This window comes from Mesorhizobium sp. P2_F7 (assembly GCF_056403695.1).
Genome location: NZ_JBFUFA010000003.1, coordinates 732222 through 789892, shown reverse-complemented (window position 1 = coordinate 789892; position 57671 = coordinate 732222). Strand labels below are relative to the sequence as shown.

The following is a 57671-nucleotide window of genomic DNA, read 5'->3' as shown; positions in this document are numbered from 1 at the left end:
CGTGAATCCCGGCCAGGGGGACCCGTTGTATAACGCGCTCCGCGCGGGCGTGCAGGCGGGCAGCGGCCTGCCGGACGTCGCCCAGATCGAATACCAGCACCTCGAGAGCTTCCGCCAGGTCGACGCCCTCGCAGACATCGGCCAGTACGCCAATGCCCATAAGGGCGAGTTCCCCGAAGGCCTATGGGCGCAGGTCGCCATGGGCGATGTGGTCAACGCCACGCCGCAGGATTACGGTCCGATGGCGATGCTCTATCGCAAGGACATCTTCGACAAGCATGGGATCACGCCGCCCACCACCTGGGCCGAGTTTGCCGATGCGGGCAAGAAGATCCATGCGGCCGATCCGACTGTGTTCATGACCGACGCGCCGTTCGGTGCCAACGCCGACTGGGTCTTGGGTCTGTTGTGGCCGATGGGCTGGAAGCCGGTTAGCCGCGATGGCGACAAGCTCGTGATCAGGATCAACGACAAGATTGCTAAGGACTTCGCCGCCTATTGGCAGGACCTTATCACCGCGGGTGTTATCGAGACCAAGCCGGGCTTCAACAATGAGTGGTACACCGGCCTCGACTCGGGTCGCTATGCCACCTGGCTCGCTGCGGGCTGGGGTCCGCTGTTCCTGACCTCGGTCGCCAAGACCAGCGTGGGCAAATGGCGTGCCGCCGATCTGCCGCAGTGGGACGCGAGCAAGTTCGTGACTGGCGCTTGGGGTGGCTCATCGCTGGCCGTGATGAAAGCGACCCAGCATCTGCCCGAGGCCGCCGAAGTCGCGATCTGGTTGAACACGAATCCCGAAGCCACAAAGCTGTACACCACCAAGCAAAACTTCTTCCCCTGCACCAACGCGCTGCTGTCAAGCCCGGAATGGGCGAGCGCCAAGCCGGAATTCTTCGGCGGCCAAGAGGTGAACAAAGTGTTTGCCAAATCGGCGAGTGCCGTGGCGCCGTTTGAATGGAGCCCGTTCCAGGGCTTCCTCTACCAGTCGATGTCCGATGAATTCGGCGCCTCGATCAGCGGCAAGGGCACGCTGTCGGATGCGTTCGACCGCGTCCAGGACGCCGTGGTTACCTACGCGAAGGACCAAGGCTTCACCGTGGCCTAACTCCTCCCGGGCACCGGCCGGGCGCGCCTTGATCGGCGCGCCCGATCTCTTCATCTTGCCGGACGGGGGACCCATGGCAATGTCGAATTCGCCAACCGCACCGACGCGCCCAGCGCGATTGGGCGGTTTTACGTCACGAACGCTCGCGCCCTATCTGTTCCTGGCGCCCTTCATGCTGCTGTTTATCGCCTTCATCGTCGCGCCGCTGGTCTATGCGTTCTACATGAGCCTCTACCGCGACACGCTGGTGGGCGGACGGCAGTTCGCGGGTGCAGCCAGCTACATCAAGGTCGCGGACGACGCCAAATTCTGGGGCGGCGTGTGGAACCTCGTTCTGTTCGGCATCGTGCAGGTGCCGATCATGCTGGCCCTGGCGTTGTTGTTCGCCATCGTGCTCGATCGTGGTCAGGTCTATGCCAAGGGAGTCTTCCGGCTCGGCTTCTTCCTCCCCTACGCTGTGCCGAGCGTGATCGCGACGATCATCTGGGGTTATCTCTACGGCCCCACCTTCGGCCCGTTCACGCAGATGGCCAAGGCGTTCAACCTGCCGCCGCCGGACTTCCTATCGCCGGGCGCGATGATCTTCTCATTGGCCAATATCGTGACGTGGGAATATGTCGGCTACAATATGGTGATCTACTACGCCGCGCTGAAGGCGATCCCGTCGGACCTTGCCGAGGCCGCGCGGATGGACGGCGCCTCGCCCTGGCAATTTGCCCGGCTGATCCAGCTGCCGCTGCTGTGGCCGGCGATCCTGCTCACCATTATCTTTTCGATCAACGGCACACTGCAGCTGTTCAATGAGCCGTACTTGATGCGCGCGCTCGCCAGTAACACCATCAATTCGAGCTACACGCCGAACCTCTATGCCTATTCTCTTGCGACTAAGAACCAGCAGTATGGCTATGCGGCCGCCGTTTCGTTCGTGCTTGGCATCGTGATCGCCGGTGCCTCCTACATCTTCACCCTGATCGCCAACCGCCGTCGGCCGGAGCAATGATGACTGCGACCACCGACATCGCCACTTTCGAAGCTGCCAGGCGCCGGCCCGGCGAAAGGCGGCGCTCGCGGATCATGCTCACGCTGCTGCTGTCACTGTTCCTTCTCTACAGCTTCATACCGCTGGTCTATCTGGTCCTATCGGCAACGAAGACGAATGGCGACCTGTTCACCACGTTCGGCTTCGGCTTCGGCACCGAGTTCAACCTCTGGCAGAATCTGAGCGATCTTCTGGCGCGCGACAACGGCGTCTTCATGCGCTGGATGTTCAACAGCCTACTCTATTCGACCGTCGCCGGGCTCGGTGCCGCGATCTTGGCTACCGCGGCAGGCTATGCGTTAGCCAAATTCAAATTCGTCGGCCGCAATCTGCTGTTTGCGCTGGTCTTGGGCGCTGTGATGATCCCGCAGACGGCTCTCGTCGTGCCGACTTTCCTGCTGCTGGCGCTTTCGGGACTCAGCGACAATCCGCTGGGCGTGATCCTGCCCTCGATGATCTCGCCGGTCGGCGTCTATCTGATGCGCGTCTATATCGAGCAGGGCGTCGACGACGAACTGCTCGACGCAGCGCGTCTCGATGGCGCCGGCGAGTTCGTGATCTTCCGCGCCATTGTGCTGCGGCTGGTGGCGCCGGGTATGGTGACCGTGGCGCTGCTCTCGTTCGTCGGGACTTGGAACAATTACTTCCTGCCGCTGATCGTGCTGCGCTCGCCGGAGTATCAGCCGATCACGGTGGGCCTGGCGACCTGGTATCAGCTAGCGCAGCAAGGCGGTGGCGGAGGACAGGTGCTGTTCTCGATCATCATCACCGGCGCTCTGGTCAGCATCATCCCGGTCATCGTGGTATTCCTGCTGCTCCAGCGGTTCTGGCAGGGCGGCCTCACCGCCGGCGCCATCAAGTAGACTATCGCCTGGAGTTTTCCGACTATGACGACTGCCTCGAAATCCGCCCCGCTCTCTGTCTGGCGGCCGATCGCGACCGACACTTTCCTCGTCGGTACCCCGCATTACCCGGAGCATGTCGATGAGAGCTATTGGCAACGCGACGCCGACCGCATGGCAGCCGCGGGCTTCAACGCGGTGCGACTTGCGGAATTCGCCTGGCATATCTTCGAGCCGCATGAGGGGACGTTCGACTTCGATTTGTTCGACCGCGCCATACATGGGCTGGGCAAGGCTGGCATCAAGACCATCATGTGCACGCCGACGGCGACGCCGCCGCGCTGGCTGACGGCGCGTTATCCCGAAGTGTTGCGCGTCGATGCCAATGGCCGCGCCATGTGCCATGGCTCGCGCCAGCATGCCAATCTTGCGAGCGGCGTGTTCCGCGAGCATTCAAAGCGCATCACTCAAGCGATGGCCGAGCATTATCGCGGCAATTCGCACATCATCGGCTGGCAGACGGACAATGAGTTCAATACCTCTGGATCGCTGTCCTACGGTCCGGTGACTCTGGCCGAGTTCCAGGCCTTCCTCAAGGACAAGTACAAGACCATCGCCGCGCTCAACGATGCGTGGGGCGGGCATTTCTGGGCCACCGCCTACGACGCTTTCGATCAAGTGGTGCTGCCCCTCGACTACGCTCCTGCCCCGGTCGGGCCGACCCATGTGGTCGACTATCACCGCTTCCTCGCCTTCGTCACGGCGCGGTTCCAGCACGATCAGGTGCTGATCCTGCGCGCCACCAATCCAGACTGGTTCGTCTTCCACAATTTGGGGCGGATCGACGACATTGACTTCCGCGGCGAGTTCTCGACCGATCTCGATTTTCTCGGCTTCGACATCTACCCGCATCTCGATGACGAGATGCAGCGGGTCGGAAGCGTCGGCGAGGCGCAGGCGCTGCGTCTCGATCTCTGCCGCGGCTTCACCGGCAATTTCATCGTGCCCGAGCAGCAATCGGGCTTCGGTGCGCAGCCGAACTTCTCGACGCTGACGCCCGAACCCGGCGAGATGCGCCGCATGGCCTATACGTCAGTGGCGCGCGGCGCCGATGGCGTGATGTTCTTCCGCTGGCGGCCGGCGCATTTCGGCGCCGAGATCTATTGGATGGGCATCATCGATCACGACGATATCCCTCGGCGGCGCTATGACGAGGCCAAGCAGTTTGCGGGTGAGGTTACGGCGCTCAAGGACAAGATCCTCGGCACGCATGTGCGCATGGATTTAGGCATCGCCGGATCAGATTTCGACAATCAGGAGATGCACCGCTCCTGCCCAATCGGCATGCCGAGCCCCCAGGACGATGCGACGCTGCTGCACCGCTATTGCTACCGCCACAACATCGCCTGCGGCTTCATCCATCCCGAGGATGATCTCAGCAAGCTCAAGGCGCTATACGTGCCGCATTGGCTGAAATGGACCGATGCGTGGACGGCGCGGATCGAGGCCTTCGCCAAGGCGGGTGGAACGGTAATCCTGGGAGGCCGCACCGGATCACGCGACGTTAACAACCACGTCATCCGCGACACCTCGCCGGGCAAGACGCTCTCGGCGCTGGCCGGGATCACGGTCGAGGAGTTCGGGTTGCTGACGCCGATCGGCGGCGAGGGCCTGTTCGAGCATGGCGGCCGCTTCGGCGCCAACACGGTGCGCAAGAAGCTGCCAGCGACGTCGGCGAGCCGCCAATACGAGCTCAAGATCGGGAATGCGCAGGTGACGGCGGCGCATCTTTATGAGCTGCTTAACGTCGTGCCCGGCACGGAGGTTATCGGCAGCTGGGCCAGCCGCTTCGCCGAGGGCCAGGCCGCGATGACTTCGCGCAAAGTCGGCAAGGGCAATGTGATCTACCTCGGCACGTACCTCAGCGACGCTCTGGTCGAGCTGCTGGCCGATCAAGTACTGGCGCCCGCCGGTATCGTGCCGCTCATCGCCGACATGCCGGCCGGCGTCGAAGCGACCATCCGCGAGAGCAAGGACCGCCGCCTGCTGTTCATCCTCAACACACTGGGCGAGCCGGCAAGCATCGGCAATGTCCCCGCGGGCAAGGATCTGCTCGGCGATGGCAAAGTGCGCGGCGGTAGGCTGTCGCTCCCGGCCTATGGCTGCAGCATCATCGAACTCGACTAATGCTGTCGCGAGGCTCTAAGAAACGCTCGATCGTGCGGGCTGCCTAAAGGGTTGTGTGATGCGCTGCCTTGGCGTCGGCGGCTGACGATTTCCTTGGTGCTTGATCCTGCTTCGTTTCTGCTACCAGCAGACGAAACCGCCATCGACTATGAGATCGATGCCCGTGACGAAGGACGCAGCGCGGCTGGCCAGGAACACTGCCGGGCCCACCAACTCCTCGGGCATCGCGAGGCGGCCCATCGGCGTATCGCGCTCGAAGTTCTTCACTTGCTCGGTCACTTCGGGCCTCCGGTTCATCGGAGTTAGTGTATAGCCGGGGCTGAGCACGTTGAGCCGAAGTCCGCGGTCCGACCACTCCATCGCGAGGCTCTTCGTCATGTGAATGACCGCAGCCTTGGACGAGTTGTAGTGCGTCTGGAGGAGGCCGCGGTTGACGATCGAGCCTGACATGGAGGCCACGTTGATGATCGATCCCTTGCGGCGCGGCAGCATCACGCGAGCCTCGGCCTGGCAGGACAGGAACACACCACCAACGTTGATGCCGTAAAGCTCTTCCCACGTTGCCAGCGGCAAAGTCTCGGCCGCATGCGCGCCGCCAATACCCGCGTTGTTGACAGCAACCGTAAGCGCGCCGAGCTCGTTTTCGATACGTTCGACAGCGGCGGCGAGATCGGCTTCCGACGTCACCGAGCCGGTTATGGCCAGTGCCTTGCGGCCGAGCGCGTTGATCCTTGCCGCCGTCTCCTCGAGTCCACCTCTCGAAGGGTGACCGAAGCAGGCGACGTTGGCACCGGCCTCAGCAAAGCCCACCGCTATGGCCTGACCGATGCCACTGCCGGCGCCGGTGACCAATGCGACGTCGCCATCCAGTTTGAACAGGTCCATTGCGTTCTTCCTTCCAGTTCCTTTGATCGCAAAGGTAGGTGAGCCAATACGCCACGATTCAATTACTGAACGGCGTTATGGCGATCCGCATTCTGATCAACAGCCGAGAGAAACTTTGCGAGAAACGGCGACTGTTCACGACGCTGCTGCGGCACCCAGTGGAGAAAGCCGCCGATACGCCGTTGGACCTTGATCAGATGACCGGCAGCGATATCGCTCAGCCGGTGGTCGAGAAAGGGGTTGTCGAACCGTTCAAGCGTGGTCGCCACGTATGCTGTCGCTTCCTGCTCCATTCCCGCGCTTTGAAGCCGGGAATGACTTCGGAACCATAAATCTCTGTCAGCAAGTCTCGATACCTGTCGAGTTCCAGAATTTCGCGCACCGTCAGGTCGGGTCTCAGCCGATCGTCCATCCAGCATTGTGCAAGCACTGTGTGGCCGAGGTTCAGGATGTATAGCTTCAGCCTCTCGATGCGTTCGAGGTCCTCGACAAGCGCGATAGCGGGGTGACGGCAAGGAAGCCTCAGCCCAGCTTGCTTTTCAATCGCCCACAATGCGTATGGCTCGGCGATTGCGCCAACTGGCTCGATCGCCGACGAGACAATGCGGTCGACAAGCGAATTGGCAAATACGCAATCGTCGGCGATGAAAGACAAAAGCGCGTCGGAAGCGCGGCTTCGCTTGGCCAGCGCGACCAAGTTGCGCTGAACCAGTTCGGTCGGAAGCACCACGACGGGCCTTGCGGAAACGCCAAATCGTTGCGCAAGCAGAGCGAGCAACTTTGCCGGATACCCTGGGGGCGCCACGTCTGGCCGGCGCGTGAGATCGATGGCCAGATCGGATTGAACGGTGAGGCCTGCTTCTGCCGTATTCGAGACCACGAAGTCCGCCTGTTCGGCGAAGAGTGTGACCAGCGATGGCCAGTCAACTTCGGCGTCGAGCGCGCGCCGTATGCTCTTCACACGGATTTCTCGCTCGACACGCTGGCCCGCCTCCAGGCCGCGGATGACAACAGGATAACCTTCATCGCGGGCAATCGCCTGCAGCCGGGCCCGGCCGGCCGCCGATCCGCTAATGGCGACCACCGTGATCGGGCCTGACGCATCGCCCGTAGCTTGCGCTTCGTGGACGAAAAGAGCCGCATGCGCCTGCAGAAAGCGGCTCGTGCCGAATTGGAAAATGGGCGTGACAATTTCGTTGGTCAACGGACCTCCTCGCTGCTTGCTGCCTTCGTTGCACAATCCGCCAACCCTGAGATGATTGTGTCTGCCAGAGTCAGCCAGATTCCGCCACATCGATGACGGCCTTGATCAGGCCGGATTTCTGCCGCGCCCAGATCGCGATATCGCGTGGGCCGTTGCGCAGGGTCGTGCGGTGGGTGACGAGTTGGTCTACTGGTATTTTTCCATCGCGGATCGAGGCAATGACGTGCTGAAAGTCGGCCTGCGTCGCGTTGCGACTGCCGATCAGCATCATCTCCCGCTTGTGAAACTCCGGATCGGAGAAGGTTATGTCGTCCGGCACGACGCTGACCATCACCATGACGCCGCCATGGGCAACATAGGCAAAGGCAGACTGCATCGAACGGCTGTTTCCGGTTGCGTCGAAGACGACATCGAAACCTGATTTGGCGGTTCGCTCCGCTATCGTCTCAACGATCGATCCTTTCGAACCGTCGATTACCAGGAAGCCCTGCTTTGCTGCAAAAGCCAGCCGCTTGGCATCGACGTCCATGACGGTCACGCTCTGTCGCGCTATGCGGGCAAAAAGGGCGACGCCAAGGCCGATCGGGCCGGCGCCGATGACCAAGGTTCGACTGGCCGGACCACCCATGGATCTGCGAACCGCGTGAGCACCGATGGCCAGAAATTCGACCGTCGCCGCCTCGATCAGTGACAGGCCGGTTGCTGGAATCAAGTTCTGTGCCGGCACGAGAATCTGCTCAGTCATGGAACCGTCACGGTGCACGCCTAGCACCTCGATCGCGACGCAGCAGTTCGGCTTGCCCTGGCAGCAGGCCACGCATTTGGCGCATGCAAGGTAGGGATTGACGAGCACTTTCTCTCCGGCCGCGATTTTCCCTGGCGCATTGATTGCCGCGACTGTTCCCGAAATTTCGTGGCCCATGACACGTGGATAAGCGAGGTACGGATGTTTACCCTCGAAGATGTGGTAGTCGGTGCCGCAGATGCCGACATGGCTGATGTTGATCAGCGCCCAACCAGGGCCCGGCGAGCCGGGCGCCGGACGATCTTCCAAGCTCAATTCGCCGGGCTTTCGGCACACGAGCGCTTTCATGCGGACCATCTTCCTGAAATGTTTCAAAAAGAGCCCGGCGGCTGAGATGACCGCCGGGCCCAGGTGTGGGAGCCTATTCGAAGTCCTTGACGTTCTTCAGCGTCACGAGGCCGGCGCCAGTATCGACATTGGCCTCCACGGCTTCCCCACGGATCGCCTTGACGACAGTGTCGATGCCCAACTCCCCCATTTTTGCCGGAAATTGTGCGACGCTGGCATCTTCGGCGCCCGACTTGATCGCTTCGATCTCACCGCAGCAGGCGTCGAAGCCAACCAGGATGATCTTGTCGTTGGCAATGCCCGCATTGCTGATCGATTTGACCGCACCCGGGATTGGCGGGCCGCAGGCCGAGTAGATCGCCTTGAGATCGGGATTGGCGGTCAGGATGTCTTCGGTCACCGATGTGCCAAGTTCGAGCGTGCAATTGGTTGCACCCTTGCCGACAACCTCGACCTTGACGTCGCCAAGGCCCTCCATCATGCCGGTGACCCGGTCGTCCAGCGCCGGCACTCCGGGAACACCTTGCAGGATGCCGATCTTGTCGCCGCTCTTGAGCACGGTTTTCAAATATTCGCCGGCGATCTTGCCGCCGTTTAGATTGTTGGTCGAAACCAGTGCTGTCTGACCTTTCCAGTCAGGAATGCTGTTGTCGACGAGAACCACCTTGATGCCGGCAGCGACGGCCTTGTCGAGCGCCGGTGCAACGGTCGGATCGACCGGCGTGATCGCCAGACCCTTTACGCCTTGCGTGATCATGGATTCGATCAGTGCGATCTGGCCCTCGATGTCGGTAGCAGCCTGGCCCTGGCCGGTGACCAGTTCGATCTCGGGATGAGCGGCCGCGTATTTCTTGGCGGCATCCTCCATGGTCGAGTAGAACGGCACCGGGAATTTCGTAATCAGGCCGACCTTGATCTTGTCGGCGGCCCAAGCCGGCATCGCAAACGCAACGGCGATCGCCAGCCCAGCGAACAGTTTTGAGTTCATTGGCATTCCATTCCTCCCTTGGAATTGAGGCGCCTTCCCACGGAAGCCGCTTCACGCATTTGCGGACCGGAACGGCCCCCAAATTTCGAACAGATCAGGCTCCAACGATCATGGAAACCAGCTCCTGCTTGTTGTCCCTGGTCGGCACAAGTTCACCAACCTTGCGGCCCTGGCGAAGCACCACGGCGCGATCGGCAAGCTCGACGACATGTTCCATATTGTGGGTGATCAGGATGACGGCGTTGCCCTGGTCGCGGAGCGCTGCGACCAGGTTGAGCACCTGGCGCGATTCGCGCAGGCCAAGTGCCGCGGTCGGTTCGTCCAGGATCACGACGTTGCGGGCAAAAACGGTCGACCGCGCCACCGCGATGGCTTGCCTTTGACCGCCCGACATCATGGCGACAACGGCGTCCAGCCGCGGCAACGTTACCTTGAGGTTTGCCAACAGAACGCGGGTCTCGGCGTCCATCTTGCGCTGTTGAAGAAATCGCAGGCCGCGCGGAAGCCATTGCGGCCAGGCCAGTTCGCGACCGGCAAAGAAGTTCTGTCCAGGCGTCAGATTGTCGAACAGCGCCAGGTCCTGGTAGACGGTCTCGATGCCGGCGAAGCGCGCATCCGCGGGCGAGCGTATCTGCGTTTGCACACCGTCGAGAACGATGGCCCCGGTATCGAGCTGATGGACGCCACTGATGCACTTGGTCAACGTCGACTTGCCGGCACCGTTGTCGCCGAGAAGGCCGAGGATCTCGCCACGCCGGACCTCGATGCTGACATCGTCCAGCGCCACAACCGAGCCGAAACGCTTGGTGGCACCATGCACCGCCAGCACAGGATGGTCGGCGATGGCTGCATGATCGACAGTGGATGCAACCGCGCTCATGACTGCCTCCGGGCCTGCATGACGCGAACGCGCCCTTCGAGATAGTTGCGCAGCACGTCGGACTCGACCGCTATGACGATGACCACGCCGATGACGATGAGCTGGAAGAAGACGTTGACGTTGAGCAGGTTGAGCGCATTGCGGATGACACCGATCATGATGGCACCGATCAAGGCATGGCCCAGATGGCCGCGGCCGCCGAGAAAGCTGGCACCACCGATGATCACCGCCGCGATCGTATCCAGTTCCAGCAGATTGCCGAACAAGGGCGAGCCGGCGTCGGTGCGGCCGGCAAGGATGACCGCGCCGATGCCGGCGCACAGCCCTGAGATCACATAGACCGAAACCAGGACCCAGGAGACGGGAATGCCCATGCGCACCGCAGCGTCGGGCCGGCCGCCGACGGCATAGATCCAGCGCCCCCATACCATCGTTTTGGCCATGACGAAAAGAACCGCGGCAACGCCCGCAACCACAAAAACCGATCCAGGCAGACCCCACACAGCCTCGCGGCCAAGCGCATCGATGGCGGGCGGCATTCCCGGGATGGCCCGCCCGTCGGCCAGTTGCAGCGCCAACCCCTTGGCGATGCTCAACGTCGCCAGCGTGATGATGAAAGGATGCGGCAACCGGCCGAAGACGTAGAAAAGCCCGTTGATGGCGCCGACCGCCGCACCGCAGCCAACCATCACCGCGATCACCACGAAGGCGGGCGCGCCGGCATGAAAGCTCAGAGCGCCGACCACGGAAGCCAGTGCAACGTTCGAGCCGACGGAAAGATCGATCCCGCGTGTCAGGATGACCAGATGCTGGCCCATCGCTACGACCGAGATCACGGCGGTCTGGGCGAGGATGTTGCTGAGGTTGCGGCCTGTCAGGAAATAGGGTGACAGAAAACTGAGCACGACGATCAACAGCACCAGGATGACGACCGGACCCGCGCTCAGTAGAGCCAGACCAAGCGCAAGGCCTGGAACGGCTTCCTGCTTCCTGGGCTCCGCCAACGCGGCCTCGCCGGCAGTGGTGCCGGTGTTTCCCGATTCAGGCAAAGTTTCCCTCCCCGCCGAAAGCTTATGCGAGCCCTCGTCGTCAAAACTTTTGCTGTATTTCAGCTTCTTCTTATCGATAAAAAACAACCGCCATCACTTGGTCAAGTTGTTTTTTATGGATAAAGTTCATGCTAGAAAGGACAAGGTGTTGCTCTAGGGAAAATGCAATGCGAACCGACACTGTGTACAAGAAGGCCTTCAACCGCGCCGCCACCATGCTGCGGGATGGACAATTGACCGGGGAGCTCCCTTCCGAAAATGAGCTGAGACGGCGGATAGGTGTGAGCCGCACGACCGTTCGAAAGGTTCTGGGAGAACTTGCCAACCGCGAACTCGTCGCCGAGCACGGCGGCGTCCGGACGGCAGGCCGCGCGGTCAAGGATAGCGACTACTATCCCGACGCCGAAACCACGTCGCGGGCGAACCATGTCGAACAGCAGTTCATGGAGTGGATGCTGCGGGGTGACACTAGGCCTGGAACCAGCATCAACGAGCTCGAACTCGCGCGGCAATTCGGTGTTGCGACCAACGGAATTCGCGAGTTCCTGATCCGGTTCAGCCGCTTTGGGCTGCTCGAGAAAAGGCCGAATACAGGCTGGCTTTTCAAGGGCTTCACGGAGGACTTTGCACTCGAACTGTTCGAGATTCGGGTGATGTTCGAACTGCGCTCCGCGCATCTCTTTTCACGGCAACCCGACACGTCTCCCCTTTGGGACAAGCTCGCCGCGCTCAAGGTTGCACATACCGAATTGCTGAAGCGGATTGAAACCCGCTATCATGACTTTTCCGGCCTCGACAACCGCTTTCATCGGCTCATAAACGAGGCTTCACCGAACCGCTTCATCGACGATTTCTACGATATCATCAGCTTCATTTTTCACTACCACTACCAGTGGAACAAGCAGGATGAAAAGCAGCGCAACCAGGCGGCGATTCTGGAGCATCTGGCCTATATCGATGCACTCGAAAGTCGCGATGCCGAGCGCATCAAACGGGCCTGCCAGGCGCATCTCGCTTCGGCAAAAGCAACGCTGATGCGCTCGCTGGTCTGAACTTTGTGGATGGCGGAAGCGCCGCTGAGGAACCGACGCATCCCGTCAGGAATGCGCCGGCACAAACGGTTCAAGGATGGCGGATTTCCGTTCCCAGCACCTTGAGGCATTCACGGATGAACGCGGCCATCGCAGTCCAGCCTTTGGCCGAAACCATCGTCCCGTCCACATAGGCGTCGGTGGGAGACAGATCGATGTAAGTCCCGCCAGCAAGCGTCACCTCCGGCTCGCAAGCCGCGAGCGCCGCCACCTTCTTGCCACGGACGACGCCGTCGACCGCAATCAGAATCTGGACGCCATGGCAGATCGTGAAGATCGGCTTTTTGGTTTCGTGAAAATGACGCACCATCGCCTGCACGCGCTTGTCGGTGCGGATGTATTCAGGGCCACGACCGCCGGCGCAGTAGACAGCGTCGTACTGGCTGAGCTGCTTCTCGGCGTCGGCAAAGGTCTTGTTGATCAGCGCGTTGTGACCGGGCTTTTCGGTATAGGTCTGGTCGCCCTCAAAATCGTGCAGCGACGTCTTGATCGTGTCTCCGGCGCTTTTGTCGGGGCACACGACATGAACGGTGTGCCCCACCGCTTCCATCGCCTGCTGATAGACAAAGATTTCATATTCCTCTGTGAACTCACCGGTCAGCATCAGGATTTTTTTGGCTGGCATGTCTTTTCCTCTCGGCTTGTTTCAGGGGCGAGGTGCACCTCGCGCCTCGCTTCCCGGGATCGAAATCGGCTCAGAACGGGGGATAGCATTCGTAGGCGGCAGGCTGGGCGAACAGCGGCGCGCCGCGCTTGAGGGTACCTCGGACAAGCAACATCGCCAGGGCTACTCGAACGCAGGCAGGAGCCTGTCTCGCGAATTTTCGATGTGCGCACGCATGGCTTTTTCGGCGGCGTCCGGATCGCCCGCGGAGAAGGCTGCGAGAATGGCCTCGTGTTCGTCGAGCGCCTCTTCGGTTACCCGCGAATGATACATCAAGCGGAAGATATGGAAGTGGGTGTGCTGGTGGTTCAGCGTTTCGCGAATGAGCTCGTTTTGGGCGAACTCGACGATCTTGTCGTGGAAGATCGCATCCTGACGGGCGAAGTTCGAATAGCGTAGGCGTTCGTCTTTCCCCACCCGCCGGACCATGACGCCAGCCGCCTCCTGCAACACGGCGAGGCGCTCGTCGTCCAGTCTGGCCGTGGCCTTGGCCGCGGCAGCAGGCTCAAGCAGAAGGCGCAGTTCATAAAGCTCGTCAAAGCGCCGACGGGTGATTTGCGGCGCGGCGCGATAGCCGATCAGGTGGGTCTTCAACACCAGGCCCTCACCCTCCAGCCGGCCAAGCGCTTCGCGGATGGGCGTATGCGATACGTTGAATTCCTTGACGAGATTGTCGACTGTGATGCGCGATCCCGGAGCAATTCTCAAAGACATCAGTTGCGCGAAGATTGCCTCGTAAACGTCGCCAGCAAGGCTGTTGGCGCGCTGGATGCGGCCGGGCGCGCGGGCTTCATCGTCAACCGTCAGGTCCGTGTTCTGCATTGTTTTGCCCCTTGACAGAAGCACCCACTAACACGATACTCCGACCAATTCAATCCTATATCCTATACGATTTCATAGAGGATACCGCATGATAATGACCCGGGGCGTCGCGGCCGGTCTTCGGAACGAAGCCACTTGCCTTGGCTCTCAATCCGTCTTCGAAGGATCCTGTGCATGAGCTTGTTTGCAGCGGCGCGCCTGCCGCGCGAGATCCTGTTCGGCAAAGGCCAGCGCCATGTGCTGCCTACCGTTGCCGCCAAATATGGGCAGCGCGCATTCGTCTGCACCGACGAGCGTTTCGCGGCGACGTCGCAGTTCGCCGAGATTCTTGCTGGCTTGCGCAACGCGGCGATCGACATGCTGGTCTACGACCGAACGCTGCCGGATGTGCCCCGCGACAGCGTCGCCGCCTGCATTGCGCAGGCGAAGGATTTCAAGCCGGACATGGTGATCGGGATCGGCGGCGGCAGCTGCCTCGACATGGCCAAATGCGCAGCACTTCTGCTCAGCTATGGCGGTAGACTCGAAGACTACTATGGCGAGTTCAAGGTACCCGGTCCTATCCTTCCCGTGATCGCAGTGCCGACGACGGCCGGGACAGGCTCCGAGGTGACCCCTGTCGCCGTGATCTCCGACCCGGATCGGACGCTGAAAGTGGGTATCGCTAGCCCTCATCTCATCGCCGCCGTAGCGCTTTGCGACCCGGATCTGACGGTGACCTGTCCACCGTCCCTGACGGCGATCGCCGGCGCCGACGCGCTGACGCACGCCATCGAGGCCTTCACAGCGGGCAAACGCGGCGCCGCCCCTTATTTGCCGCAGCAGCACGTCTTCATCGGCAAGAGCGCTCTGACCGACCATTTCGCGCTTCTGGCAATCAGGCTGCTGGGCCGCAGTCTCGAAAAGGCATATCGCGCCGGATCGGACGAGGATGCGCGCGCCGACGTGATGATGGGAGCGCTGGCCGCCGGTTGCGCCTTCGGTACGGCGGGAACGGCCGCCGCCCATGCGGTGCAGTATCCCGTTGGCGCGCTTACCCACACCCCGCATGGCCTGGGCGTGGCCACCATGCTGCCCTATGTGATGACCTACAACCTTGCCGCCGCAGCCACGGAGATTGCGGAAGTCGGCACTGCTCTGGGCCTTTCCCATCAGGGCGACGACGCCGATGCGTTGGCGCATGCCACCATCCGGGAGGTGAGCCGGCTGTTTGGCGCCATCGGCATCACACCGACATTGGCCGAATTGGGTCTTCCCGAGGACAAGATCGACTGGACCGCCGAGCAGGCGCTCGGCATCGACCGGCTGATCAAGAACAATCCCCGTCCCTTCGACCTCGCTCAGATGCGACGGCTGGTCAGGGCTGCTTATGACGGCGAAATGTCCGCCACCATGATGTGATCGACCAGGAGCTCATCCCATGAACATCGCCGCAGGCATATCCGACGAGGATCAAGATATGTTCGACTACGCCACAGTCTCGCACGGTCTCTACATTGGCGGACGCTGGCGGCCCTCATCGGAGGGCCGTGTGATCGAAGTGGTCGATCCCTCGACCGAAGCCGTCATCGCGGCGGTTCCCGATGCCACGCTCACTGATGCCGCCGCCGCCGTCGACGCGGCCGCGAAGGCCGCGGCCGGCTGGCGCGAGACTCCGCCACGCAGGCGATCGGAAATCCTGCGGCGCTGCTTCGACCTGATGACCGAACGGGCGGAGACGTTGGCTGCGCTGATCTCGTTGGAGAACGGCAAGGCGCTGCGCGATGCGCGCGGCGAAGTCGCCTATGCCGCGGAGTTTTTTCGCTGGAACGCCGAGGAGGCGGTCCGCATCAGCGGCGAGTTCGGCCTTGCGCCCTCGGGCGCGAACCGGATCATTGTCGACTACCAGCCCATCGGTATTTGCGTGCTCATCACGCCGTGGAATTTCCCTGCCGCCATGGCGACACGCAAGATCGCCCCGGCGCTCGCAGCCGGCTGCACGGTGATCCTGAAGCCCGCCAGCGAGACGCCGCTGACGGCCTATGCGCTTGCGGCGCTCTACGAGGAGGCCGGCGTGCCGCCCGGCGTCGTCAACGTCCTGACGACCTCGACCCCCGGGCCGGTGACGGCGGCCATGCTCGCCGATCCACGCGTGCGAAAACTGTCTTTCACCGGCTCGACCGGCGTCGGCCGCGCGCTCCTTGCCGAAGCCGCAAAACACGTCATCTCCTGTTCCATGGAGCTTGGCGGCAACGCACCGTTCATCGTCTTCGACGACGCCGACCTGGAGGCAGCCCTCGACGGTGTGATGGTTGCCAAGATGCGCAACGCCGGCGAAGCCTGCACGGCCGCCAACCGGCTTTACGTCCAAGCCGGCATCCATGATGCCTTCACGGATGGCCTGAGCAAACGCATGGCGGCACTCACCATCGGCCCGGGCACAGACTCAGAAACCGAATGCGGGCCGATGATCACCAGGAAGGCTGTGCACAACATCGACCGACTTGTGCGGGACGCCGTTGCCCGCGGCGCCAAAATTCTGTGTGGCGGCGGCGTATCCGAAGGCAGAGGCTTTTTCTATCCGCCAACGGTTCTCGCGGACGTGCCGGCCGACGCTGCCATGGCTCATGAGGAGATATTCGGCCCGGTGGCACCGGTCAGTCGCTTCGACGACGAGGCGGAGGTCATCGCAAAGGCAAACGACACCGAATACGGTCTCGCGGCCTACATCTACACGCGCGATCTGGCCCGAGGGATGCGTGTGGCATCGAAGATCGAGTCCGGCATGATCGCGCTCAACCGCGGCCTGATGTCGGATCCGGCGGCGCCTTTCGGCGGGGTCAAGCAGAGCGGGCTGGGCCGCGAAGGCGGTCAGAAGCACGGCGTTGCCGAGTTCATGGAGGCGAAGTACATCGCCGTGACCCTGTGAGCCGACATCACCCCAAAGATCCGTTTCGCATTCGCGACCATGTAGTCGAGTTCGACGACATCGTCGCCGACATCGTACGCAGAAGCGAGGCTACCAGAGCGAATGTTCCGATGGTCGCCGATGTCGCCTACGGGCCCGACGCCACCGAGACCATCGATCTGTTCTTTCCCGAGGGTAAACGGGACCGCCTGCTGGTGCACATGTTCATCCACGGCGGCTACTGGCGCATGTTCTCCAAGCGTGATTATTCCTATGTCGCCGAGACCGTTACGAACGCAGGTGCGATCGCGGTCATTGTCGACTATACGCTGATGCCTGCCGTCAGGATGGCCAGGATCGTCGAGCAGGTGCGCCGCGCCAAGCGATGGGTGTTTGACCATATCGCAGACCACGGCGGCAATCCCGACCTCCTGACCGTCAGCGGTCATTCCGCCGGTGCGCATCTGGCGACGATGCTTTTCGACGACGACAGCCAGCCTTCAGGCATCAAAGCTGCGCTGCTGCTCGGCGGCCTTTACGACCTGAAGCCATTGCAGACCTCATTCCTTGCCGCCGAGATCGCGATCACCGACGAAGACGTCCACAGGTTCTCACCGATCGACCACAGCTTCGATCCATCCGTGACCGTTGAGATCGCGGTCGGCGCCGATGAAACACCACCCTTCCACAGCCAGGCCGCAGCCTTCGCGAACCAGCTCGAAAACCAGGGATTGAATGTCTCAAGCACCACCCTTGCGGCGGCCAACCATATGAGCAGCGTCCGCGACCTTGGCTTGGCAGGCACCGATGCCGCCTCTCTATTGGCCCGCCTCGTCGCCGCCTGAGACCTGGTCAGAAGCGCTGCTGGGCGCGATCGTTCTTCAAAGTGGCGTCACAGCATCGAGGTGCCTACAGCGGTGGCGTCGATCCGCGATTTGGCGCATCCGGCAACGGCTTGATCACCACAATGCAATGCCTTTTTTCTTGAACGCGTCGCAGACTTTCGTCAGCTCGGCCCAGGTGGTCGGCGGCTTCTCGGGGTCGAGCCCGGCTGCCTTGTATGCCTCTTTGTTGTAGTAAACGACATGCCCCTGCAGTGTCGTCGGGATAAAGTAGAGCTTGCCGTCAGCGCCGGTGAAAGCCGATTTTCCGACGAGTTTCGAAATCATGTCGGGCAGTTTGTCGTCGAGTGGGATCAGCCCGCCGACCAGGGCCTTGGCCTGGGCACCGCCGTTGGCCCAGATAACGTCAGGACCGGCTTTGGCGGACAGGGCCGTGCCAAGCAAGGTGTAGTACTCGGCATCCGGCTGTGACAGGAGCGTCAGCTTGGCTCCCGGATGCGCGGCCTCGAATGCGGCCTTCGCATGATCGTAGTACGTGGCATGCGCCGTATCGTCCACATTGACATCCCATACCGTGATCTCCTGGGCCAGCGCAGGCGAGGCCGCCAGCATGGCCGCAACGGCGGCCGCCATCTTGATTTTCTGCACGTCATTCCTCCCGTTTTTTGCCTACCAGTTATTCACTTCGTCCGGCGCTCGCTGCGAGCCTGGGACCCCGGGCAACCCGAGGGTTGATTGGGGGCTCCCCCAGCATTTCGGGCGGCAGGATCTCGGGACGCGCCCAATCCCGGCGCGCGGTCTCCGACAGCACGAGTCCATGGCCGGGCCGATCGGGCGCATGGATCCAGCCGTCATGGATTTCGATGGTTTGATCGACCAGATGGTCGAAGTTCTGGAACGAGTATTCCAGCCATTCGACCTCGGGCAGGGCACAGGCCATGTGCACTCCGACCTCCAGGAAGGTATTTCCCAGTGAAACCGGGATGCCGAGTTCGGCCGCCAGCCAACCGATCCGCATGACGTCGGTGACCTGGCCGTGTACGTTGAGTATATCGGTGCCGCCCGCCAGCATGAGTTGGCGCTTGCCGGCGGCATCGAGATACTCACCGGAGTTGATCAGGGTCCACGGGGCGCACTGCCTGAGAAGGCGCAGGCCATCGAAATCGTTGCGAAGGATTGGATCTTCGACCCACAGCAAGTCGAAGCCCGCCCTGTGGATGGCCTCGAGCTTGACGACCGCTTCCTTGCTGCCCCAGGCCTCGTTGGCGTCGATCATGAACTGGGCTCCCGGTCGAACCGCCTTGGTGACCAGGCTCAGTCGGTGCAGGTCCCGATCGAAATCGGGGTGCCCGACTTTGATCTTGAACGCCCGGTAACCCAAGGCATCGGCGTTGCGGAAGAACTCGACGAACTCGTCATCGCTCAGGTGGAAGTCCAGGCCCGACGCATAGGCGCGAACCTTGTCCCGTCGTGAGCCCAGCAGCCTGTGCAGCGGCATGTCGAGTTGCTTGGCCGCGAGATCCCAAACCGCGACCTGAACCGCTTCGTGGAACGGCAGCGTGAAGGAACGCTGGTTGCCCCCGCGGGGACGGCCGACCCGATGAGCAACCGAGAGTGGATGCTGGCCCTCAAGGCCCGGCCAGACCTCGGCCTTGAAAACCCGAGTGATTTCATTCCCGGCCGGCAAGGCGTTAAAAAGAACCTGGACAAAGCCGAGGCCGCGATTTCCATCCTCGTCAATCAGCTCAAGCGCAGCGATATTGGCTTCGTCGGCGCGAACCTGGCTGTCGCCGATGACGCGATCCCGGGCGAACTGAAAGCGGGTGAGTTCGAAAGACGTAACACGCACGTTGATCTATCAATCTGTTACACTGATATATGACTGTGTGCAGTTTATAGACCAATCTCTTGGGAAGGAAAAGAGGGTGTCAAATAAGAATCCGCGCAAGGTGGCAGTGGCCTTTGGAGAGGGGAGCCGCCTCAGCGACGTGGCTTACGGGCGCATCTTCGAGATCTTGTACGATCGCAGGTTGGCCGCGGGCGCCTTTGTATCGCAAGCCCAACTGGTCGAACTAACCGGTGTGCCGGTCGGGCCGCTGCGCGACGCATTGCGAGCGCTCCAGGCCGAGGGGGTCGTCACCATCCATCCGCATGCCGGCATCCAGTTCGTGAAGCCAGGGATGGAGTTGACACGGTCGACCTACCAGTTCCGCGTCATCATCGAAGCCGCCGCAGTTGCCATCTTTGCCGAGACCGCACCTGACGTCGAAATAGCCGAGTTGGCGCTGCGGCACATCGACGTCACTGACGCGCTGCAACGCGATGGACTTACGCCTGAAAATTTGCGTGTTTTCGAGAAACTCGAAGAACTGCTGCACGGCTCCATCGTCGCCAGCCTGAACAACCCTCTCATCGACACGAGCTACCGACGCATCAGGAACTATCTGAGACTGCTGCGCCTCGATCGAAAGATATCGGCTCCGCTCGCGTTGCGTTCGTTGCGCGAGCACCAGGAGATCATCGAAGCGTGCCGGAAGCGCAATGCAACTGGCGCGGTCGCGGCCATTCAGACCCACTTCGCCGCGGCGCTTCAGCGCAATCTCGGATTGTACTAACGTTCCAAAGGGCAGCGGCAGCTATTTGAGCCAATGTTTGACGTCATCGATCTCCAAAAGGACCGTGAATTCGCCCGCGCAGGTTACCTCCAGCGCGATTCACGAGCGCTGTGACTGACATAAACTGATTTGGCGTAGTCATCGACCGCCTTCGTGTCCCGCGGCGATTGCCGGGTACGAGACGGACGTGCCGTTTGCGCGAGCGATCTCCACCGCGGCTGCTTTGACATCCGTTGGTGGACCGTCGCTCAACTCGGCGAATGCGTTGGCGATGCTGTTTCCAATGCTTTCCATAACCCGCGAACCGATCCTGACGACCGGTCGTTTCGGAGTCAGCCCTTGCGCTCCTGAAGGCTGTTGCCGCCGTCGACCACCAGCAGGGCGCCGTTGACGTAGCTGGCGCCTTCCGATGCCAGGAACACCACCGCGGCGGCAACCTCGTCCGGTCGCCCGGCCCGCGCGGGTGGCGTGTGCAGGGCAGCTTGCCGCTCCATTGCGCTCGACGAGCCCGTTTCGATCCAGCCGGGGGCCACGGCATTGGCCGTGATGCCGCTCTTTGCCACCTCAAGCGCCAGCGTGCGCGTCAGGCCGACCATGCCGGCCTTGGCGGCGGAATAGGCAGCGGTGCCTTGGAAAGACACCAGTGGCCCGGTAACCGACGCCACGTTGACGATGCGCCCATAGCCTGGCTCTACCATCGCTGGCAAAAACGCGCGGGTGACCAGGAACGCGGTCTTCAGACTGACGTCTATCCCTTGGTCCCAGTCGGCCTCGGTCATGGCGAGAAACGCCCTGTCGACCGAGGGCGATGCCAGCGAGCCCATGCCGGCATTGTTGACCAGGATGTCGACAGCGCCGACATCAGCCCGCAGCCGCGCGACTTCGGCTGCGATGGTGAGATCGGCGACCACTGCTTTGGCATTGATGCCTTCGGCGCAAAGCTCGGCGGCGCGATCGAGTACGCGCGCGCTGGCACCGTTCAGGAAAACGGCATGACCGGCCAGGCCGAGCTGCCGCGCAATGGCAAAGCCGATGCCGTCGGCAGCACCCGCCCCGGTGATCAGCGCACGCTTGGTGGCAGTAGAAGACATTGTCAAATCAGACTCCGCTGGTTGCGCCGTCGCGGTCTTACCACGCACATTCGTCGACGGTGCTGCGAAGAATTGCTCTGCAACATTCCGCGCCGCGAACCTTTCTGCTCAGATTCATCCGACCAGGATGAGACCCCGACCTTTGTTCCTCCTCCAACGCCTGTGTAGCGTTCTAAATGCCGATTGCGCAGCCGTCCTTGCGTGGATCTGAACCGCCCTGCAGCGTTCCATTCATCCAGTCGATCATGACCGCTTGGGCGCCCCCGATCGGCTCTTCCGCCGGGACGATGCGGAATCCGCGAGCGGCCAGTTCCTCCTGAACCGCGACTGGAAGCGTGCTCTCGACCTCCACGTCCATCGTGCCCGGAATTGGAAAGACGCGGGGCAGATCAATGGCTTGCTGAAGGTCGAGGCCAAAATCAAGAACCTTTGACAGTAAGTGCGCGTGACCCATGGCCTGATACGCGCCACCCATGACACCGAAAGGCATGACTGCGCGCCCATCCTTCACCAGCATGCCCGGAATGATGGTGTGTAGCGGGCGCTTGCCTGGGTCGATGACGTTGGGGTGGTTGGGATCCAGCGAAAAACTTATACCGCGATTGTTGAGTACCACGCCCGAGCGCGGGGCGACGATGCCCGAGCCAAAACCATAGTAGATCGAGTTGATAAAACTGACGGCGTTGCGATCCTTGTCGACGACGGAAATATAGACAGTGTCGCGATGCACCGGCATATCGAATGAAGGAAGATCCGCGCGCGCGCGGCCAAGATCGATCATCCCCGCCAGACGATCCGCCGTCGCGCTTGAAAGCAACTGCTCGACCGGCACCGCCACCTTCGCCGGGTCGGCGAGCAAAGCATCGCGCGCTGCATAAGCAAGTCGCGTCGCCTCGATCTCGATGTGCAGCCGGTCGGCGGATTGAGGGTCACCCTTGGCCTCGAAGCGCGACAGGATATTGAGGATCATGAGCGCTATGACGCCTTGGCCATTTGGCGGACATTCGTAGACGTCGTGGCCGCGAAAACCTGTCTTTATCGGCGTCACATATTCGCCCCTGGCGCCCTTGAAATCATCCGGTGTGTGCAAACCGCCGAGGGTTCGCAGGCGCGAAACCATGTCCTCCGCGACCTCCCCCATGTAGAAGGCGTTGCGTCCATCCATCGCGATCTTGCGCAATGTTGCGGCAAGCTCGGGTTGCCGGTGAACCTCGCCGATCCTCGGGACCCGCCCCCCAGGGAGAAAGATGCGTTTTGCCGCAGGATCGGCGGAAAGCAGCGCCGCCTCCCGGTCCCAGTCGAAATGCACGCGTGGGGAGATGGCGTAGCCGCTTTCGGCGAACTCTATCGCAGGAGCGAAAAGCTTGGCCAGCGGCAGTTTTCCATGATCGGCGTTGAGCTGTGTCCAGGCGTCAACCGCACCGGGAACCGTTACCGCATGCGGTGAGTGACGCTCGATTTCCGTGATGCCCTGAGACGCATACCAATCGGCTGTCGCGGCCGCAGGGGCACGGCCGGATCCGTTGTAGGCGATGATCTCGCTGGACCCTTCTTTCGACATCAGGACGAAACAATCCCCGCCAATACCAGTCGATCCCGGTTCGATCACGCACTGGACGGCGCTGGCGGCGATGGCCGCATCGAGTGCGTTGCCGCCCGCCTCCAGAATCCGAACGGCCGCAAGCGTGGCCGACGGATGGGACGTCGCGGCCATGCCATGCAGTGCGACCACAACCGACCGGTTTGGCTTCTCGAAATCTCTCATACGCAAAAAAGCTCCCTAAGAACGATTGCAGTGAGGGCCAGCCGATCACGCTGGACTGGTCGCAAGGCCCGATGCAGGGCGCAGATGCCGTGACAGATTGTATTCGAGCCGGCCCAGCGTGCGGGTGATGATGAAATTCAGGATCAGGTAGATAGCGCCGGCGCAGACGAAAACTTCCATGGCCCGGTAGGTTTGCGAGATGATGCCCTGGGCGATGCCGGTGATTTCCATCAGCGTAACGATGGATGCAAGTGAGGTTCCCTTGACCATCAAAATGATTTCGTTGCCATAGCTTGGCAAAGCCTGGCGCAGTGCGATCGGCAGGACGATGCGGCGCAGCGTCATCAGTCGCGTCATACCAAAGGCCTGCGCCGCCTCAATCTGGCCGGACGGCACCGACTGCATGGCGCCGCGCAGGATTTCACTTCCATAGGCCGCGGTGTTGAGGGTCAGCGCCAGGATGGCGCACCAATAAGGTTCGCGGAACAGGCCCCACAGGCCGAGTTCCTGCAATGTCGGCCGAAACTGGCCAAGGCCGTAGTAAATCAGGAATATCTGGACCAACAGGGGCGTGCCGCGAAACACCGCGACGAAACCCTTGATCGGCCAGTCAATCAAAGGCTGACGGAGGCGCTGGGCCAGCGCCAAAGCCAAAGCAAGGATCGCGCCGAGCAGGATGGACGTGCCGGCAAGCTCAAGCGTCAGCGGCAGGCCGGCAAGCAGCTTTGGCAGTATTTCAGCGAAAAAGGCGAAATCCATCACACCCTCCGAATGCCCCGAAGGGCGCGGCGTTCAGCGCGCTTGAACAGCAGTCCCGTCGCTGAGGCGATGGCCAGGTAGAGCGCGGCGGCAGCCGTGTAGAAGAGAAACGGCTCGCGAGTCGATCCGGCCCCGATCTGTGCCTGACGCATCAGTTCGACAAGCCCGATTACCGAAATCAGCGCCGAATCCTTGAGCACCAGTTGCCACACATTCCCTAGCCCCGGGATGGCGTGACGCATAAGCTGGGGCACGATCACCCGGCGCAACATGAGTGCAGGCGGCATGCCATAGGCGCGCGCCGCTTCGATCTGGCCGCGGTCGATGGCGATGTAGGCACCGCGGAATACTTCCGCCTGATAGGCACCCGAAATTATGCCGATTGCCGTTGTGCCGGTGGCGAAAGCCGGTAATCCGAGGAAGCCCTGGGCGCCAAACCAATGGCCAATCGCAGTCAGCGCCATGCTACCGCCGAAATACAGGAGATAGATGGTCAAGAGATCGGGAACACCCCTGAATACCGTGGAATATGTATCGGCGAGCAGGCCGAGGGATCGCGACCCGCTGACCCGGGCCGCAGCTGCCAAGGCGCCGATCACCGAGCCGACCACAAATCCTGCGACCGAAAGCAGCAGCGTTACGAGGGCAGCGCTGAGCAGCGCCACCGCCCAGCCGCCGTCGCCAAACCCTAGCAGACGAACGCTATCCAGCATCGGCTAGTTCGCGCTCCGGGAAGGGTATCTCACTTGGGCGGCGTGACGTCGGCCTTCAGCCATTTCAACGAAAGCTTTTTGATGGTGCCGTCGGCAATGGCTTCGTCGATCGCCTTGTTGAGCATCGCCTTGAGCACCGTATCCTGCTTGCGCAGCCCTGCCCCGGTGCCCCGTCCGAAAACCCCGCCGAGAAAGCCGGGACCGGCGACGGTGTAGCCTGAGAATTCCGGCTTGGCCAATGTTGCCGCCAAAGCGGTCTGCTGCGCAAACAGGGCATCCACACGGCCGGCCGCGAGATCGAGGTCGTGCTGTTCCGTGGTTTTGTACTCGCGGATTTCGACGGTGCCGTCGAAGTACTTTTTCAAGAACTCGAGGTTCGCCGTCGCGGCCTGGACGCCGACGATCTTGCCGGAGATCAGCGGCTTGATCTTGTCGATCGCCGCCTTGGCAGGTGCCTCGTCTTCCAATTTTATCTTCTCGGTCGAACCGGCCATCGCAGCGAGCGGACTGTCCTTCGCCACGGCGAATCCGGAAGGATCGATGGCATAGGGTTGAGTGAAATCGATGACTTCAAGTCGTTTGTCGGTGATGAACATGCTTGCCATGATGACGTCGAATTTGCCAACCGTCAGCGCCGGGATGAGCCCATCCCAGTCCTGCGTGATGATGGTGCATTCAACTTTCATACGCTCACAGAGATTGCGCGCGAGCTCGACCTCCATGCCATCAGGCTTTCCATCAGCAGTGGTAAAGTTCCAGGGCGCATAGGCGCCCTCCGTCGCTATGGTGATTTTCTTTGGCGCATCCTCGGCCGAAGCCGACAAAGCGGCAGCTAAGCTCAATGCGGCCGCAAGACATGCAATGGGTAATAGTTTCATGGTTCTGTTCCCCTTTTTTTCGGCCCTGCGAGGGCACTTTGTAGAAATCGAATATCCCTCCAGCCCGACTGCCTCAACGTCGGCTCGGGCTCGCGAACTCGGCCAGCAGTGGTGCCGTGTCGAGAATGTGGTTGCGCATCACGGCTTCGGCGGCTCCGGCATCGCCGCCGCGTAGCGAATCGATCACTGCCAAATGCTCCTCGGCGGCGCTGAGCGGTTTTTCGACATAGTCGAACCAGATGCGCAGATAGGGTTCGATGGTCACATGCAATGATGCGATTTGCCGAATAAGCTTCGGGCGGCCGCTGAGATTGCAGATGTAGCCGTGAAATTCCTGGTGCCTTGTCACCCAATCGGCTCCGCCGGCAGCGCCACTGCGCTCCATACGGGCCAACAAGCGCTCAAGTTCGGCAATGGTTTCGGCGTTCATCCGGGGCATTGCCAGGCGAACGGCAAGCCCTTCCAGCACCGAGCGAATCTCGAACGTCTCGTAGATCTCGTCCAGCGTTAGACCAGCGACGATACAGCCACGATTTGGGCGGATCACAACCAGCCCTTCGAGTGCCAGCCGCTGGAAGGCCTCCCGCACGGGCATCCGGCTCATACCGATCTCGGCCGCGATCTCTTCCGGGATGAGCCGGTCGCCGGCACGGTAACGCCCGAGGCGTATTGCGGATTGCAGATGTAGAAAGGCTTCCTGCTCCGCAGTGGCCGGCGTCTGGGCGTAGGGAACTGCTGAATGGCTCATCTAGGGATCTTTTTTGCTGAAGGTTCTGATTAACGCAAAATTGGATTTTTGTATCCACAAATACAATAGAGTTCTCTCGCGCAGTCAAGGCAAATCGGCAAGAGCCCGTAGAGGCCGGGCGCCGTCCGAGAGAGCCGAGATCGGTGGCAGGCGCGCTTGCCTTGAAGCGCGTCTGCAATCCTGATGCCGCCTCGTAGCGCGCGCTGCACGTCCGCGTCGCCGACCTTGGAGATGCGGTCCTGAACATCAATCGGGGTGCCGGGACTGCCATTGCCGCGGCGTCAGCTCGAAGTAGGCCGCATATCGCGCGAGCGGCCGCTACGGCACTTGGTGACCAGTTCAGTTCCAACAACGCCGAAAATTGACACTCTACGAGCGCGTCAGCGGTAGCGCCGGGTGCGGTGCCCATTGTAGCGCAATTGGCTCTGCAAACGTTCCATATGGTGCCGTTGCTCGATTGCCAGCGTCCTGAAACGCACCGACGACAACATTCTCGATCTGATGTGTCTCATGGTGGAGACTCGGGACGTTCGCGCCATCTCCGAGGGCACCACGGCGGCTGACGCAATTTAGAGATGTTGCCTTGACCCCGCACTAGCGTCTACTGGATCTGCCAGCGGGAGCGTCACAAATGGCGAGAAAGTCTGTCCGACGCAAGTCAACGATTTACGATATCGCGGTGGCGGCCAATTCGTCCCCGACCGCGGTCAGTCTCGTCCTCAATGGCTCGTGGCAACAGCACCGGATCAAGGCGGAAACCGCGGCGACCATCCTCGACTGGGCTGAGCGGCTCGGCTATGCCGTCAACCTCAAGGCACGAGGTTTGCGGCTTTCCCGATCCGGGCTCGCTGGGATGATCTTGCCACACTATCGCAATCGCTTCTTCGCCGGATTGGCCGAAGCCTTTGAAGCGGAGTCGCGCGTCCGCCATTTGTGTCCGATCGTCGTCAGCACGCATCGCAATCCCGACAACGAGTTGAGCGTGACGGAAACCCTGTTGGCTCAGCAGGTCGAGTTTCTCTTCCTTGCGGGCGTTCGTGACCCCGATCCGCTGAATGATCTGTGCCGGGCAGCGGGCGTCCGGTGCATCAACATCGATCTGCCTGGCCGCCGCGCTCCCTCAGTTGTTTCCGACAATTACGGAGGCGCCAGGGCGCTCACCGAGATCATTGTTCAGAAACTGCAAGAACGAGGGGTCTCGACCGAAGATCTCTTCTTCTTTGGCGGAGTTGCCGATGATGACGCAACACGTAGCCGTTTGCTGGGTTTTCACGATGCCTTGGCAGCCCATGGGATTGTTGCGGGCCCAGGTACGATTGACTGCTGCGGATATGCACCGACCAACGCTGCCCGGTCTCTCGCTGCACGATACGCTCAGCTTGGGCACCTGCCCTCGGGTATGTTCGTCAACGGCGTCACGGCTCTTGAAGGAACATTGCGGTTCACTTCGACACTGGCCTCAAGTGAGCTTGCGCGAGTTGTTGTCGGAAGCTTCGACTGGGATCCATTCGCGGCGCATTTGCCCTTCGATGTGACCATGGTCCGGCAGAATGTCGAGGTGATGATTGCTGAAGGATTTTCGCTGCTGGAGAATTATTCGATAGACCACTTTCCGCTGGTGACCGTACCGACCAGCTTTGGGCGAACCGGAGAGCATGATGGCGCCCAGGAAGATTGGGATTCGGGGTCCAAATCGAGCATCGACCACTAGCAATTTTGTCACAAGACATCGTTGCAGAAGTTCAGCTCAGTTCATCAGCATTTGGGATTTGGGTAGAACCGCCTCCACCGAAGGCTCGCGGGGGATCGCAGGTCGTTTCTGCGGGTGCAGCCTGAGTGCGAAAGGGCGGATCGTTTACATCAATCGAGAAATGTTTTTAGACACCGGTGGCCTGATGCGCCCGTGCTAAATCTATTTAGCACCTTGACCGGCCGGCATTCAGAGTCTTTTATGGTGCGTTCTGGGAGGAATGCGGCGCCGAGTGCATCAATGCGGTCGGGCACAAAGGCGTGAGCCCAACTAAGCCGACATGGGCAATAGGCAGCCCAAAAACTCGTCAATCAGGGAGGAACTAAATGTTAGCAAAAACTATACTTGTGGCAGCGTTCGGCGCAGCCCTTTCGGTCGTCGCAATGGATGCTGCGCTGGCAAAGGACGTCAAGGTTGGAGTCGTCGTGAAGATCGGCGGCATTCCTTGGTTTAATGCTATGGAAACGGGAATAAAGGAAAAGTCGAAAGAGCTTGGCGACGACGGCTTCATGGTCGGGCCGACCAGCGCCGACCCGGCACTTCAGGTCCGCGCCATCGAAGACCTGATAGCTCAGGGCGTCAACGTAATCGGCGTCGTGCCGAATGATGCAAACGTCCTCGAGCCAGTTCTAAAAAAGGCGCGCGACGCGGGCATCAAGGTCATAACTCATGAATCGCCAGACCAGGTGAACGCTGATTGGGATTTCGAGATGGTCTCGTCCGTTGGCTTCGGTGAGGCTCATGCCAAGCTGTTTGCCGAGAAAATGGGCGGCAAAGGCAAGTACGTCGTGTACGTAGGTTCTCTTACTGTACCCGCACACAATGCCTGGGCCGATGCTGCAATCGCCTATCTGAAGAAGAACTTTCCCGACATGCAGATGGTTGGCGACAGATACGGCGTCGCCGAAAGCGCCGATGATAGCCGCAAGACAGCTCTGGATGTGCTTGCCGCCAATCCTGATCTCGGCGGGTTCCTGACGTTCGGCAGTCAGGGACCGATCGGCGCCGGACGCGCGATCGAGGAGCAGAAGCTTGGTGACAAGGTGGTTCTTGTCGGTTCGTTCTCCCCCAGCCAAGGCAGCGCCATGCTCAAGTCCGGCATTATCGACGGCGGCTTTATGTGGAATCCCCTGGAAGCCGGCAAAGTATTCGTCACGATGGCTGATTTTCTGGCGGGCGGCGGCAAAATCACCGACGGCATGACGGTCGAGGGTCTGGGTGTCGTTCACCCTGACTTCAAAACCGGCACCATCATCGTGGACGCCGTGCAGCCTATCACAGTCGAAACGGTGGATGGTCTTGCGGCCCTAGGGCTTTAGATGGCGGACCATGGCTGGCGTGCCGGGGTGGCAGATCTATCCCGGCACGCCCCATCCTAGTCATTTCAGAAGGGCCTGCCGTGAGCCTTGTCGCATCTACGACGCAGGACCTCCCATCGGTTCTGTCGTTTAGCAACATAAGCGTTACATTTGGTGGCGTTAGAGCCCTGCAGGATGTCGCCTTCGAGGTTCTCCCGGGCGAAGTGCAATGCATCGCCGGCGAGAACGGCAGCGGCAAGAGCACCCTGATCAAGGTAATCACCGGCGTTTGTCAGCCGCTAGCCGGCGCGCAAATGTCGATCGCCGGAAAGTCCGTCGACATCATGTCGCCGGCTGCGGCGCGCAGCGCTGGGGTAGAAGTCATCTGGCAGGACCTCGCACTGTTTCCTGAAATGACCGTCGCTGAAAATATCGGGATCAGAACTGTGCTCGGCAACGTGCCTCGGCTCGTCGATCATTCGCGCATTCGTGAAGTGGCGCGAGGGCTGTTGGCGCGTCTTGGGGCCGACCTCAATGTCGACGCGCCTCTGCGTAGCTTCGCCATTGCCCAACGTCAGATCGTCGCCATCGCCCGGACGCTGGCCGGCGATGCGAAGGTCATTTTCATGGACGAGCCCACATCGTCGCTTACTCAATCGGAAACAGACCGGCTGCTCGCCATCGTTCGAACACTCTCGCACGAAGGCATGGCCATCGTCTTCGTCAGCCACCGCCTTGCAGAAGTTCTGGAGATTTCGAGTCGCGTCACCGTTCTGCGCGACGGAAAGGTCGTCGGGGTGTTTCCGACCGCCGGAATGACCCAGTCACGCCTCACTGAACTCATGACCGGCAAGACGTTCGACCAAACTGTGAGCACAAGAAACCTGAGCGGTTCACCGGTTGTATTGAAGATCGATCGATTGACCCGCGCAGGCGACTATGACGACGTTTCGTTGACAATACGGCGCGGTGAAACGCTCGGCCTGACCGGGCTACTCGGCGCCGGTCGCACAGAACTCGCGCTTTCGATTTTCGGCATGCTGCGCCCGGATCGCGGCAGCATCTCACTCAACGGAACGGTTCTTCATCTGAACTCCAACCGCGACGCAATCCGCGCAGGTATTGGCTACCTCTCCGAAGACCGCCTGTCCCTTGGTCTCATACAACCGCAGTCGATCGCCGATAACGCCGTTATCCCGGTGCTCGACAAGATCCTTGATCGCGGGCTGATCTCCTCAGAGAAGAAGGATGCGCTCGTCAATCACTGGATCGAGGAACTGGCGATAAAAGTCGGGCGGCAGACCGATGCGATTTCCACGCTCTCGGGCGGCAATCAGCAACGGGTGGCCATCGCCAAATGGCTGGCGGTCGGCCTGAAGCTGATCATCCTTGATTCGCCAACCGTGGGGGTGGACGTTGGCGCGCGTGCCGGCATCTTCGAGATTGTCGCCAAGCTCGCTGCCGAGGGCTTGGCTATTCTGCTGATATCCGATGAAGTGCCGGAGGTCTATTTCAACGCCGATCGTATCCTTCATATGGCCGCGGGCAAGATAGTCGCCGAATACGATCCGCACGCCATCTCGCTCGGCGACCTGGAAGCTGCCGTCTATGCATGACCGCGGCAAGCTCTTCCGGGCTCATCCCACCGAGGCATGGCTCATTGTGGTTCTTTTCATCATGAGCGTAGGTCTCTCCCTTGCGAGCGACAAATTCTTCACCATTGCCAATCTCTTCAACCTGCTCAACACAAGCTCGACAAATCTGATCTTCGCGGTTGGGCTGCTGGTGGTGTTGATCGCGGGGGGCATCGACATTTCCTTCGCTGTGGCCGCGTCAGTGGTTCAATACGTCGTGGCGCTGGCTCTTGCTCAAATAGGGGGTGGCGATTGGTTCATCGGCCTCACCTTGGCGGCAATAGTCGGGATCGCCCTGGGTGCTGTGAACGCCGGCCTCATCTACTATTTCCAGATCATTTCCATCGTTGTCACCATCGCTACTTTCAATATTTTTTTCGGCCTGCTGATGTTCTTTACGCATGGTGTATCGATCTACAATCTGCCTGCCTGGTGGACGCATCGCACTGTGCTTTTCGAGTTCCAACAGGCGAATGGCAATTGGGCCGAACTAACGCTGCCGGTTGCGATCATGGCGGTCTGCGTCGCCGCCACCTGGGGGCTTATCCGATATACGACCACCGGACGGCAGCTATACGCCTTTGGCGATAACCCGGAGGGCGCCCGTCGCCTCGGTATAAACATCGCGGCAATGCACTTCATTGCCTTCGGCTGGCTTGGTTTGATGGCGGGGATCGCGGGGCTTGTGCAGGTGCACTATTCTCAGGAGGTCGTGCCCAACGCATTGGTGGGGCGCGAACTGGACGTGCTCGCAGCTGTAGTCCTCGGCGGTGCCAGACTGGGTGGCGGGCGCGGCACCGTGCTCGGTTGCATCCTTGGGGTATTTCTTGTGTCGGTGACGCAAAACGGACTGAACCTCCTTGGCATCTCACCCTATGCTTTCAAGATGATCGTCGGGGCGATCATTCTGATCGCAATCACGCTGTCCAATGCGCCGCTCGGGCACATTCTGGCCAGCTTGCGTCAGAGAATGGGCACATGACCGTGCTCGAAACTGGAGCGCTACGGCATGGATTCTTGCGCCGTCTTGCCAGCAAGCTGGGCGCCGAGAATATCGGACTTTTGCTGGCATTGATTTTGGTGATTGGCTTCTTCGGGTCTCTCTCGCCGCGGTTCCTGTCCAAAGCTACTTTTGAATCGGTAGCCTTCCAGTTGCCTGAACTTGGACTGCTTACGCTCGCTATGTTGATGCCAATCATTTCGGGCGGCATCAATCTCGCCGTGACGTTCACGGCCAATCTCTGTGGCCTCACGCTCGCCTGGGTTCTTCAAGCCAACGGAGGACCTGACGCAAGCATCTATGCGTTTCTGCTCGGTTCGGTGCTTGCAGTCGGTGTTGGCACCGCAAGCGGTTTGGTCATGGGTCCGGTGATCGCATATACGGGCGCGCACCCCATCCTCGTTTCGCTCTCGGTGATGATTTTCCTGCGCGGCCTTGGCGAGTTCCTGACCCGCGGCGCAGATATTTCGGGCTTTCCCGAATTCATCCAGCCGCTCGGCCACGGCAGCGTCGTCGGCATTCCTGTCCCGCTGCTAATACTGCTCGGCGCAGTCGTCGTCTGGCATATCTTGATGACCCGAACCAAGCTTGGTTTTTCAAACTACATGGTCGGCTCCAACATCGAAGCGACGCGCTATTCCGGCATCTCGACGCGACGCGTCATCATTCTGATCTACGCGCTGTCTGGCGCCATGTGTGCGTTGGCCGGAATTATCATGATGGCACGATTCAATTCAGTCCGAGTCGGCCATGGCGAGTCCTATGTGCTGATCACTGTGCTTGCCTGCTTCTTGGGCGGGGTGAATCCGTTCGGCGGCTTCGGCAAGGTCGTTTCGGTCTTCCTTGCCCTCATCGTTTTGCAGTTGCTTTCTTCGGGACTGAATCTCTTGGGCGCCAGCCAGCACCTGGCCACAGCCATTTGGGGCATCATGCTGATCGGCGTCATGATCTTGCGGTGGGCTGCCGGGCAGCTCAATTTCATGAGGATAACACGATGAAGGGTTTTGGCGTTCATACGAGCATGTGGACGAGTGGTTGGTCCGTAGAGGGCGCCGAGCACACTGTAGCGGCGGTCAAGAAATACGATCTGGATTTCATTGAAATTTCGCTGGCCGATCCGTTTTCTTGCGATGCTGATCACACCCGCAAGCTGCTGGCCGCAAATGGCATGCAGGCGGTGTGCTCGCTTGGGCTGCCCGAATATGCGTGGGCGTCGCGCCACCCGCAGGAAGCGATGGACTTCCTCAAGGTGGCTATCGACAAGACGGCCGATATCGGGGCGCAGGCGCTATGCGGGGTAATCTATGGCGGCATCGGCGAGCGCACCGGAGTGCCACCAACGCAAGACGAACTGGATAACATCGCGAAAGCGATGACGTTCGCGGCCGCGCACGCCGGGTCTCGAGGGATCGAACTCGGTGTCGAAGCCGTGAACCGATATGAGAACCACGTCATCAATACTGCGGCGCAGGCGGTGGCTCTAATCGAACGAGTGGGCGCCGACAATATGTTCGTGCACCTTGATACGTACCATATGAACATCGAGGAAAAGGGTATGGGCAACGGTATTATCGTCGCTCGCGATTATCTCAAATATATCCATCTCTCCGAGTCTGATCGCGGTACCCCGGGCGAGGGCAATTGCAATTGGGATGAAACGTTCGCGACACTGGCGGCGATCGGCTTCAAGGGAGGGCTCGCGATGGAGAGCTTCATCAACATGGATCCGCTTCTGGCGTTTGGCCTCAGCGTGTGGCGTCCAGTGGCCGAGAGCGAAGCGGTGGTTATGGGCAATGGTCTGCCGTTCCTGCGGAACAAAGCACGGCAGTACGGACTAATCGCATAAGCTACTTATTCGCGAATGTTCGCCGTGGGGCGATCCGGTGGCGCTCGCGCTTCGGCCGCTGGGTTGGCCAGTTCTGCTGAACGGCTGACTGCAGCGCAAAGCTGCCAATGGGTGTAAGATAAATGCGGTCAGCGAGTGGCCGGATCAGCTTCTTGATTCAATTTGGGCTAACCGCTTCGTAACAAGGATTTAGCGGCCGGTTCGCCAACCCATATCCGTCGTATGTTCCCGTATGGTCTGGCGAACCCATAAACCAAGAGGAGGAATGAACCCTCCTCTCAGAGGCAATACGGCTCGCGCGCGTTGAACGGCAACCCCCGCATTTTGAACGAACCCGGCGACGGCCCGTTAGGCTTGACGCGAGACCAGGCCGCGCTCGGCGAGAAAATCCCGCCTCCGCCGCGTCTCGCGCGAGCGCCCGAATGGAACTCGTTGAGCTTTGCCATAACTGCCGGTCAAGCCAGCGTGCATTCGACCGGCATGGGTTCGCTGGACCTAGCGCTCTCCTGCTTTGGGTCGATGACTGCCAGTTCCTCTCCTAATGCTGCGATTAAAGACGACACCCGACCTCGCACTCGCGGATGGAGATGCACAAGCCTTTCAATCAGGCGTCGACCTTCCGCGCTGGCAATAAAATTGATGCGTTCGTCGACCGGCAGCGGAGGAGGATCACGATCGGTCTCATTGCCCGGCAGGCCTTCGAAGAAGCGGCCACCGGGACACCTAGTGAACTAGCGATCTCGTAGAGCTTGGAAGCGCTCACGCGGTTTCTCGCGTTCTCATATTTCTGGAGCTGCTGGAAGCTGATACCGATGGATCGGGCAAGCTGTGCCTGCGAGACGTCCGACTGCACGCGAACCGCGGCGATCTGCCTGCCGACATGTTGATCAGCAGGGTGCGGGCCACTCTCGAATCCATGGTTTGCCGGTGCGTCGAAGACGCTGCGACGTCCTGACTCCGCAAATGCCTTTCGGACTGCATCGGTCGCTCCATGTGTAGATAGTTTGTCTCGGTAAGCCCCGCGAAAATCACCAAATCGACGAATGATGGCGATTCCGGTACCCTTAATGCCGAAGTTCAGCTTGAGACTTTCTGCTCTCTAATCCGAGCTATGTCGTCTAAGGCCGAGCGGATTTGTGGCCACGGGGGCTCACTGTCATGTAGCGAATACTCCCCTTCCCTAAGCGCTGCATTTAGCTTGGCGGCTATACCGGCGAGCGACGTTGCAGGAACTTGGGATAAGGCTTCGAGTAATTCCTTCGCCCGCTCGCCAGCTTCGCGCTCAGCAAGTAAGGCTGTCGAATAACCAATCTCCCTAGCGGCGGCATGCCAGCGCGCCTGATTGGCTACGATTTCAGCTTCAGCTTGGATGCGGGCCACTGTGTTAACCGGACGAACACCGAGCAATTCCTGGAGGGCTTCAACGGAGTGAACTGTCACGCTCTCTCCGTCGGACAAGGCAACTGTCGTGCAAGGGAAGCCAACGGTCTCGATAAGTACTCTCTCCAGCCGCTGTTGCTGATTGCAAAGCCGTTCAGCCTCTTCCCAAGCCGCCTGCCATCGTTTCCACACCGCCACCGCAGGGTCAATGGCGTCATCACCCTCCAAGTCGATGCCAGCAAACGATGTAGCCTGCGTCGCCGCCATTGCGGTTGCTGTTCCCGCAAGCACCTTCCTGCGGGTGACGAAAGCCAAAGTCGTGTTATTGTCGGAATCAGCCATGATCCGAGCTCCGCAAAGCGTGGGCGTGGTTAGACTGTTGGAAGCAGGGAACCGCTTCTAACGACCGTTACCTAAAACAAGCATATTTGCACTTTTTGTGCAAAAGGGCATTTAAACAATGAAGGTAAGTGCGGCCCAAGTTCGCGCGGCCCGTGGGCTTCTCGACATTTCTCAACAGGAACTGGCGGATCTATCCAAGGTAAGTTTGAGGACGATCGTGCAGTTCGAACGTGGTTCGAAACCAGCATCTGAATCAATCCTGCAAGCGCTGAAGCTATCGCTCGAAGCAGCCGGAATAGAATTCATTCCAGAGAATGGCGGTGGCCCTGGTGTGCGCTTGTCACGCGGTACCGCGAACACTTAGACGAAGGCGGCATCTAAAGGCGCCTTTAGGATTATCTGTTTCTCAATCATGTCAGCAATGCGCCGCGTTCCGGTCATTCCGAACCGACGTTCGATCTCCTAGTCTAAAAAGCGGACGTTGCCATGAGATTTCTGGCTTCGATCACCGAATGTCCCCTTGCGACGAGAGCCTGGAATTCGTCCCGCATACGGATATGACGGCCCGGGTCCCTGCGAAGTGCTTTCGGTACTTCATTCCCATGACGGAATGCCGTCTGGGTGGCGCCGCCATCTGCATTGCGCCACTCAAGATGAGGGTCGGGAATGAACTCAAACCTGTTCGGCGCAGGCACTAGCTGCGGCGTCAGACAGATCCATTGATTTCCAATCATGGCGACCGAGTGGAGGATCAGGTCTTCACCATGAGGCAACCATCCAGTGACCTGTCTGCTGTTGCCATCCGGGTCATTGGCAGCTTGCTCACCGCAATTTCGGTGACAGTCATAATGCACGAAGCCAGTCGCCAAAAGTTCTTCCGCGGGCGGCCGAGAAACAACTACGCGCGGTAGCGCGCTCACCTCCTCATAGGTAGCCGCCTCTATTTCCGATAGCGGGAAGGCCATCGACTCCACGTTTTGTCGAATCAGATCCGCAAGTTCGATGTTCGCGGCGGTTCTCGCTGCCACAGTAGTTGCCTCCTGTTTCTTAAAGGGGACCCAATTCAGTTTCGGGCGACAGACTTGATCGTTCGACGCCCTACCTGCTGCTACTGCTACTTCAAAAATCTGACGTTGAGCGGTCATCCGGTGCATCGCGGATGGCGGCTTCGAACTTCACGATACACCGTTCGTGCTGGCTGACTTCGGGTGGGAAGCGGTCAGTCCGGTATCGAGGTGGTAACGACCGCCTCGCGCCAATTGCGGACGTTAGCCGCCCCATCGCCCGCGTTCCGCATCATCCCGCGCTCTCGATCGGCCCTGCGACGAAACCTTCGCCACTGGTGGTTCCACGGTTGTATCGCGCATCTTGTTCGCCCATAGCAAATTGTCGGCAAGTCGTGTAGCCATATTCTGCCGACGTTGCTTTGTTTGGCAAATGCAGTTGTTTTGCGTGGGGGGAATATGCGGATATGTGGTGTTCAGATTTCTGGAAGTACGGCCAATCTTGCGGTCGTGTCGTCGAGCGACGCGGGCGGAGTTACATATCATCAGTGTCACACCAAGAAGATCACGCTGGAGGACGAGAAGTCTGGCGACTCCTTGAGGGCCTTTCTCAAGGCGATAACGGCGTTCGCTCATGAGAACCAAGTCGAAGGCTTCTCTATAAAGCAGCGTGCATCGGGTGGTCAACGCGGCGCTGGAGGGCCTTCCTTCAAGGTTGAGGCACTGGTGCAACTGGTGCCTGATATTCCTACCTATTTTGCAAATCCGGTCGCACTCTCGAAATTCGCAAAGACTAACGTCGCGGGGCTGCCAAATGGTCTGCAGAATTATCTGGCAGACTCTTATCGCTCCGGCGCTTTCCAGCTGAAGAAGCTCGGAGCGATCTAGTGCCTTACGATATCGCGGCCTTGCCGGCCAACTTCCAGCCGACGGCGGCTCGGTTGGGCGAGAGTATCACCTTCAGCGACAGCATCGAAAAGGGAGCAAACGGTCACGTCCTAATCGGCCACCACAGGCTTCTCAACCGTATGGTAGTGGTCAAATTCTACTATTGGGGTGACGGCGTCCATATCGAACCAGCAATGCTGGCTCAGCTTGAGTCAGCCCATGTACTTAAGGTCGATCACGCCGAGGCGATAGACGAGGACAATGCCTTCTTCATCACGCGTTACTGTTCTGCGGGCGACCTGGATGACGAGTTAGCTACCCGAGCTTTCGGGCCCGTCGAGGCAATCGACGCACTCCTTCAGTTCGGTGCAGGGGTGAGTTATCTGCACGGTGAGGGTTACGTTCACCGCGATCTCAAGCCGTCCAATTTGTTCGTGACCGACGACGGCAGCAGGGTGGTCGGCGACTTTGGGTCGGTGGTGCAGATTGGCGAAGAGGATTTCGCCAACAGCCTCTCCAAGCACTCTATCATCTATCGCCCTCCCGAGGATTTCTTGGGGAACCGGTTCTACCGGCAAGGAGATATCTACCAACTCGGGATAGTACTCTATCAACTGCTGGGAGGTGCGCTCCCCTATGAAATCGAGAACTGGCTAACGCCACAGCAGATCGCTGATGGAACGACTTTGGACGAGTTCGACAGGCAGGCCTTCTACAACTCAGTGATTGAGGCCCGCATCCGCAGAGGTAAGGTCCTGAAGCTCGACAGTCTTCAAGACTATGTTCCCGATACATTGAAGCGGGTCATCCGAAAGGCATGCCATTTGGACAAGGATAGTCGCTATCCGACAGCGGCTGACTTCCTTGCGACCCTCAACAACATCAGGCGGCGTGTTTTCGACTGGCGGGTTGACGACGGCGTTCTGACAGTGCGCGACCGCAATCGCACATACCGTATTGTACCCTTTGGTGGCTGCTTTCATGTTGAGAAGCAGGTCGCGGCAGGGTGGCGCCGTCAACACGAGCTGACTTCCGACACAAGGGCGGATGCGATTGCCGGTGTCGAGAGGACTATTGGTTAGAAGGTACAAAGGGTTTGAGCAGGGGCTGCAGCTTAGTTGCGCTTCTGCATTCGCCCTCTACGGCAAAGTCTCAGTCGCTCGCCTCGACCTCGTCTCCAGTTGCCGCAAACGCACCCCCGGCTGCAAAGGATTGCCCTCCCAGCCGGGCTCCGGCGGCACCCGCAGCCGCGGATCGTCGTCCGGCGTCACCGCGTAGCCGAACCGCCTCAGGTGGATGTCGTTCAGCACCCGGAGGTGCAGCGCTCGTCGAGGTTCGGTGTCTAGTCATCAGCCACAATGGCTAGTCGATCCGCATCACCACGCTAGCCACGCCCGACCCTAAGCAGCACATGGACGTCCGCGTCGGGAAAGTCGTCATCGTCGCCATGGAGAGCGAATGGCCGCAATGGGGTCGGCTGAAGAACCGCAGCGTCTCGCAACTTACCACCGAAACCGGACGGTCTTGAAACGGCCTCTTCCCAGTCGTTGAACTTGCATCACAGAGGACTGTTCAACGATGGGCGCAACCTGCCACTCCACCGCCACTAGTCTAGTCGCTGTTTTTTCTTGATTCATTGGTGTGCCATACGACAGGATCGGCGACCCACCGATTGATCTCCGACTCCCTCCATCCCGCACCGTTTAAGCTGATCTTGACCTGGGCCGGGAACGTGCCTTCGCCGATTTTTCGGTACATCGTCGAGCGGGACAAGCCGGTCCTCGCGAGGACGGTCTTAAGGCGAATGATACGATCCAGTTCAGGCATGGCTGACTTGTCTTTCGCTGAGAGCATTTGACACCTGCTGGAACCAGACAGGACAACCCAAGGTCGCCGCGCAATCAGATTTGTCATCGCGTCGATCTGGGGCGTGGGAACGGCGGCGAATCGGAGGGTTTAGATACCTATGCCACGCCCCCTGCCAATGCCGTGGTTGAACCCGAGTTCCACACCCAGGCGCCGGCCGGATTCGATCTGGATGCCAAGCGCCTTTTTGTGATTGGCGAGCATCGCTTCCAGTTGCGGATCGCGTTCGAGGCTCTTGGCCATATCGGACATGGCCGACCGCGTTGACTTGTAGCCTGACATGTCGCCGGCCTGGTATTGCAGCTCGCTTGTCAGGTGGAGCTTCTGCCAGCGTTCCACGAACCGGTCGGCCCGGCCGCCCAGATCGTTGTCCAGTCCGGTGCGAATTTCCGTTTCAAGCCGGAGAGCAAGCACGATGTGGCTGACGCGGCCGGCCCCCGCCTCGCGGACAAGTTCGGGATTTTTCACATAAGCCGCTTCGGCATCGCGCCAGCCATACGGCCGCACCTTCTCGAAAGCGTTGCGGGCATCCATCAATTCGCCCATCTGCTCGGGACTGCCTTGCCCGTCCGCATTTGCGTTGTGCGACATCGCGTCGATAGCGCGCGCGTGACGCACAAGCGCCTTCGTGCGAGCACTACGCAACGCCGCTTGCGCGTCCACCGGCACAGTCGTGTCGCGCGACACTCCAGGGGCGACATTTTCTCTGCCGGGCGTAGGGCCTGCATCTCCGATCCGCACACCAACACTCTCCCTTCCCGGCCCAGGTCCACGTTCCTGCATGGGCTCGCTGTCTCCGGGCGAGCGCAACCCGTCCAGCAATCCGCCGATCCTGTCGCGCAGCGTCTCCGGAACGATCCGGCGCACGATCTCGACCACACGCTGTCGGAAGGTGATCCCGCGCCGCTCGGCATAGCTCTGCGCCGGGTCGAGATGATCGTAATCCGACGCCATGTCCTTGGCGCGGTCGCGTGACAGCGTCCGGACGAGCCGTTCGCGGGTCGCGAAGTCCTCTCCGCCGTAATGCAGGTCCATCCCGTCTCGATGCCGCGAAAGTGCCACGTAGCTGCCATGTGCATCCATACCCGGCGTGGCGAGCACATGGGTCCGGTCGACGGTCATGCCCTGCGCCTTGTGAATAGTCGCGGCATAGCCGTGGTCGATGTGCGCGTAGTCTTTCAGGTCAAAACGCACAGATCTGCTGTCGTTGGTTTGAACCGTCATGCTCTGTGTGCTGAGCTCTTCGATCACGCCAAGCGTGCCGTTCTTGACGCCAAGTCCGCGCTCATTGCGCAGGAACATGATGCGGTCGCCGCTGGCGAAGTTTCTTGGGCCGCGTTCGACAATCACTTGCACTTCGTCGCCGAGATCGCCGGCAGCGCGCAGCCGCTCGCGTGCAGCGTTGTTGAGTGCACGTACCTCGTCGTTTGTGTGGGTGAGGATGATCCGGCTTGTCTCTGGATGCGCCTGCCTGTCGCGATCCCAGCGCTCGACGAGTTCACCTCGCGCTTCGTCGCGCGTTGCAGCCTGATGCACCATGCCTTGCGCGTCGTAGGCGTTGATCGCGGCGCCGATCCTGCCGGTTGCCAGATCGCGCGTGGCATCGCGCTGCCAGTCCTCGCGCTGCCGACGCACCTGACCGATCTCGACGCCGCCATGACGCTCGTGGATCGAACGGAATGCAGCACCCGCTTCGATCGCCTGCAACTGCTGCGGATCACCGACAAGCACGACCTTTGCGCCAACGTTGGCCGCATGGGAAAGCACGCGCTCCAACTGGCGCGTGCCGACCATGCCGGCCTCGTCGATCACCAGGACATCGCGCGTGGTGAGTAGGTCCCTACCCTGTCCCCAACTGTGCTCCATACTGGCGATGGTGCGTGACGCGATGCCTGATCCGCCTTCCAGAGTCTCGGCGGCAATGCCGGAGAGCGCGGCGCCTCGAACCTCGTAGCCCGCCGCTGCCCATGCCTGGCGCGCAACGCCCAGCATGGCGCTCTTGCCCGTTCCGGCAAAGCCGACAACGACACCAAGACCACGACCATCGGTGATGTGCGCAAGCGCATCGGACTGTTCGCCTGACAGGACGAGTCCGCGTTGCGCAGCCCGCGCCAGTGCTGCCTCGCGATGTGCGTCACTCATCGCGTGGCGCTCGTCCAAATCCATACGCTCCGCAGCGTGTTGAAGGCGCTGTTCGATCTCGATCATCTGCCTTGTGGTGAAACGGTCTTCGCCGCGCCTGTCCTTGCCGAGTTCGACCAGATCGGGTGCGCTGCTGATGGTCGCCATGACCGCGTTGAACTGCTCCATCCCGTCGCTGTGCCGATGCGAGAATTTTGCAATGTCTTTTCGGGTGAAGGTCGATTGCTGATGCGTGATGGCATCGAGGGCCACGGATGGATCGGCAATGATGCGCGCACCATTGTCGCGCGCGATCTCACGATGCAGTTCGGCACGATCTGCTTCAATGTCACCGGCAGCAACGCCACTGCCCTCGATGCGTTGAGCCGGAGCACCAATCTGGGTCTGCGGCTCCAGGACAATACCCTGCGCCTCCAGACTGCGATGATCGATGCGGGCGTCGATGTCGAGTTCGGCCAGGCGTTCATTGGCCAGCTCCGCCCACCGCTCGCGCCAGCGCTCGACCAGTTCGGTGCGGTTCCAGTCGCGAACCTTGGCACCGAAACCGTTCTCATCGACCGACCGCATGGTGAGCATGACATGAGCATGCGGCTTGGGACTGCCATCCTCCGCCCTGTCCCAATGCACATTGAGATCGGCGACCATGCCCTTGCTGACGAACTCCGCCTGCACAAAGTCGCGCGCCAGTTCGATGCCTTGCGCCTGGCTGAGTTCACGCGGCAGCGCAAACTCGACCTCGCGGGCAAGCTGCGCATCCTTGCGGACCTCGAACGCCTCGACATCGTTCCATAGCTGTTCGCGGTCGCGCCAGGCCTCCGGTGCATCCTCAGGCAGCATCACCTCGGAATGGACAACGCCCCGCTTGGCCGAGAAGTCATGCGTGCGTTCGATGCGCTCGTCGCGTAACCGCGAGGCCGAGCGGTAGGCGGCGGATGCCACAGCACTCGAGCCTGCCTTGCGGCCAATGACCTTGACGTGAAGATGATAGATCGCCATCGCGATCAGATCATTTGCACGTCAAAGCGAACGTCGGCACGACGTATAAGCGCGCCCTCCCTCGAAAAAATCTCGGGATGGACCAGCCCGTCCCGGGCAGTCTCGGCAACCCTGGAGCCTTCCGGGGTGCGCTCAACTATCATCCAGAGATCGACAATCAATGGAGACAGCCATGCGCAAACCACGGGACTTCGACGGCGAACTGAAGGCACTGGAAGACAAGGCGCGAGAACTCAAGACGCGAAAGGTACAGCAGCTTGGCGAGCTGGTGATCGCCACCGGCGCCGATCAGCTCAGCACCGAAGAACTGGCCGGCGCACTGGTCGCACTCGCTGAGACGAAAGACACGGCAAAGCGTGAGGCATGGGCCAAGCGTGGAGTGATGTTTTTCGAGAGCCGGTCCCGGCGAACTGCTCCGGCATCTCAGCGCAACCCGCGCAGCACTCAAGCACAACCGGGCAGCCCGCAATCGCCGGCAGGCGGCTCTGGCTCGTAATGACATGAACACGTGGCAGGTCGAGCGTCGCAAGCGCACACGGCAACTCATCGAACTTGGCGGTCTCGTCGTCAAGGCAGGCATTGTCGAGCTCACCAATGACGATCGCACCATCATCTACGGCGCGATGCTCTGGATCGCCGCCAGGCTGCAAAGCCATGAAGGCGAGCAAGCACAACGATTATGGACTGCGAAGGGTCGGCAGGCGTTCGATGCTGAACGGCGTGAAGAGCGGATGGGACGGCGAACTTAGCCACAGTTGGAGCGAGCAGCGGCCGGCACGAAGCCCGAACAGCAGACTTCCGCCGGTGCGTAAGCGCCGACGCAGCAGTCAAGCGCTTGCGCAGGAGGGTTTCGCGATCTTCGTCGCTCCCGACAATCCTCCCTCGCCGAGGCTTTGATCCTGATGATGAAGGGCGCAAGGCTTGAGTTGGCGAAGCTCGTCAAAGCAGGCGCTGCCCTATGAGCAAACTTGAAACGCCAGATCGTGTTCCCCTCGAAACCTTCCCGCCCCCAGGTTGCGATCATGCACCGTGCGTTGATAGAAACTCTATAGCGAGGGTGCGAGCCAGCGGCACTGCTGTGCACAGCTGGGACGGGCGGAAAAGTGAAGGAAGCTCCTCGCTTTAGGTGAGATCGGCAAAAGCATCCCAGCCGGAGGACAGAAGCGAAACTTAGTCATGTTGCGCACGAGGCATGGATTTTACGAAGAAACGTACTATTTGCGTCGTGGGCAAAACACAAAAATCAAACGTCGCTCAATTCATCCGATACAAAAAGGGAAATCATATGACCACTGCTCTCGAGCAAGGCAACAAACTGGATACCGTGTCGATAACGGCTGACATTGTCGCGGCCTATGTATCGAACAATCCAGTACCGGTTGGCGAGTTGCCGAAACTAATCGGCGACATCCATGCCGCCCTGAATGGCATCGGCACGCCGGCGGTAGAACTTGTGGTAAAACAGGAGCCGGCAGTTTCGATCAAGAAATCGGTAACGCCCGACTTCATCATCTGTCTGGAAGACGGAAAGAAATTCAAATCGCTCAAGCGGCATCTTCAGCACTTTAACCTGAGCCCCGACCAATACCGGCAGAAGTGGAACCTGCCAGCGGACTATCCGATGGTCGCGCCTAACTATGCGGCGACCCGGTCGGCCCTGGCGAAATCAATTGGACTCGGGCGCAAAACGCCGCACACGTCTGCCGCGGCAGAAGAACGCAAACCGGCCGTGCGTGCGGCGGCAGCGAGAACCACTGCTGCTGCAATCAAGTCGCCGGTGAAGAAGCCGCGCAAGACGACTGCCAAGGCTTAGCTGGCACGTCTGACGAGCGGTCTGGCGCCGGCAGACCCGAACATGACGCAGCCCCGCCTTGCGGGGGAGGCTTCGTGCTTTGTGGGATCAACGTGGTGAGATCGCGATGCTGAATCACTCGCTGTCGCCGCCGATCCCGCCGTCCTCCTTCTCCCTGACAAACTCCGATACACGCCTGCCCACCGCCAGAATGTGATGCTCGACGGCTTTGCCAAGCGCGCCCGGCCGCGGAGACCTTATCGTCTCTACGATTTCCAGATGTTCCTGGAATGCCAGCTTGGTATGGCCGACCCGCCGGCCAAAGAAATTCATCACCCGTCGCAACTGCGTTTCGAGCCTGGACAGTTGCGCGATCATCAGCGGGTTGCCGCAGCGACCGATGAACAGTTGGTGAAATTCGAAGTCGGCGTCGTTGAACGGCTGCACGTTGTTCTCGTCCAGCTGTGCCGCGATATAGTCGAATCTGGAAGTCACCCGTTCGACCTCCATGCGCGAGATCAACCCTTCGGACTTATCCGCCGCATGCTTCTCGAGAACGCAGCGCAATTCATAGAGCTGCAGGACCTTGCCGGCTGTAATCGGCGCCACCCGTCGACGCCCTTCCACGGTCTCGATGAAACCCTCCTCTTCAAGCCGCCTGACGGCCTCGCGCAGCGGCGAACGGCTGATACCCAGCCGGCGCGCGATGTCCGCCTCGACAAAGGGGAGTCCAGGCTGGAGCTGGCAATTGATGATAAGCTGCCGGATATTCTCATAGGTCTGTTCCGATATCAGCTCGGGACGCTCTATGCGCTGGATCGAGTTCTCGTTCATCAATCGCGGACTGTTGCCAGTTTTCATTCTCATAAACCCGTAGTCGCCGCGAAGTTTTCGCTGTGAGCCCGCCCTCTAGATGTCTAGCGCACTTTGATAGCCGGTCCGACCGTTTTCTCGCGTGCCGGGCTTGGGATCCTGGCGAACCGGCGGAATTGAGCGAAATCACACACGCCACCTAACAAATTACCATATCGGTCAAAACCTGTCGACAGCCGACTGACTTCACCGTTTCGAGGTGCGGATGCCAGTGCGGAAAAAAATATCCTTTTAAATCATGCAGTTAATTACGTGGTCAGATGTCTGATAGATTCGCCGCATGCACATGCATCGGTCTGTTTGTGCCGAGAACAAAAAACTATTGCATGGTTGTCGACAGGCGACACTCGTGCAATAAGTTACCCGTTGGGTCTGTTGAGCTGAGAAGTCGACTGCATGTCAACGAACGCTAAGGCAGACGTCCTCCAAGCGGTTGCCGCCATTCCTTTCGACACCGATCTCCTGGATCGGCTGATGGATGAGGCGGGCATCGACGTGCTCCTGGCGACATCGAAGCACGCCGTGCAGTACCTGCTGGGCGGACACCGCTTCTTCTTCTTCGACTATATGGATGCCATCGGAACCGATCGGTATCTGCCGATCGTCGCTTACTTCAAGGGTCATCCAGAGACGACGGCGTATGTCGGCAACGAGATGGAGAACTACGTAAACGAAATCAGCCCTTTCTGGCCTGGTGAGTTGAAGCTCAAGGCCTGGGGCGTGAACGATGCCGTCGCGCTTGCGGCGGCCCATATCAATAACAGCGGCCTGCCCGCGGCGCGCATAGGGGTCGAGACCTCCTTCATGCCCGGCTCCGGCTTCACCGCGCTTCAGGAACAGTTGCCTGGCGCCACGATTGTCGATGCCCTGCTCATCCTTGAGCGGCTGCGCGCCCGTAAGAGCAACTCTGAACTCGCCGATCTCAGAGTTGCCTCTAGCAAGGTGGTGGACGCCATGCTGTCTGTCCTGCCCCAACTGCGCGAGGGTTCCAGCAAGAACGAAATCACTCAGCTTATCAAGGAGGCCGAGGTCTCGCGCGGGCTGAATTTCGAATATTGCCTGATAGCCATGGGATCGTCGCTGAACCGGTCCCCATCACCACAGTCTTGGCGCAGGGGCGAACCTTTGTCGCTGGATTCGGGAGGCAATTTCTGCGGCTACATCGGCGATGTCGCGCGCATGGCGGTGCTTGGCGATCCGGACGCCGAACTAGTCGACCTGCTCGGCGAGATCGAAGCGATCCAGCAAAAGGCTCGCTCCGTCGTCGCGCCGGGCACGATCGGCAAGGCAATCTACGATGCGGTCGATAGCGAGTTGAAGAATTCGCCCAACAGCAAGCATCTCCGCTTCTGCGCCCACGGCATGGGTCTCATCACGCACGAGGCGCCGCGCCTCACCAGCACCGGGCCGGTCCCCTACGAGGCGACGGATGCGTTGCTGCCGCTGGAAACAGGTATGGTCATCTCCATCGAGACAACCTTGCTCCACCCCAGACGCGGCTTCATCAAGCTGGAAGACACGATTGCGGTGATGCCGGACGGATACGAAGCATTCGGCGATCAAGGGCGGGGCTGGAACGTTGTCGCCTAAATACCGTCAGGAGAGCAGAGGAATTGGCATTCGAGCCAGTGACCGACGAGAAAATCCATGAACACAACGCAGATCACCGAAAACACTCTCGAAGGCCTCGCGCGGTTCGACACCGCAGCGCAGCGCAACGCTCTTGAGATCCTTCGGCCGTCCTATCGCGACAAGGGCTATACTAGACGTCCGCTGGTAGCCGCGAGACCGGGTCTCGCCCCGGTCGTCGGCATCGCCCGGGGCGGTAGTATCCATGCGGAGGCGCCGTCGCAGGAGCCGGGACGTTGCCGAGGCGGTCGCCCTGGATTATTCGCCGATTGGACACAGGTTCGTCGACTCTAATATAGTTGTAGGATGATATATATCACCCTATAGCCAGACATCATTTACGGCCGCTGATGACCATGCATACCCTTTCGCCAGACGTTCTCATCGGCCTGCAAGAAGCGGTCGGGCCTAACGGCATCACCAGAGATGCCGTCGGCATGGTGAAATATCTCGGCGACTGGTCGGGCGATCACCATGGCGCACCCCTTCGCGTGCTCGTCTCGCGGCGCGAGGAGCTGATCCATGACGCCTGCTGTGACAAATCTTTCACCATTGAAACGTTGCGGGCCGAGATGGCCGGGAGGAAAGACATACACTCTCATTCGCTACCTCCTTCGGACGCCGCTCGACATGAGCCCGCATGGCGAGCCTTGACACGCTAGAGGTCGTGAAGACATGCAGACAATGCCGACAGGATCTTTGAGCATCAGAGTGCCAGGAACCGGGCCGGGTGTCGTCACACGTGGTGGCCAAACAGAGACCGGTGAAACCCTGTCTTTCGGCCCCTTTCGCTTGATGAGGCCAGCGCGGGTGCTCATGCGGGATGGCAAACCTGTCACCATCGGCGGCCGCGCTCTCGACGTTCTGATTGCCTTGACCGGCCGGCCGGGCGAGGTCGTGAGCGGGCGAGAACTGATCGATCTCGTTTGGCCGGGTGTCTTCGTCGAGGAAGCCAATCTTCGCGTACACATCGCCGCCCTTCGCAAAGCGCTGGGGGACGGCAAGGATGGCGTCCGATACATCGTCAATGTTCCCGGCCGGGGCTACACCTTCGTTGCACCGGTCCGGCACTCCGGCGCGGGCGGCACTGCCCCGATTGCTCCTGCAAGCCCCGCGCGATCCCGGAATTTCCCCACACCGTTGCAGCTGCTGGTCGGCCGCACCGAGACCGTCGCCACACTGTCCTCGCTGCTCTTGTCGCGGCGCTTCGTTAGTGTGGTCGGACCAGGTGGAATAGGCAAGACGAGCGTCGCCGTGGCGGTCGCTAATGCGCTGCGTCAGGAATTCGGCGACGATGCGGTTTGCTTTGTCGACCTTGGTTCACTCACCAACCCGGCAGACGTTCCGAGTGCCATCGCCGCGGCACTCGGTTGCTTTGTCCAAGGCCCGGATCACGAGCCGTACATACGAGCCTTCCTGGCTGACAAGCGGATTCTCGTCGTTTTCGACAATTGCGAGCATGTGATCGAGACGGCCGCGCAGCTCTGCGCACGCCTCATTCACGCGGCGCCATCTTTGCACATTTTGGCGACCAGTCGCGAGGCGTTGCGTGTTGAGGGCGAGCATGTGCAGGTGCTGATGCCTCTCCACAGTCCGCCTGACGAAACGCCATCTGCTGTTCAAGCGCTCGCCTCGCCCGCGGTACAGCTCTTCATGGAGCGGGCGGCAGCGAGCGGGCACCATGCCCAACTCACCGACACCGATGCTCCAATTGTTGGGAGTATCTGCCGTCGGCTAGACGGGATCGCTTTGGCAATAGAGCTTGTCGCCAGCCGTGTGGGTACCCACGGCATTCGAGGAACTGCCGGGCTCTTGGACAGCGGAGCTGGGCTGCTCCTGCCAGGGCGGCGTAGTGCATTGCCTCGGCATCAAACGTTGCAAGCCATGCTCGACTGGAGTTTTAGGCTGTTGCCGACGGACGAGCAGGAAGTTTTCTGCAGGCTGTCCGTGTTCGTTGGCAGTTTCACGCTGGCGGCGGCGCATGCGGTCGCCGGGGGTGAGTCACAGGCGGTGTCCTCCGCGATCGCCAACCTGGTCGACAAATCACTCGTGCGGGTCGTGCCGACGAGCGGACTTACTCAGTACCGATTACTGGATACGACACGCGCTTATGCTGCGGCCAAGCTCGCCGAAGACGGGCAAGCGGTAGCTGCCGAACGACGTCACGCAGGCTTCTTCACCGACCTTCTCAGGCAGGGCATGGCCAAAGGCTCGGCTTTTGATGGCCACAGCATTGCCGTTCATGCTCCCCACATTGATAACGTTCGCAAAGCTCTCGCCTGGAGCTATTCCAGCTCGGGTGACCGGTCGCTCGCCATTGAACTGGCTGCCCTTGCAGCCCCGCTGTTTCTGGGTCTTTCACTGCTGGATGAGTGTCAGCAATGGTGCCGGCGAGCCTTGTGCGCGTTGCGGGAAGCGGATCACGGGACACGTTGGGAACTGGAACTCCAGGGGGGACTGGCGATGTCATCCATGTACTCCCGTGGCAACAGCCTCGAAGTCAGGGCCGGGATCGAGCGCGGCCTAGAACTCTCCGAGATTTTGCAGGATGGAAGGCATCAACTCCAGCTGCTTTCTGGACTCTACATTTTTCTCATGCGTCAGGGCGACTTCAGTGGCGCGTTGACGGCCGCCAAACGGAACGCTGCCGTTGCCAAGGCCAGCGGAGGCCCGATCGAAAACGCAATGACGGAATGGATGTTGGGTGGATCATATCACCTGAACGGCAATCAGGCGGCAGCGCTACGGCACTGCAAGGACGGCTCGAAGCTGGCGTCGGATTTCAGGCTGGGGAGGGTGAGCTTCTTTGGCCACGACCACCATGTCTCGGGGCTCGCGACGCTCGCCAGGTCCTTGTGGCTGTGCGGCTTCGCGGATCAGGGTTGCAAAGTCGCACGTCAGGGAATCCAAACGGCGCAGAGCCACGATCACCCAGTCTCAAGTTGCATTGCTCTCATCTATCTCGTCCCTGTTTTCCAGTGGAGCGGCGACGTTAGAGCAGCGCAGGAGTATACTGAAATCGTAATCGAGCAGGCTACCAAATACTCGCTTGCGCCCTATCACGCAGTCGGCCTCGCCCTGAAAGGTGAACTTATGGTCGCGCGCGGCGAAGCGTCGTCCGGCGTCGAGACCTTGCGGGCGGCGCTGAAGGCGATGGATGCCGATCAGTACCGCATCGTGACACTGCCGACGCGGCGTGCCTTGGCCGAAGGACTGGCCCTTTCCGGACGGTCGGACGAAGCTTTGGCAACAATAGGCGGGGCTGTGGCACGTGCCGAGCAGGTCGGCGAGATATTGTGGTTGCCCGACTTGCTGCGGGCCCAAGGCGAAATCCTGCTGAGGCGGCCGCGACCTGACCTTCCAGCGGCTGAGCGTGCACTGCTTCGCTCAATCGATTGCGCCCACAAGCAATCGGCCTTGAGCTGGCAGCTGAGAGCCGCAATCCCCCTGGCGCGCATGTGGGGTGAGCACGGCCGGGACAAGGACGCCCGCTCCATGCTCGAAGACATCTATCGGCGATTTACAGAAGGATTTGGAACGCGAGACCTCGTTAGCGCGCGCCGACTTCTCGAAGAGCTGAGTTCGACCAGCTGAGCTCGGCAAACCAGTCGCGGTTAGCCTTCAATCCCATGGCTCTTTCACGCCTACCGCTAGGCATTTGGCGCGATCCTCCACGCAAGGGCTTATTCACTGTCTGTCTTGGACGCGAATATTTACAGCTATTTGCAACGCTAAACTCGCATCACAGCTCATAGGGCGGATAATCCACGGCATGAAAATTCCAGGCAATCGGCACGCCGGAGGGGGCATGATGTGGGACATTCGCATGGCTTCATCGCACCAAACACTCCGAAGATTTCCTACCGGCAGAGGAATAGTCTCGTCACACCGATTCGCAAGGTCAGGCTGATTGATCTTCTGCAGCCCGTACCGCCCACGATCAAATCTCACCCCCTTGCCGTAGGAGCCCGTACCTCATGTATGGCACCCAATCGACAACAATAAGTGAGCGCGCAGTGTGCATCGCGCACGAAGTGAACCAACCGCTTACCGCTATTCTGACCAACGCGGAAACCGCGTTGCTTTGGCTGACGAGAGATCCAATGAATCTCGATGAGGCGAAACAGGCCATCGAACGGATCATCGGCAACACTCTTCGCGCCGCCGATGCCGTCAGAGGTGTTCGGAATCTGGTCCGAAAATCCCCTCCCCCAGCGACTAACCTCGACATCAACGACTTGATCAAGGACCTGCTCAATCTCGTCAGCCTCGATCTGCGCCTTCACCGCATCGCGGTCGAGGTCGATCTCGCTGAGAACCTGGAGCCGATCAGGGGCGATCATGGCCAATTGGGACGGGTCGTCGCCAACCTGGTCGCGAACGGCATCGAGGCGATGAGCACCGTGCAGGATCGGCAACGAAAGTTGCGGATCAGCACCCGGCCCGACAACAATGGGAATGTGCTGGTCGCTGTCGAGGACACGGGCATGGGGCTCGATCCGGCACTTATCGACCGCATTTTCGATCCACTGTTCACGACCAAGTGCGAGGGCATGGGTTTGGGACTGTGGATATGCCGCTCTATCGTCACGGCCCACGGCGGTAGGCTGTGGGCCACGCCTAATCTTCCGCACGGCAGCATTTTCCGGTTCGTCGTCCCAAGCACGGTTGGGCCAAGCAAGATTGGGTCAAAAACAGTTGCGTCAAGCCGATGCCGGCAGATGCGAACGAACCGCCAGGTGGAAAGGTTTGTTGGCGCCGCCGCATGTTCATGATCTCGGTCGGCGGCATGAGAAAGCGAGCATGCCTGGTTGAGGAATACTCCAGGTAGCCAGGGCTTCCTTTAGGCGGCTGTCTCTGCGCCTGAGGCATGCGCGCGGACTTCATGCTGCAGACCCCGCCGTTCGTGAGAGACGGCGGGGGCTGCGGCGAGACGGTAAGGCCTTCTCATTCACCCATGAATTGCTGGAGGATGTTCCTGCCCGCAGTCGGGTGGGCCTTGAACGAGTTGATGCCGTCAAACCATCCATTCTGCGAGAAGTCGCCGTATTCGCTGCTGCCACGCTCACCGTTACGGCCGTGATCGCCGTCGTGGCCGCCGTGCGACGAGGCGGCAAAGGCCCCGGTCAGCGGGATGGCAACGATCATTGCGGCAAGCGCCGCCTTCAGGGGGATAGAACGCATGATTAATTCTCCTTTTCGTTGAGGAAGGCGGCTGTTTGTCAACCGCATTCCGACTACAGGCGCTCGGGATGCTTCGGGTTTCGATATTCGGCTCGCCTCTGCTGTTCTCGGCCTGCATCGACTATCTAGCAACGATCAGAAGTAATTCGTAGTATATCAACGTATCATGCGCGTATAAAGTAGTATGCTTCATGTGCTCATCCCGCGTATCGCGCCAAGGCCTCGATTCTCATGCTGAGCGAAGTGAAATTGAACCAGGCTGAACGGAACTAGGGTGTTCCGCCAGCTGCAGGACTGATCTGCACCTTGCTGCCCTCGGCAAGTTCGACCGGCGGATTTAGGATCACGAGGTCGCCCTGTTTGACGCCGTCACGGACCTCGACCTCCTTTCCAAGATCACGCGCCACCGATATTTTTCGGATGTGCGCAACGCCGTCCTCGACCACGGCAACCTGCAACCCGTCTGCATTGAAGATGATCGCATCTGCCGACACGGAGAAGCTGGGCGTCTTGCGCGGGATCTGGAGTTCGACCGTGCAATAGGTGCCGGGCGTGAGGACACCGTCAGGGTTAGAAATGTCGATTTCGGTCAGCAAGGTCCGCGTGCCCGGTGCCAGCGCATCGGCAATCCGCGTCACCGTGCCCGGGAAGGTTCGGCCGGGGATTTCGGGGACCTGGAGGACAGCCTTGACCCCCGGGGTCAGTCCAAAGGCCTGGTCCTGGGGGACGTAGACTTGGGCACGGATCACATCCCCCTGCATGATGGCGAACAGGAAAGTGCTGTTGGTCATATCGGCCTGCACCAGGCTGCCGATATCGACGTTCCGTTGAGTGATGATGCCGTCGAACGGAGCGACGACCTGCTGGTAGGCCTGTTGCTGGTCGAGCACGCGCAGTTGGTCCTGCTGCGCATTCACATTGGCCTGGGCAACGCCGACAGCCGCCTCCTGTGCCTTTAGGCTTTGGACGTCGATCGTACCCTGCTGTCCGGTGATCCAGCCCTGCTCCACCAGGGGTTTGTCTCTTTGCCACGTCACCTTGGCGAGATCGAGATTGGCTTGTGCCTGTTGCAGCGCCGCCTGCAGCTGTCCCAGGGTTGCCTGGGCCTGCAAAATCTGGTCATCGAGTTCCGGCACGGCAATCTTGGCCAGCAACTGTCCCTTCTTGACCTTGTCCCCAATATCGACCTCACGAGTCTCGAGATAGCCACTGGCTCGAGCGAAGATGTCAGCTACGTCGTAGGCAGTTGTCGTGGCGGGCAGACTGACTTGGACGATGTGGTCGCTCGGCTTTACCGCCGCAACCCGCACCTGCGGGATAAAGTCACGAGCCTGTTCGGCGGCCGCCGCGAGCTCTCGGTTGCGCGAATAGTACCCCTGGACGCCATAGGCCAATCCCGCTGTAAGCAGGGTCAGTGCGCCCAATCCAATCAGCCAGCCTCCGCCTCGGCGCCGCGGCCGCTCCGTAGCGCCATCCATCACCGTGTTGTCGGGCTGATCCAGATCGTCCCTCGGTTTCATGCGACTTCCTCGTCGAAGACGCCGTGAGCCGTCTTGCCGTCTTGTCCGCTGCGCAGCATCGCGAACAGGTACGGCACGACAAGGAGCGTCGTGGGCGTTGCAAACAACAGTCCTCCGATGACCGCGCGCGCCAGCGCGGCATTCTGCTCTTCGCCCGCTCCGCCAATCGCCATGGGGACCATGCCGACGATCATCGCGGCCGCGGTCATGAGCACGGGCCTGATCCGGGTATGACCAGCTTCCATCGCTGCGTCGAACGCTGACTTGCCGGCCAACTGCTGGTCCCGGGCGAAGGTCACGAGCAAGATGGAATTGGCCGAAGCGACCCCGACCGCCATGATCGCTCCCATCAGTGAAGGCACGTTGAGCGTCGTGCCCGTGATGAACAGCATAGTGACGATGCCGCAAAAGGTCGCCGGCAATGCAAGGATGACGACGAAGGGGTCGCCAAAGTTCTGATAATTCACGACCATCAGCAAGTAGACGAACACGGCAGCGAACAGGATGCCGATGCCGAGGTCCGAGAAGGCATCGTTCATGCTCTGGATCTGGCCTATGATTTGAATGCTGTTTCCAGGCGAAAGCTGTTTCTGCAGGTCGGCAACGACCGCGCTGATCTGGTGCGAAATACTCCCCAGATCGCGACCCTGAACGCTTGCGTAGACTTCGTAGACCGGCTGCACGTTCGCCTGGTTTGCGTTGGTCGGGAGACTGTCGCGCTTGAACGTTGCGACGTTGCTGAGCTGCCCGGGAACCTGTGCACCGGCGGTGTTGATCGCTGACGAAACGGGCGTGTTGCCGAGATCATTCAGTGACGCGATCTTGTTTTCGGGCGTCTGAACGGCGAGATAGTAGGGAATGCCAGTGGTCGGGTCGGTCCAAAAGTTCGGCGACACCTGCTCGGAGGAACTCAGGCTCACATTGATGTTGTTGGCGATCGTGCTGGCGTTGAGTCCGAGTTGCGCCGCCCGCGTACGATCGATATCGGCATAGAACGCCGGCGCGTCGACTTCCTGCTGCAGGTGTGCGTCGACCACACCGGGAATGGCGGCGATCCGGCGCCGCAGTTCCATCGCGACCCGCAGATTGGTAGCGCGGTCATAGCCGACGGTACGGACGTCGATCTGCGCCGGCAGCCCGAAATTGAGGATCTGCGTGACGATATCGGCCGACTGGAAGTAGAACAGAACGTCTGGAAAGGCGCTGGACAACGCCGCGCGCAACTTGCGCACATAGTCGGCAGTCGGCGCGTGGCCGTCTTTCAATGCGACCAGGATCACACCGTCATTCACGCCGATGGTCGATCCATCCGTGAACGCCAAATTGTAGGCACGCGCCGGCAGGCCGATATTGTCAACGACAAGCTGAAGGTCGCGATCGGGAACGATCTCGCGGATCTTGTCCTCGACAGCCTGGAAGATCTTCTCCGTCTCCTCGATCCGGGTTCCCGCGGGGGCCCGTACATGGAGTTGGATCTGGCCGCCGTCTATCGCGGGAAAGAAATCCCGACCGACGAGCGTCGTCAGCACAGCGCCCAACGCGAGCACCAGGGTTGCAATGACGGGAACGATGAACCGACGCCTGAGGAGTACGGTCAGCAACTCGGCATAGTGCAGGCGCATGGTCTCGAAACCACGTTCGAACCTGGCATGAAACCTACCGAACCAGCCCGTCGAGGCGCCATGGTGCTCCCTTTTGAGCAGCAGCCCGATGGTGATTGGGGTGAGCGTCCGCGAAAGTCCATAGGATGCGAGCATCGCGAACACGACGGCAAGACCGAGCGGCGTGAACAGATATTTTGCCGGACCTTCCAGAAAGACCACCGATGTGAACACGCAGCTAATAGCCAGCGTCGACACAAGGGTCGGCACGGCGATACCGGCGGCGCCATGCAGCGTAGCCTGCGGCAGCGTCTGTCTTTCCTCGGTAAGCAGGCGATGGGTGTTCTCGAGCGTCACCGTCGAATCGTCGACGAGGATGCCAACCGCCAGCGCCAGGCCCCCCAGCGTCATCGTATTGAGCGTTTCGCCCAGGAAATACAGCGCCACGACCGACGACAGGATCGCAAGCGGGATCGAGATCATGACGACCAGCGTCGATCGCCACGAGCCGAGAAACAGCAGGATCATCAGGGCGGTGAGCGCGGCCGCGATCACTCCCTCGCGCAACACGCCGGCGATCGATTGCTTAACGAACACCGACTGGTCGAAGAGCTCTCTGATTTCCATGCCGGGAGGCGCCGCAGCACGCGCCGTCTTCAAGGCATCCCGAACGGCATCGACCACCTCTAGCGTCGAGGCATTGCCGTTCTTGATGATACTGAGCAGAACCGAATGCCGGCCATTCTCGCGAACGATGTTCTGCTGAACAAGCCATCCATCATGGACCTGGCCGACATCCTTGACGAACACCGTGGCGCCATTCACGACCTTGACCGGAATATTGTTGAGCTCGTCAATGGTTGCCGGCGTGGCGTTGGTGCGCACGACATACTGCGTGTTGCCAATCTTGGCGGTGCCCGACGGCAAGGTCAGGTTCTGGGCGTTGACCGCGCTGACGACGTCGAGCGGCGTGAGGCCCTTGGCCAGGAGCTTCGACGGGTCGAGGTCGACCATGATCTGGCGATATTTCCCGCCCGCGGGTGTTGGCAGAGTAACCCCTGGGATCGGGGCTAGTTGCTGGCGGATCCGATAGATGCCGTAGTCGTAGAGCTGCTGTTCGTTGAGGGTGTCGGAGCTCAGGCTGATCTGCAGGACCGGCACGCTCGAGGCGTTGAACTGCACCACGAGCGGTGCCTGGATTCCCGGCGGCAGGAGGGCGCGAATGGCGTTTGTCGCCGAAACGATCTGCGCGATCGCGAGATCGAGATTTACATCCTGCTGAAAATAGATCTTCTGGACCGACAGTCCTCCTAAGGTCTGTGCCTCGATGTTTTTGATGCCATTGACGTTGGAGCTGATAGCATACTGGCTGTACGTGGTTACGCGTTGTTCCATCTCTGGCGTGCTGAGGCCGCTATAGCTCCAGATTACAGTCACTACCGGAATGTTGATTTCAGGAAAGACGTCCAACCGCATCTCGCGACTGGCAACAGCGCCGAGAAAGAGAATCAGGGCAGCGAGCACATAGAACGTGTGGGGAAATCTAAGCGCGAACCGGACGATGCCCATCTGTCAGCCGACGACCTTCCAGGCGACGTTGATTGGAACGGCTCGATGGCGGGGCGCAGTCCAGCGCGCAGCGGGCTGGTCGCCGGAACAGCCCGCCCAGGCCGTCAGGCCCGTCCGCACGCTTCGCTGGGGCGGATTTAAGTCAATTGTCATCGGCCAGCTGCAGCCAGAATGAGGTCAGCGACCTCCTTAGGATGGGAAACCAGCGACAGGTGACCCGCATCTATCTCCACCGTTGTCGCGTGCATGCGTTTCGCGAGAAATCGTTCGAGGTCAGGATTGATCGTCTTGTCCTGCTTCGACACCGCATAGAACGATGGCTTGGAATGCCATGCAGCTTCGCTGGTTCGTCCGCCGAAGATCGTCGCTGCGGTGGGTTCCTGAACCGCATACAAGATCTTCGCTTGCCTGGGCGCTACACCGTTCGCGAAATATTTCAGGAATGACTCTTCAGACAATCTGGAGAAACCATCATTCACTAGGATGCCGGCCCGGACGGGTCCTGCAGGAAATTCTGCGGAGAGAGCGACGAAATCCTCACCGGCATCCGGTGCGCGCGCAGCGACATAGACCAGCGATGTGACCTTGGGATCAGTCCCCGCTTCGCTGATAACGGTGCCGCCCCATGAATGCGCCACGAGCACGGTTGGCCCATCCTGCAGTGCCAGCGCCCGGCGCGTCTCCGCGACCGAGTCTGCCAGCGACGTCAGTGGATTCTGCACTGCGGTTACGCTCAGGCCGGCTGCCTGGAGGAGTGGGATCACCTCGGCCCAGCTCGAACCGTCCGCCCACGCTCCGTGCACGAGCACGACGTTGCGCGCCACGGTATGCGCGGGCTTGGGGCTTTCGGCAGCGTCCGCAGCGGTTGCTCCCGACAAGCCTATAGTGATGGCAATCGCGATGGCATTGATAATCTCGCGCACGGTCTCTTCCTTCTTCTTTGGCAGACAATCGAACGCACCGATGACCGATATGAGGGCCAGCGAAGCGGTGGCAAATTCTGTGGTCGGCTCCGCCGTCAGGCGTTGCGGAGGCAGTCGTTGCGACAATCGCGATTTCGCTGTTCGGCGTCTTTCAGAAACGCCCCTGCCTTTTTCGCCGCGCACGCACAGGTCCGGTGGCGAACGTGATGGGGCGCCATCCATCCGTGGCGTCCAAAACCACGAAAAAAAGGGCGGTGGGTCGCTGATGCGACCCGCTGATGCGACCC

52 protein-coding genes and 1 pseudogene (1 of these 53 only partly in view) are annotated in these 57671 nt (G+C 60.4%); 24 read left to right on the top strand and 29 right to left on the bottom strand.

Going from position 1 to position 57671, the window contains the following annotated elements:
- From AC1DZ8_RS13560 to AC1DZ8_RS13545, 4 genes are all read left to right on the top strand, one after another.
- Positions 1 to 1105 carry the 3' portion of an ABC transporter substrate-binding protein gene (locus AC1DZ8_RS13560; RefSeq protein ID WP_457154143.1) on the top strand. Its footprint begins 206 nt before the window's first position, so only the last 1105 of its 1311 coding nucleotides appear in the window; its start codon lies beyond the left edge, outside the window; its stop codon occupies positions 1103 to 1105.
- A gap of 79 nt (positions 1106 to 1184) precedes the next feature.
- Positions 1185 to 2105 (top strand): carbohydrate ABC transporter permease, encoded by a 921-nt coding sequence (locus AC1DZ8_RS13555; RefSeq protein ID WP_477304737.1) that lies wholly within the window; start codon positions 1185 to 1187, stop codon positions 2103 to 2105.
- Positions 2105 to 3007 (top strand): carbohydrate ABC transporter permease, encoded by a 903-nt coding sequence (locus AC1DZ8_RS13550; protein WP_477304739.1) that lies wholly within the window; start codon positions 2105 to 2107, stop codon positions 3005 to 3007. The genes AC1DZ8_RS13555 and AC1DZ8_RS13550 overlap by 1 nt, the downstream gene beginning before the upstream one ends.
- Positions 3008 to 3031: 24 nt before the next feature.
- On the top strand, positions 3032 to 5173 hold the full coding sequence (locus tag AC1DZ8_RS13545; RefSeq protein WP_477304742.1) for a beta-galactosidase: 2142 nt from the start codon (positions 3032 to 3034) through the stop codon (positions 5171 to 5173).
- 120 nt (positions 5174 to 5293) lie between these two features.
- On the opposite strand, the gene AC1DZ8_RS13540 is transcribed toward AC1DZ8_RS13545, so the two are convergent.
- From AC1DZ8_RS13540 to AC1DZ8_RS13510, 7 genes are all read right to left on the bottom strand, one after another.
- A complete protein-coding gene (locus tag AC1DZ8_RS13540; RefSeq protein ID WP_477304744.1) occupies positions 5294 to 6058 on the bottom strand; it encodes an SDR family oxidoreductase in 765 nt (254 codons plus the stop codon).
- Between the two features lie 62 nt (positions 6059 to 6120).
- Entirely contained in the window at positions 6121 to 6327 is a 207-nt protein-coding gene (locus AC1DZ8_RS13535; protein WP_477304746.1) for a hypothetical protein, read from the bottom strand.
- Positions 6276 to 7262 (bottom strand): mannitol dehydrogenase family protein, encoded by a 987-nt coding sequence (locus AC1DZ8_RS13530; RefSeq protein ID WP_477304748.1) that lies wholly within the window; start codon positions 7260 to 7262, stop codon positions 6276 to 6278. Before AC1DZ8_RS13530 ends, AC1DZ8_RS13535 begins: the two co-directional genes overlap by 52 nt.
- 70 nt (positions 7263 to 7332) lie before the next feature.
- Positions 7333 to 8355, bottom strand: coding sequence for a zinc-binding alcohol dehydrogenase family protein (locus AC1DZ8_RS13525; protein WP_477304750.1), 1023 nt, complete (start codon positions 8353 to 8355; stop codon positions 7333 to 7335).
- Positions 8356 to 8428: 73 nt separating this feature from the next.
- A complete protein-coding gene (locus AC1DZ8_RS13520) occupies positions 8429 to 9349 on the bottom strand; it encodes a sugar ABC transporter substrate-binding protein (protein WP_477304752.1) in 921 nt (306 codons plus the stop codon).
- Positions 9350 to 9437: 88 nt separating this feature from the next.
- On the bottom strand, positions 9438 to 10223 hold the full coding sequence (locus AC1DZ8_RS13515) for an ATP-binding cassette domain-containing protein (RefSeq protein ID WP_477304754.1): 786 nt from the start codon (positions 10221 to 10223) through the stop codon (positions 9438 to 9440).
- Complete coding sequence (locus AC1DZ8_RS13510; RefSeq protein WP_477304852.1) at positions 10220 to 11170, bottom strand: ABC transporter permease; 951 nt, start codon at positions 11168 to 11170, stop codon at positions 10220 to 10222. Before AC1DZ8_RS13510 ends, AC1DZ8_RS13515 begins: the two co-directional genes overlap by 4 nt.
- Positions 11171 to 11439: 269 nt before the next feature.
- On the opposite strand from AC1DZ8_RS13510, the gene AC1DZ8_RS13505 reads away from it, so the two are divergent.
- Positions 11440 to 12324 (top strand): GntR family transcriptional regulator, encoded by an 885-nt coding sequence (locus tag AC1DZ8_RS13505; protein ID WP_477401053.1) that lies wholly within the window; start codon positions 11440 to 11442, stop codon positions 12322 to 12324.
- A 70-nt stretch (positions 12325 to 12394) separates the two neighbouring features.
- Here the strand turns inward: AC1DZ8_RS13505 and AC1DZ8_RS13500 are convergent, their stop codons facing one another.
- Positions 12395 to 12988 (bottom strand): DJ-1/PfpI family protein, encoded by a 594-nt coding sequence (locus AC1DZ8_RS13500; RefSeq protein ID WP_477304758.1) that lies wholly within the window; start codon positions 12986 to 12988, stop codon positions 12395 to 12397.
- Positions 12989 to 13150: 162 nt separating this feature from the next.
- The gene (locus AC1DZ8_RS13495; protein ID WP_477304760.1) at positions 13151 to 13849 is read right to left on the bottom strand and encodes a GntR family transcriptional regulator; all 699 of its coding nucleotides are present in this window, start codon (positions 13847 to 13849) and stop codon (positions 13151 to 13153) included.
- Positions 13850 to 14023: 174 nt separating this feature from the next.
- Between AC1DZ8_RS13495 and AC1DZ8_RS13490 the strand changes: the two genes are divergently transcribed.
- From AC1DZ8_RS13490 to AC1DZ8_RS13480, 3 genes are all read left to right on the top strand, one after another.
- Positions 14024 to 15250: an iron-containing alcohol dehydrogenase gene (locus AC1DZ8_RS13490; RefSeq protein ID WP_477304762.1), complete on the top strand. Its 1227-nt coding sequence runs from the start codon at positions 14024 to 14026 to the stop codon at positions 15248 to 15250.
- A gap of 58 nt (positions 15251 to 15308) precedes the next feature.
- Positions 15309 to 16757 carry an NAD-dependent succinate-semialdehyde dehydrogenase gene (locus AC1DZ8_RS13485; RefSeq protein WP_477401051.1) on the top strand — a complete coding sequence of 483 codons (1449 nt, stop codon included), beginning with the start codon at positions 15309 to 15311 and terminating at the stop codon, positions 16755 to 16757.
- 110 nt (positions 16758 to 16867) lie between these two features.
- A complete protein-coding gene (locus AC1DZ8_RS13480) occupies positions 16868 to 17581 on the top strand; it encodes an alpha/beta hydrolase (protein WP_477304764.1) in 714 nt (237 codons plus the stop codon).
- A gap of 114 nt (positions 17582 to 17695) precedes the next feature.
- Here AC1DZ8_RS13480 and AC1DZ8_RS13475 read toward each other — a convergent pair whose 3' ends face one another.
- Both AC1DZ8_RS13475 and AC1DZ8_RS13470 read right to left on the bottom strand, forming a co-directional pair.
- Positions 17696 to 18226 (bottom strand): ABC transporter substrate-binding protein, encoded by a 531-nt coding sequence (locus AC1DZ8_RS13475; RefSeq protein ID WP_477401014.1) that lies wholly within the window; start codon positions 18224 to 18226, stop codon positions 17696 to 17698.
- Between the two features lie 28 nt (positions 18227 to 18254).
- A complete protein-coding gene (locus tag AC1DZ8_RS13470; protein WP_477304767.1) occupies positions 18255 to 19427 on the bottom strand; it encodes a mandelate racemase/muconate lactonizing enzyme family protein in 1173 nt (390 codons plus the stop codon).
- A 76-nt stretch (positions 19428 to 19503) separates the two neighbouring features.
- Here AC1DZ8_RS13470 and AC1DZ8_RS13465 point away from each other — a divergent pair, with 76 nt between their 5' ends.
- Positions 19504 to 20193, top strand: coding sequence for a GntR family transcriptional regulator (locus AC1DZ8_RS13465; RefSeq protein ID WP_477304769.1), 690 nt, complete (start codon positions 19504 to 19506; stop codon positions 20191 to 20193).
- 332 nt (positions 20194 to 20525) lie between these two features.
- On the opposite strand, the gene AC1DZ8_RS13460 is transcribed toward AC1DZ8_RS13465, so the two are convergent.
- From AC1DZ8_RS13460 to AC1DZ8_RS13435, 6 genes are all read right to left on the bottom strand, one after another.
- Positions 20526 to 21284 (bottom strand): SDR family NAD(P)-dependent oxidoreductase, encoded by a 759-nt coding sequence (locus tag AC1DZ8_RS13460; RefSeq protein WP_477304771.1) that lies wholly within the window; start codon positions 21282 to 21284, stop codon positions 20526 to 20528.
- Positions 21285 to 21456: 172 nt separating this feature from the next.
- Positions 21457 to 23049, bottom strand: coding sequence for a gamma-glutamyltransferase (gene ggt, locus AC1DZ8_RS13455; RefSeq protein ID WP_477304773.1), 1593 nt, complete (start codon positions 23047 to 23049; stop codon positions 21457 to 21459).
- Positions 23050 to 23094: 45 nt separating this feature from the next.
- Complete coding sequence (locus AC1DZ8_RS13450; protein ID WP_477272455.1) at positions 23095 to 23808, bottom strand: ABC transporter permease; 714 nt, start codon at positions 23806 to 23808, stop codon at positions 23095 to 23097.
- Positions 23808 to 24521, bottom strand: a complete 714-nt coding sequence (locus tag AC1DZ8_RS13445) for an ABC transporter permease (RefSeq protein WP_477304775.1) — start codon at positions 24519 to 24521, stop codon at positions 23808 to 23810. The genes AC1DZ8_RS13450 and AC1DZ8_RS13445 overlap by 1 nt, the downstream gene beginning before the upstream one ends.
- Positions 24522 to 24550: 29 nt before the next feature.
- A complete protein-coding gene (locus AC1DZ8_RS13440; RefSeq protein WP_477304777.1) occupies positions 24551 to 25399 on the bottom strand; it encodes a transporter substrate-binding domain-containing protein in 849 nt (282 codons plus the stop codon).
- A gap of 73 nt (positions 25400 to 25472) precedes the next feature.
- Positions 25473 to 26147, bottom strand: coding sequence for a GntR family transcriptional regulator (locus AC1DZ8_RS13435; protein ID WP_477304779.1), 675 nt, complete (start codon positions 26145 to 26147; stop codon positions 25473 to 25475).
- Positions 26148 to 26778: 631 nt separating this feature from the next.
- Between AC1DZ8_RS13435 and AC1DZ8_RS13430 the strand changes: the two genes are divergently transcribed.
- The 6 genes from AC1DZ8_RS13430 to AC1DZ8_RS13405 all read left to right on the top strand — a co-directional run bounded on the left by AC1DZ8_RS13430 (position 26779) and on the right by AC1DZ8_RS13405 (position 33675).
- Positions 26779 to 27858, top strand: a complete 1080-nt coding sequence (locus AC1DZ8_RS13430) for a helix-turn-helix transcriptional regulator (protein WP_477304781.1) — start codon at positions 26779 to 26781, stop codon at positions 27856 to 27858.
- A 365-nt stretch (positions 27859 to 28223) separates the two neighbouring features.
- Positions 28224 to 29216: a substrate-binding domain-containing protein gene (locus tag AC1DZ8_RS13425; RefSeq protein ID WP_477304783.1), complete on the top strand. Its 993-nt coding sequence runs from the start codon at positions 28224 to 28226 to the stop codon at positions 29214 to 29216.
- An 80-nt stretch (positions 29217 to 29296) separates the two neighbouring features.
- Positions 29297 to 30811 carry a sugar ABC transporter ATP-binding protein gene (locus AC1DZ8_RS13420; protein ID WP_477304785.1) on the top strand — a complete coding sequence of 505 codons (1515 nt, stop codon included), beginning with the start codon at positions 29297 to 29299 and terminating at the stop codon, positions 30809 to 30811.
- Complete coding sequence (locus AC1DZ8_RS13415; protein ID WP_477304787.1) at positions 30804 to 31811, top strand: ABC transporter permease; 1008 nt, start codon at positions 30804 to 30806, stop codon at positions 31809 to 31811. Before AC1DZ8_RS13420 ends, AC1DZ8_RS13415 begins: the two co-directional genes overlap by 8 nt.
- Entirely contained in the window at positions 31808 to 32827 is a 1020-nt protein-coding gene (locus tag AC1DZ8_RS13410; RefSeq protein WP_477304789.1) for an ABC transporter permease, read from the top strand. The genes AC1DZ8_RS13415 and AC1DZ8_RS13410 overlap by 4 nt, the downstream gene beginning before the upstream one ends.
- A complete protein-coding gene (locus AC1DZ8_RS13405) occupies positions 32824 to 33675 on the top strand; it encodes a sugar phosphate isomerase/epimerase family protein (RefSeq protein WP_477304791.1) in 852 nt (283 codons plus the stop codon). The genes AC1DZ8_RS13410 and AC1DZ8_RS13405 overlap by 4 nt, the downstream gene beginning before the upstream one ends.
- A gap of 604 nt (positions 33676 to 34279) precedes the next feature.
- Here AC1DZ8_RS13405 and AC1DZ8_RS13400 read toward each other — a convergent pair.
- Complete coding sequence (locus AC1DZ8_RS13400) at positions 34280 to 34528, bottom strand: helix-turn-helix domain-containing protein (protein WP_477304793.1); 249 nt, start codon at positions 34526 to 34528, stop codon at positions 34280 to 34282.
- 224 nt (positions 34529 to 34752) lie between these two features.
- Positions 34753 to 35397 (bottom strand): hypothetical protein, encoded by a 645-nt coding sequence (locus AC1DZ8_RS13395; RefSeq protein ID WP_477401011.1) that lies wholly within the window; start codon positions 35395 to 35397, stop codon positions 34753 to 34755.
- A gap of 118 nt (positions 35398 to 35515) precedes the next feature.
- Here AC1DZ8_RS13395 and AC1DZ8_RS13390 point away from each other — a divergent pair, with 118 nt between their 5' ends.
- Positions 35516 to 35761, top strand: coding sequence for a helix-turn-helix domain-containing protein (locus AC1DZ8_RS13390; RefSeq protein WP_031252501.1), 246 nt, complete (start codon positions 35516 to 35518; stop codon positions 35759 to 35761).
- A 103-nt stretch (positions 35762 to 35864) separates the two neighbouring features.
- Here AC1DZ8_RS13390 and AC1DZ8_RS13385 read toward each other — a convergent pair whose 3' ends face one another.
- On the bottom strand, positions 35865 to 36425 hold the full coding sequence (locus AC1DZ8_RS13385) for a hypothetical protein (RefSeq protein ID WP_477304797.1): 561 nt from the start codon (positions 36423 to 36425) through the stop codon (positions 35865 to 35867).
- A 402-nt stretch (positions 36426 to 36827) separates the two neighbouring features.
- On the opposite strand from AC1DZ8_RS13385, the gene AC1DZ8_RS13380 reads away from it, so the two are divergent.
- Positions 36828 to 37289, top strand: coding sequence for a DUF3010 family protein (locus AC1DZ8_RS13380; RefSeq protein ID WP_477304799.1), 462 nt, complete (start codon positions 36828 to 36830; stop codon positions 37287 to 37289).
- Entirely contained in the window at positions 37289 to 38371 is a 1083-nt protein-coding gene (locus AC1DZ8_RS13375) for a serine/threonine protein kinase (protein WP_477304801.1), read from the top strand. The genes AC1DZ8_RS13380 and AC1DZ8_RS13375 overlap by 1 nt, the downstream gene beginning before the upstream one ends.
- Before the next feature lie 529 nt (positions 38372 to 38900).
- On the opposite strand, the gene AC1DZ8_RS13370 is transcribed toward AC1DZ8_RS13375, so the two are convergent.
- Together AC1DZ8_RS13370 and traA are read right to left on the bottom strand one after the other, a co-directional pair.
- A complete protein-coding gene (locus tag AC1DZ8_RS13370) occupies positions 38901 to 39116 on the bottom strand; it encodes a helix-turn-helix transcriptional regulator (protein ID WP_477304803.1) in 216 nt (71 codons plus the stop codon).
- Between the two features lie 129 nt (positions 39117 to 39245).
- Positions 39246 to 42293, bottom strand: coding sequence for a Ti-type conjugative transfer relaxase TraA (gene traA / locus AC1DZ8_RS13365; protein WP_477401009.1), 3048 nt, complete (start codon positions 42291 to 42293; stop codon positions 39246 to 39248).
- A 172-nt stretch (positions 42294 to 42465) separates the two neighbouring features.
- Here traA and AC1DZ8_RS13360 point away from each other — a divergent pair, with 172 nt between their 5' ends.
- Both AC1DZ8_RS13360 and AC1DZ8_RS13355 read left to right on the top strand, forming a co-directional pair.
- On the top strand, positions 42466 to 42789 hold the full coding sequence (locus AC1DZ8_RS13360) for a conjugal transfer protein TraD (RefSeq protein ID WP_477304806.1): 324 nt from the start codon (positions 42466 to 42468) through the stop codon (positions 42787 to 42789).
- Between the two features lie 4 nt (positions 42790 to 42793).
- Positions 42794 to 43042, top strand: coding sequence for a conjugal transfer protein TraD (locus AC1DZ8_RS13355; RefSeq protein ID WP_477304808.1), 249 nt, complete (start codon positions 42794 to 42796; stop codon positions 43040 to 43042).
- A gap of 82 nt (positions 43043 to 43124) precedes the next feature.
- On the opposite strand, the pseudogene AC1DZ8_RS13350 reads toward AC1DZ8_RS13355, so the two are convergent.
- Positions 43125 to 43305, bottom strand: a pseudogene (locus AC1DZ8_RS13350) (DUF932 domain-containing protein); the annotation flags it as partial.
- Positions 43306 to 43578: 273 nt separating this feature from the next.
- On the opposite strand from AC1DZ8_RS13350, the gene AC1DZ8_RS13345 reads away from it, so the two are divergent.
- A complete protein-coding gene (locus AC1DZ8_RS13345) occupies positions 43579 to 44106 on the top strand; it encodes a Ros/MucR family transcriptional regulator (RefSeq protein ID WP_477304810.1) in 528 nt (175 codons plus the stop codon).
- Positions 44107 to 44220: 114 nt separating this feature from the next.
- Here the strand turns inward: AC1DZ8_RS13345 and AC1DZ8_RS13340 are convergent, their stop codons facing one another.
- Positions 44221 to 44946 (bottom strand): GntR family transcriptional regulator, encoded by a 726-nt coding sequence (locus AC1DZ8_RS13340; RefSeq protein ID WP_162707815.1) that lies wholly within the window; start codon positions 44944 to 44946, stop codon positions 44221 to 44223.
- Between the two features lie 408 nt (positions 44947 to 45354).
- Between AC1DZ8_RS13340 and AC1DZ8_RS13335 the strand changes: the two genes are divergently transcribed.
- Positions 45355 to 46548: a M24 family metallopeptidase gene (locus tag AC1DZ8_RS13335; protein WP_477304813.1), complete on the top strand. Its 1194-nt coding sequence runs from the start codon at positions 45355 to 45357 to the stop codon at positions 46546 to 46548.
- 377 nt (positions 46549 to 46925) lie between these two features.
- Here AC1DZ8_RS13335 and AC1DZ8_RS13330 read toward each other — a convergent pair whose 3' ends face one another.
- The gene (locus tag AC1DZ8_RS13330; RefSeq protein WP_477304815.1) at positions 46926 to 47189 is read right to left on the bottom strand and encodes a hypothetical protein; all 264 of its coding nucleotides are present in this window, start codon (positions 47187 to 47189) and stop codon (positions 46926 to 46928) included.
- A gap of 214 nt (positions 47190 to 47403) precedes the next feature.
- Between AC1DZ8_RS13330 and AC1DZ8_RS13325 the strand changes: the two genes are divergently transcribed.
- Both AC1DZ8_RS13325 and AC1DZ8_RS13320 read left to right on the top strand, forming a co-directional pair.
- Complete coding sequence (locus tag AC1DZ8_RS13325; protein WP_477401006.1) at positions 47404 to 50181, top strand: ATP-binding protein; 2778 nt, start codon at positions 47404 to 47406, stop codon at positions 50179 to 50181.
- Positions 50182 to 50564: 383 nt separating this feature from the next.
- Positions 50565 to 51362, top strand: coding sequence for a sensor histidine kinase (locus tag AC1DZ8_RS13320; protein ID WP_477304819.1), 798 nt, complete (start codon positions 50565 to 50567; stop codon positions 51360 to 51362).
- A gap of 172 nt (positions 51363 to 51534) precedes the next feature.
- Here AC1DZ8_RS13320 and AC1DZ8_RS13315 read toward each other — a convergent pair whose 3' ends face one another.
- From AC1DZ8_RS13315 to AC1DZ8_RS13300, 4 genes are all read right to left on the bottom strand, one after another.
- On the bottom strand, positions 51535 to 51771 hold the full coding sequence (locus AC1DZ8_RS13315) for a hypothetical protein (protein WP_477304821.1): 237 nt from the start codon (positions 51769 to 51771) through the stop codon (positions 51535 to 51537).
- Positions 51772 to 52040: 269 nt separating this feature from the next.
- Positions 52041 to 53291, bottom strand: a complete 1251-nt coding sequence (locus AC1DZ8_RS13310) for an efflux RND transporter periplasmic adaptor subunit (RefSeq protein ID WP_477304823.1) — start codon at positions 53289 to 53291, stop codon at positions 52041 to 52043.
- A complete protein-coding gene (locus tag AC1DZ8_RS13305; protein ID WP_477304825.1) occupies positions 53288 to 56461 on the bottom strand; it encodes an efflux RND transporter permease subunit in 3174 nt (1057 codons plus the stop codon). Before AC1DZ8_RS13305 ends, AC1DZ8_RS13310 begins: the two co-directional genes overlap by 4 nt.
- 149 nt (positions 56462 to 56610) lie before the next feature.
- Positions 56611 to 57339 carry an alpha/beta fold hydrolase gene (locus tag AC1DZ8_RS13300; protein ID WP_477304856.1) on the bottom strand — a complete coding sequence of 243 codons (729 nt, stop codon included), beginning with the start codon at positions 57337 to 57339 and terminating at the stop codon, positions 56611 to 56613.
- Between the last annotated feature and the right edge of the window lie 332 nt (positions 57340 to 57671).

Coding starts and splice junctions, on each gene's coding strand:
- AC1DZ8_RS13440 (WP_477304777.1), bottom strand. CDS start 25,399: ATGAAACTATTACCCATTGCATGTCTTGCGGCCGCATTGAGCTTAGCT.
- AC1DZ8_RS13460 (WP_477304771.1), bottom strand. CDS start 21,284: ATGTCTTCTACTGCCACCAAGCGTGCGCTGATCACCGGGGCGGGTGCT.
- AC1DZ8_RS13430 (WP_477304781.1), top strand. CDS start 26,779: ATGGCGAGAAAGTCTGTCCGACGCAAGTCAACGATTTACGATATCGCG.
- AC1DZ8_RS13310 (WP_477304823.1), bottom strand. CDS start 53,291: ATGAAACCGAGGGACGATCTGGATCAGCCCGACAACACGGTGATGGAT.
- AC1DZ8_RS13335 (WP_477304813.1), top strand. CDS start 45,355: ATGTCAACGAACGCTAAGGCAGACGTCCTCCAAGCGGTTGCCGCCATT.
- traA (WP_477401009.1), bottom strand. CDS start 42,293: ATGGCGATCTATCATCTTCACGTCAAGGTCATTGGCCGCAAGGCAGGC.
- AC1DZ8_RS13305 (WP_477304825.1), bottom strand. CDS start 56,461: ATGGGCATCGTCCGGTTCGCGCTTAGATTTCCCCACACGTTCTATGTG.
- AC1DZ8_RS13515 (WP_477304754.1), bottom strand. CDS start 10,223: ATGAGCGCGGTTGCATCCACTGTCGATCATGCAGCCATCGCCGACCAT.
- AC1DZ8_RS13330 (WP_477304815.1), bottom strand. CDS start 47,189: ATGAGAGTGTATGTCTTTCCTCCCGGCCATCTCGGCCCGCAACGTTTC.
- AC1DZ8_RS13505 (WP_477401053.1), top strand. CDS start 11,440: ATGCGAACCGACACTGTGTACAAGAAGGCCTTCAACCGCGCCGCCACC.
- AC1DZ8_RS13520 (WP_477304752.1), bottom strand. CDS start 9,349: ATGCCAATGAACTCAAAACTGTTCGCTGGGCTGGCGATCGCCGTTGCG.
- AC1DZ8_RS13545 (WP_477304742.1), top strand. CDS start 3,032: ATGACGACTGCCTCGAAATCCGCCCCGCTCTCTGTCTGGCGGCCGATC.
- AC1DZ8_RS13480 (WP_477304764.1), top strand. CDS start 16,868: ATGGTCGCCGATGTCGCCTACGGGCCCGACGCCACCGAGACCATCGAT.
- AC1DZ8_RS13340 (WP_162707815.1), bottom strand. CDS start 44,946: ATGAAAACTGGCAACAGTCCGCGATTGATGAACGAGAACTCGATCCAG.
- AC1DZ8_RS13500 (WP_477304758.1), bottom strand. CDS start 12,988: ATGCCAGCCAAAAAAATCCTGATGCTGACCGGTGAGTTCACAGAGGAA.
- AC1DZ8_RS13495 (WP_477304760.1), bottom strand. CDS start 13,849: ATGCAGAACACGGACCTGACGGTTGACGATGAAGCCCGCGCGCCCGGC.
- AC1DZ8_RS13345 (WP_477304810.1), top strand. CDS start 43,579: ATGACCACTGCTCTCGAGCAAGGCAACAAACTGGATACCGTGTCGATA.
- AC1DZ8_RS13415 (WP_477304787.1), top strand. CDS start 30,804: ATGCATGACCGCGGCAAGCTCTTCCGGGCTCATCCCACCGAGGCATGG.
- AC1DZ8_RS13405 (WP_477304791.1), top strand. CDS start 32,824: ATGAAGGGTTTTGGCGTTCATACGAGCATGTGGACGAGTGGTTGGTCC.
- AC1DZ8_RS13355 (WP_477304808.1), top strand. CDS start 42,794: ATGAACACGTGGCAGGTCGAGCGTCGCAAGCGCACACGGCAACTCATC.
- ggt (WP_477304773.1), bottom strand. CDS start 23,049: ATGAGAGATTTCGAGAAGCCAAACCGGTCGGTTGTGGTCGCACTGCAT.
- AC1DZ8_RS13325 (WP_477401006.1), top strand. CDS start 47,404: ATGCGGGATGGCAAACCTGTCACCATCGGCGGCCGCGCTCTCGACGTT.
- AC1DZ8_RS13360 (WP_477304806.1), top strand. CDS start 42,466: ATGCGCAAACCACGGGACTTCGACGGCGAACTGAAGGCACTGGAAGAC.
- AC1DZ8_RS13550 (WP_477304739.1), top strand. CDS start 2,105: ATGACTGCGACCACCGACATCGCCACTTTCGAAGCTGCCAGGCGCCGG.
- AC1DZ8_RS13445 (WP_477304775.1), bottom strand. CDS start 24,521: ATGCTGGATAGCGTTCGTCTGCTAGGGTTTGGCGACGGCGGCTGGGCG.
- AC1DZ8_RS13425 (WP_477304783.1), top strand. CDS start 28,224: ATGTTAGCAAAAACTATACTTGTGGCAGCGTTCGGCGCAGCCCTTTCG.
- AC1DZ8_RS13370 (WP_477304803.1), bottom strand. CDS start 39,116: ATGCCTGAACTGGATCGTATCATTCGCCTTAAGACCGTCCTCGCGAGG.
- AC1DZ8_RS13555 (WP_477304737.1), top strand. CDS start 1,185: ATGTCGAATTCGCCAACCGCACCGACGCGCCCAGCGCGATTGGGCGGT.
- AC1DZ8_RS13315 (WP_477304821.1), bottom strand. CDS start 51,771: ATGCGTTCTATCCCCCTGAAGGCGGCGCTTGCCGCAATGATCGTTGCC.
- AC1DZ8_RS13540 (WP_477304744.1), bottom strand. CDS start 6,058: ATGGACCTGTTCAAACTGGATGGCGACGTCGCATTGGTCACCGGCGCC.
- AC1DZ8_RS13490 (WP_477304762.1), top strand. CDS start 14,024: ATGAGCTTGTTTGCAGCGGCGCGCCTGCCGCGCGAGATCCTGTTCGGC.
- AC1DZ8_RS13450 (WP_477272455.1), bottom strand. CDS start 23,808: ATGGATTTCGCCTTTTTCGCTGAAATACTGCCAAAGCTGCTTGCCGGC.
- AC1DZ8_RS13485 (WP_477401051.1), top strand. CDS start 15,309: ATGTTCGACTACGCCACAGTCTCGCACGGTCTCTACATTGGCGGACGC.
- AC1DZ8_RS13435 (WP_477304779.1), bottom strand. CDS start 26,147: ATGAGCCATTCAGCAGTTCCCTACGCCCAGACGCCGGCCACTGCGGAG.
- AC1DZ8_RS13395 (WP_477401011.1), bottom strand. CDS start 35,397: ATGGCTGATTCCGACAATAACACGACTTTGGCTTTCGTCACCCGCAGG.
- AC1DZ8_RS13410 (WP_477304789.1), top strand. CDS start 31,808: ATGACCGTGCTCGAAACTGGAGCGCTACGGCATGGATTCTTGCGCCGT.
- AC1DZ8_RS13525 (WP_477304750.1), bottom strand. CDS start 8,355: ATGAAAGCGCTCGTGTGCCGAAAGCCCGGCGAATTGAGCTTGGAAGAT.
- AC1DZ8_RS13390 (WP_031252501.1), top strand. CDS start 35,516: ATGAAGGTAAGTGCGGCCCAAGTTCGCGCGGCCCGTGGGCTTCTCGAC.
- AC1DZ8_RS13320 (WP_477304819.1), top strand. CDS start 50,565: ATGTATGGCACCCAATCGACAACAATAAGTGAGCGCGCAGTGTGCATC.